Here is a 57115-nt window from a genome sequence, read left to right as displayed (position 1 = left end):
AGGGCGTTTCTCGGGCGGCCCAGCTGCTTCACGTCACCCCCGGGGCCGTGAGTCAGCAGATCAAGCAGCTCGAGGCCGGCCTGGGCGTGCAGCTGCTCCAGAAGTCCGGCCGCGCGATCGAGTTCACGGCGGTGGGCGAGCGGTTTGCCCACCGCGTCTGCGATGCCTTCGACCGCCTCCAGGACGCGCTCGGCGACCTGGCCGACGACCAGAGGCAGAAGAAGCTGCGCCTCAAGGTGACGCCCAGCCTGGCCATCCGCTGGCTTGTTCCTCGCCTGCATGGCTTCTATGCCGAGCACCCCGACATCGCATTGGAAATTGCAACGATCGCCATCGCCGATGACGTGCGGCTCGAAGGCGCCGATTGCGCCATACGCCATGGCATGGGCGAATGGGCCGACGTCGAGCTGGACCATCTCTTCGACGACGAGTTCGTCCCGGTCTGCGCACCGGGCCAGGCCGGGCATCTGCAGGTGCCTCGCGACCTGCTGCAGGCCAACCTGCTGCACTCCATGATGCGACCACAGGCGTGGCCGCTCTGGTTCGGTTCTGCCGGCGTGGCCGACCCCGCTCGCCCGCGCGGCATCACGCTGGCGAACGCCGCGCTGTGCTATCAGGCTGCTGCGGACGGGCTGGGTGTCGCAATGGCGCAGCGCGCCTATGTCGCAGACGACCTGCGCACGGGTCGACTGGTCGTTGCCGTCGATCACTCGGCGCGGACGGAACTTGGCTACTACCTTGTCTGCGACCCGATCAAGGCCGCCACGGCGCCAGTGCAGCTCTTCAGAGACTGGATCCGGACGGTCCGCTAGGCGCGCTGCGACACCGCTAGTCGGCCTTGAAGCCCGAGGCCCTGACGACAGGCTCCCAGAATGCCCGCATCTCGCCGAACCTTGCACGGGCATCGGCGGGCGAGCTTCCGGTGTTCACGAAACCGAGCGTCCGGATCTTCTTCGCAAACTGATCGGCTGCGGCCGCCCTTCGCACGGCATCACTCCATTCGGCGATGACGGGTGCCGGCGTGCCAGGCGCCAGGCAGATGGCCAGCACGCCGACCGTGGTGAGCTCCTTGCGACCCAGCTCGGAGAAGGTCGGCACGTCCGGCAGGAGCGCGGAGCGCTGGGCCGAGGTGACGGCAAGCACGCGCAGCTTGCCGGCCTCGTGGTGCTGCGCGAAGTCCCCGACCGTGGACGTGCCCGCGGCAATATTGGCGCCGGCCAGGTTCACGCTCATCGGGGCTGCGCCTTGGAAAGGGACGTCCTGCAGCGGCGTACCGATGATCTTGCCGATCTGCAGCCCCAGGAAATGCGTAGGACCGCCAGATGCCGCATGACCGAAGTTGGCACCTTCGGGATGTGCGCGCACCCATTGCGCATATTCGCCGAAGGTCTTCACGGGCGATGAGGAAGGAACGGCCAGCGCCATCGCAAACTCGACCACCGTCGATACCGGCAGGATGTCCCGCTGCGGGTCGTAGTTGAGCTTGTTGAAGACGAAGGGATAGATCGACGCAAGGAAGTCGGGACACAGCATGGCGACGCTGCCGTCTGTGGGGGCGGCGCGCATCGCATCGATGGCGATTTTTCCTCCGGCGCCCGGCTTGTTCTCCACCACCACTGGACGGTGGAGGGAGTCATGCAGCTGATCTGCCAGCGCACGCGTCACCACGTCGAGAGTGCCGCCGGCAGAAAAGCCCACCAGTATCCTGGCCGGTGGCCGACCGGCTTGCTGAGCGACGACCGGCGGTGCGCCGAGGAAGGCCGCGATGGCGAGTGCGAGGCTACAGCGCAAGAAAGCCGGGGGTGTCTTCACGGGGTGCTCCAGGAGGAAGGTCGGATCGGCTGTCCGAATGCAGGCCGATTCGGGTGGCGCGGACAAGCGGTGACGTCTTCGTCGGCCCCTGCCGTACTTCAGGCGAAGAACTCAGCGGCCCCGGAACACCGGAGCGCGCTTCTCGGCGAAGGCGCGGCGTCCCTCAAGCCGGTCCTCGCTGTCTCGCAGCAGCCCGAAGGCCTGGCGTTCCAGCGCCAGCCCGCCGGCCAGAGGCAGCTCTCGCCCATTCATCGCGAGCCGCTTGGCGGCCGTCATCGCCAGCGGGGCATTGGCCGCCATCGCGCGTGCGATCCGGGTGGCTGTGTCCTGCAACGCCGGAAGCGGCACCACCTTGCTGACCAGGCCGATCCGCAGTGCCTCGGCGGCATCGATGCGCTCACCCGTCAGCAGCATCCACATGGCATCGGACTGACCCACCGCGCGGATCAGGCGCTGCGTGCCGCCCGCCCCCGGGATGCTGCCGACCCGCACCTCCGGCAGGCCGAACTGGGCGTTGTCCGAGCAGATGCGGATATCTGCCAGCAGGGCCAGCTCGAGTCCGCCGCCGAGGGCATAGCCGTTGATCGCCGCCACGACGGGCTTGTCGGTGTGAAGCGTGCCGAAGTTGAAGTGCCGGCTGCCGCCGCGAAAGACTTCCCGGGCGACGCCATCGGCTGACGGCATCGTCTTCTTGAGGTCCGCACCCGTGCAGAAGGCACGCTCACCCGCACCGGTGAGCACGAGCACGCGGACGTCCTCGTTGTTGGAGACCTCATCCCAGATGCTGAGCAACTGCTCGTTGGATTCCGGGTCGATGGCGTTCATGGCCTCGGGCCGATTCAGCGTGACGACGGCGACGCCATCCTGGACTGTGTAGATGATGGGCATGGGTATCGTTCTTCAGGTGTGAGAAGGGCTGGCCGGCGCCACCGCGTCGATGGCTGCGGCTGGCATGCCCAGCCCGGCGAGCACCTCGCGCGTGTGCTCGCCGAGCGTCGGCGCGGCGCGGCGCGCTGCCGGCCGCTCGCCCACCGCGCCGAGCACGCTGCGGGTCAACGTCAACGCGCCGGCGACGGGATGCTGCACGCGCTCCGCAAGTTCCGCCTCGACAAAGGCGTGGGACTGCGACACCTCGGCATAGTCGTTGATGGGGCCGCAGATGATGTCCACCGCGGCAAACTTCTCCAGCCAGTAGGCGCGTGGATGCGGGACCATGTGCATCTGCAGCAAGTCCAGCAGCGCCTGGCGGTGCTGCAACCGGCTCCTGTTCTCGGCGAAGCGCGGATCGCAGGCGAGTTCCGGTGCACCGATGACGGTGCACAGGGCCTGCCACCGGGCGGGGTGATAGGCCGCCACCATGATCCACCCGTCGGCGCAGCGCAGCGCCTCGTTGGGCGTCGAATACGGGGCCGCGTTGCCCTGCGGCCCGGGCACGGCGCCGTCCGCGAAGTAGGACGCGAAGCTCACGTGCTGCAGCGCGATGGCGCTGGCGAACATGCTGGCCTCGACGTGCTGACCCTTGCCGGTGCGTAGCCGGTCCTGAAGAGCGGCCAGCACCGAGATGGCCGCAAGCGATCCGGTGACCAGGTCGACGACCGGCACCGGCACCTTGCACGGCTCGCCATCTGGCGCGCCAGTGACGCTCATCAGACCGCTCACGGCCTGCAGCACGCCATCCACACCGGGCAAGTCCTTGCTGGCACCCTGCTGGCCGTAGGCCGAAACCGAGCAGTAGATGAGCCGCGGGTTGTCCGCGGACACCGTGGCGTAGTCCAGCCCGAAGCGCGCCATCACGCCGGGACGGAAACTCTCGACCAGCACATCGGCCTGCGCGATCAGTTCCTGCGCAGCCTTCCGGTGCGACGGTTGCTTCAGGTCCAGCACGATGCCGCGCTTGTTGCGATTCAGCGCCAGGAACGGGACGCCCTCCCCGTTGACCCATGGTGAAAGGGCGCGGGAGAGATCGCCGCTGGGCGCCTCGACCTTCACCACATCGGCGCCGAGGTCGGCCAGACACAACGTGCAGGTCGGACCGGCCATGACCTGGGTGAAGTCGATGACCCTCAAGCCCTGGAGAGCGTTTGCCAGCATCCTAGGAACCCATCTGGATGTTGTTGGCGCGAATGACCGGCTCCCATTTGGCCCGTTCCGATCGCAACATACGGCGGTACTCGTCCCGAGTCACCGCCATGGGCTCCAGCCCCGCCGCGGTGAGCGCTGTGCGGACGTCGTGATCCTGGACGGCCTTGGTGATGCCGGCATGCAGGCGTTCCACGACAGGCTGTGGCACACCGCTCGCCACACAGATGTCGTACCAGTAACTCGCGTCATACCCGGCGAGTCCGCCTTCGGCCAGCGTCGGTATGTCGGGGGCCAGCCCGGAGCGTCGCGAGCTTCCCACGCCGAGAACCTTCAACTGACCGCTTCGGGCGAACTGAATTGCCGTCGACAGCCCGACGATGGCCAACGGCAGGTGCCCACCGACGACATCCTGAACGGCGGGCGCAGTGCCGCGATAGCCCACGTGCGTCATCTGCAGACCTGCCATCGAGGCGAACAGCACCCCGGCAAGATGATGTGGCGTTGCGGGACCCGGCGTGCCGAAACTCAATCCAGGGTGCTGCTTCGCATAGGCGATGAGCTCGGCCACGTTTCCAGCGGGCACCTTGTTGCTCGCGACCAGAACAATCGGCACGCTCGCCAGCGGTGCGACCTGCACCAGTTCTGTCGCAGCATCGAATGGCAGTTTGCTGTTGAGAAGGTTCAGCAGCGACGTGACGCCGGAGCCTGTCGTCAACACGTATCCATCAGGCTTGCTGCGCAGGAGCTCGATGTATGCCAGTGCAGCCCCGGCCCCCGGCTTGTTTTCGACGACGATCGGTTGAGCCCACTGTTCGCTGAGCTTCTTCATCACCACACGCGCCGCCAGATCAGTGCCTCCACCGGCGGTGTAGGGCACCAGCAATCGCAGCGGCCGGGCCGGGTACTCCTGCGCAAACGCCGAGGCCGCCGATGCTGGCCCCAGCGCAGCGAGAGACTTGATAAGTGTTCTGCGATTCATTCCGGCCCTGCCGATGTCGTTGGGCTTCAGACGGAAGGACTGCTCAGACTGCGGCCGCCACAGACGTACAGCAGCTGGCCCGTGACGTAGCTCGACCCGGGTTCCGCAAAGAAGCGCACCGCACGGGCGATGTCCTGGGGCTGGCCGATGCGCTCCATGGGCACGGTCTTGTGCAGGCTCTGCCGCACGTCCTCGGTGAGCGTGGCGAACAGCGGCGTCTCCACGATGCCAGGCGCCACAGCGTTGACGGTGATGCCTTTGCGCGCATATTCGAGCGCCAGCGAGCGTGTCAGGCTCACCACGGCGCCCTTGGAGGCCGAGTAGGCCGCCTGGCCGCGGTTGCCCAGCCATGCGCGAGAACCGATGTTGATGATGCGTCCGAAGCGGTTCTGCGCCATCTGCGAAAGGACCGCCTTCGCGCAGATGAACTGGGAGTTCAGGTTGATCTCGATCACGCGGCTCCAGAACGCGAGATCCATCTTGGAGACCAGCTTGTCGCCGCCGATGCCGGCGTTGTTGACCAGGACGTCGATGCGTTCATGCGACGCCAGCAGCCGAGCCACCGCCGCCTCCACCTGGTCCACGGAACTGACGTCGACCTTGAAGGTGCTCACGTCCGCCCCTTCGCTCGACAACGTCCGCCTGGCCTCCTCCAGCGCGGCATCGTCGAAGTCCCAGAGTGCGAGGCGGCACCCCGCCTGTGCCAGCTCGCGCGCAATGCCAAGGCCGATGCCCTTGGCGCCACCGGTCACGACGGCGACGAGGCCGTGCAGCGAGGTGGGCGTGATGATGTCTGTCGGGTTCATGGAGAGGGCCATCACAGCGAAAGAATGTTGATCGAGCAGGCGGCGTGGTCGACGCCCCAGATACCGCCGCCGGTGACCTGCGTGAGGCCGATGCGTGCGTCCTGCACCTGGCGCGCGCCGGCACGGCCTTGCAGTTGTTCGCAGACTTCCACCACCTGTGCGACACCGGTCGCACCCGGCGGGTGCCCCTTGGCGATCAGTCCGCCGCTGGGGTTGACCGGCACGCGGCCGCCCAGAGCGGTTGCGCCGCTCCTCAGCAGGCTTGCCGCTTCGCCGCGCTTGCAGAGACCAAGCGCCTCGTAGTACAGCAGCTCGGAAATGGTGAACGCGTCGTGCACTTCCAGCAGGCTGAGGTCCTCAGGCCCGATGCCGGCCTGCTCGTAGGCCAGCCTGGCGGCACGCGCGGTGATCTCGGCCTCGGTCATGTCGACCGGTGTGGTTTCGAACAAGCCCGACTGCACCACGGACGCCAGAACACGCACCGGCTTGGCGACGCCCCTGGAGGGTTTGGTCGTGAGCACGAGGGCGGCGGCGCCGTCCACCACGGCGGGGCAGCACTGCAGCAGCGTGAGCGGCTCGGCCACGGGACGCGACGCCAGAACCTCGTCGCGGCTCGCGAGCTTGGCAAACTTGGCGATGGGATTCAGGACGCCATGCTTGCGGTTCTTGACCGAGATGTCCGCCAGCGTCGTCAGGTCGAGGCCGTGGTCGTGCATGTAGCGCCGGGCCCGCATGGCGTACAGGGCGGGCATGATCATGCCGCGTCGGTTGTTCCAGTCCTTCTGGCTGAGTTGCAGCGGGCCACCGCCCAGGCTGCTCAGATGGTCCATGCCGAACACCACCACGGTGTCGTACTGGCCGACCTTGAGCGCCTGCAGTGCGAGATTCAGCGCGGTGGCTCCGCTGGAGCAGGCGTTGTCCACGTTGTAGACCGCGCCGCCGCTGGCGTGCAGTTCGCGCAAGGCGCGCTGCCCGGGCAGCATCGCGCCGAGCGCGTTGCCGCAGTAGAACGCCTGCACCTCGGACAGCGGTGTGCCGGCATCGGCCAGCGCATCGAGGATGGCCGCCTGGGCCATGGCCTCTTCGGTCAGCTCGGGAAAGCGACCGAAGTCAGTGATGCCGACGCCGGTGATCAGTGGTTGCTTCATGGGGCATCACTCCTGGAATGCATAGTCGGGCGTGCCGTCCGGCAACGCGAAGGGAACCACCCGAAGGCGGGCGCCGATGGCAGGCGGCTCGGCGTCATACAGCAGCCGACCAAACGCACGCACACCCGGTTCGAAGTCGACCATGGCGAGGCCATAGGGCTGCTTCTCCTTGCCGGGATGCACGATCGTGAAGCTGTAGAGAGACCCGACGGGCCCGAGCTCGACGACTTCGACCGGTTGGTCGCCATGGGTGAATTCGATCGGCGGGAACTGGGCTGGCTGCCCGCCTACCTGGGTGGCGACAAGCACCATGCCGCCGGGGGCTTCACGGAAGGGGGATTCCGTTCGCTTGATGATCTTCAAAGGGGTCTCCTGTCCGTGGGGAGTTCGTCACAACGGGGAAAAGTATCGAGACCCGAATGCCTGCAGTCATTGGACTTCTGCTAGGCACTGTTTAGTGGCGCTAAAGCATCCGGAGCGTTTAGCCGGCCTAAAGAGAAGCCAGAAAAGCTCAAAGGACAGGCACCCTTTGGCGCCGCATACTGGATCGATGAAAGAACAAGTTCGCGTCCCCGTCACCCTGATGCGCGGTGGCACCAGCAAGGCCGTCTTCCTGTCGCAGCACGATGTGCCCAGCGATCCGCACGAGCGTCATCGCTTTCTTCTGGCTCTGTTCGGAAGTCCGGATGTGCGTCAGATCGATGGGCTCGGAGGCGCCGACATCCTGACGAGCAAGTGCGCCATCATTGGGCCGCCGTCGCGGCCGGACGCGGACATCGACTACACCTTCGTGCAGGTGGGCATCGATCAACCCACCCTCAGCTTCGAGATCGTCTGCGGCAACATCTCATCGGCCACGGGCGTCTATGCCTTGCAGGAAAAGCTGATCCCCGTGCACGAGCCCGTCACCACCGTGCGGGTGCACAACACGAACACCGGAAAGATCCTGCGCATGGCCGTGCAGTGCGCCGACGGCGAGCCGCGCGTGGAAGGCGACAGCGAGGTGGACGGCGTGCCCGGCACCGGCGCAGAAGTGGCGCTGGACTATTCGGACACGAGCGGCTCCACCACCGGCAAGCTTCTGCCTACAGGGCAGGCCCGCGATTGGGTCCACCTATCGAAGCTTGGGCGCGAAATTCCGGTGTCCGTGGTCGATGTCGGTACCGCCTGCGTTTTCATTCGAGCGGCGGATCTGGGCATCACCGGTACAGAGTTGCCGGGCCAGCTCAGCGCAGACATCTATGAGATGGCCGAGGAGGTCAGGCGCTGGGCCGTGGAACGCTGCAACCTTCCCTCGTCAGGGTTCTTGACGCCCTACCAGATCCTCATCAGCGAAGCACAGGACTACCGGACCATCGCCGGCGACCGCGTCGTGAACTCGTCGGAGGTCGATTTCGTTGCCCGCATGGTGCTCAACGGTGGCGCGATGCACAAGGCGTTCCCCGGCGGCGGCTCGGTCTGCCTTTCGGTGGCGGCGCAGATTGCGGGGACGATTCCCGCCGAAGCGCGAGGCACGCACGCCGGACCGGCGCGCATCCGGATCGGGCACCCGAGCGGCGTGCTCAAGATCTATGCGAACGTCGAACATGTGGGCGGCGACGAATGGACGGTTCGGGAGGTCCACTTCACACGCACGGCCCGGCGGCTGTTCGACGGCACGGCCTATGTGCGGCGATCGCGCCTCGGGATGGACGCACGGGACGACAACGCCGTGCAGGCCGTCGCGGTGGGGTCGGCGTCATGAATGGCGGGGATCTTTTCTCGCTGCAGGGGCGCACGGCACTCATCACCGGCGGTTCGCGAGGCATCGGACGCATGATCGCCGAGGGCTTTCTCGCTCATGGCGCCCGCGTCTATATCACTGCGCGAAAGGCCGAGGCCTGCAATCTGGCAGCGCAGGAGCTCGCCAGCGCAGGCCACTGCGTTTCGTTGCCGCACGACGTGTCCACCGTCGCAGGCTGCCAAGCCGTGGCCGACGCCTACGGGCGGCATGAGTCGACGCTCGACATCCTGGTCAACAACGCCGGCACGGCCTGGGGAGAGGATTTCGACGCCTTTCCCGAAGGCGGCTGGGACAAGGTGGTCGATCTGAACCTCAAGACGCCCTTCTTCCTGACCAAGGCGCTGGCCCAACCGATGCGCGCCGCAGCCCAGGCGCGTGTCGGGAAGATCATCAACATCGCTTCCACCGACGGCATCGGGCTCAATCCTCAGGAAAACTATTCCTACGTCGCCAGCAAGGCGGGGCTGATTCACCTGACACGGCGGATGGCGATGCGCCTGGCACAGGACAACATTGCGGTCACCGCCATTGCGCCAGGCGCGTTTCCGTCCGAGATGAACCGCAATGCCCGCGACCATGGAGAAGCGCTGTCGGAGCACATTCCCGCAAGACGCATCGGCACGCCTGACGACATCGCAGGCGCCGCCATCTTCCTGGCCTCGCGCGCCGGCGACTACGTGATGGGCGCCACCCTCGTGGTGGACGGCGGCGTGGCCCACGCGCGCCCCTACCGCTGAATTCCGGAGACGGAACGCGGCTGCGTTCACGCAGGCACCGCGTGCGGCCAGCAGATGAAAGTCCCCTGAAGGCCCTCATCCTCCGGCCATCAGCCGGTCATTGATGTACGTGGCCGGAGGCTTGCCAAAGGCCTTCTTGAACATCGTGATGAAGGCCGAGGGCGACTCATAGCCAAGGTCGTAGGCGACCTGCTGCACGGTCGCGCCGCCAGACAGCTCACGAAGCGCGACCATCATGTGCAGTTGGCGTCGCCACCGCCCGAAGCTCAGGCCGGTCTGCGACGTGCAAAGGCGATTCAACGTCCGCTCGCTCATGCCGAGATGGCGGGCCCAATCCGCCTGGGTACGGCGGTCAGACGGGTCTCGCATCATGGCTCGCGAGACCTGCCGCAGGCGGGTGTCCTCAGGCAAAGGCAGCGAGACCTCTTCTGCGGGCATGGCGCAGAGTTGGTCCAGCAGCACCCGCGCCAGCCGGTCCGTCGGCCCGCCGGCCTCATAGGAGGGCGGCTGCGCTGCCAAGTACTGAATCATCTCGCTGAGCATCGGGCTGATGCGCAGGGTGCAGCAACTGGCGGGCAAGGGCGCCGCCTCGCGCGCGACGAACAGGTAATAGATGACCGCGTTGGCCGTGCCGTGGTTGCTGTGCGGTGTACCGCCCGGAATCCACACGCCCGCCTGGGGCGGAACCATCCACATCGCACCGGGCACGTCGCACGAGACCGCCCCGCGCAGCGCCATCACCAGCTGGCCGGAGCGATGCCTGTGAACCGGAACCTCGCGCTCGCGTTCCTGGACGTCCACACGATGTGCCATGACCGGCACCGACGGCTCGTAGTGCAGGTCGAGGCTGGCGCGAGACGTCGGACGGACCGGCCGACTCACCCTGGATGACCGAAAAAAGAAATCATCTGTCCAAGTTTACGATTTCTGACGAGTTTGCCGATGCCTAGCATCTCTACATGCAAACCATTCTCAACAACGACGGGGCCGCATCGACCGTGTCGAACCCGCTCTCCAGGGGTGCCGCATGACCGCGTGGCCCGCTTTCTCAAGGCAGGAGTGGCTCTTTTCGCTCAAGAGCTTTGCCGCGGCCATGCTCGCGCTGTACCTGTCCAGCCGTTTCGGGCTGCCGCGGCCCTTCTGGTCCATGATGACCGCGTACATCGTGGCCCACCCCCTGGCGGGCCATGTGCGCTCGAAGTCGCTGTACCGCCTGTGCGGCACTTTGCTGGGGTGCGCAGCCACGGTGGTGCTGATTCCATCGCTGTCGGGGGCGCCTGTGCTTCTGTCGCTTGCCCTGGCGCTGTGGGTTGGCGCGTGCCTCTGCCTGTCGCTGATGGACCGAAGCGCGCGCTCCTATGCGTTCATGCTCGGAGGCTACTCTGCGGCCCTGATCGGTTTTCCGCTGGTGGACGCACCCGCGTCGATGTTCGACACCGCCGTCGCCCGGACCGAGGAGATCGCGCTCGGCATCGTCTGCGCGAGCCTGGTGCACAGCATCGTGTTACCCGCCAGCCTTGCGCCTTCGCTTCTTGGGCTTGTCGACCGCACGCTGGGCGACGTGCGCCGATGGGCCGGCGACCTGCTGAGCCCGGATACCGACGATGAGCTTCGGGCGCGGCTGGCGCAGGACAGGCGGCGCATCGCCACCGACATCACCCAGTTGCGCCTGCTGGCCACCCACGTGCCCTTTGATACCAGCGGCCTGCGATGGACCCACCATGCCGTGGGCGAGCTGCACGATGGCCTTGCGGCACTCACACCTTCGCTTTCGGCCCTGGAGGACCAGCTCGCCGGCTTGCGCGATGCAACGGGCGGCGTGCCCAACCGCATCGCACGGGCCATGGCACAAAACAGCGCCGGCCTCGGCGCCGACGTGTCGACCGGCGCCTTGGACGGCGTTCGGGAGGCGGCGCGACTGGAGGGCGCCGACCAGCGGAACTCTTCCTGGGTGCGTTCGCTGAACATCGGCGTGGCCGCCCACGTCGACGAACTGGTCGCCGGATGGCGCCGGTGCCACGCGCTTCGCGTCGACATTGCCGCCGGTCTGGCTGGCCATGCACCACATCCGAAGCGAGGAAAGCCTTCGCGGCCTTCCGTCCTTCACGTGGACCGAGGCCTGGCGATGCGTTCTGCGTTCACCGTGGTGCTGTCCACCTGCACTGCATGCGCGGCTTGGATATTCAGCGGCTGGCGGGCGGGATCGTCGATGGCCATGGCGGCAGCGATCTTCTGCAGTTTCTTCGCGACCATGGACGACCCTTTGCCGGGCATGCACAAGTTCCTGGTCGCGCTGCTGTGGTCGATGCCCGTGTCGGCCTTCTACATCCTCGGCGTCATGCCGCTGGCGCACGACTTCGGCATGCTGGTGCTTTGTATCGCGCCGCTGTTCCTGGTCGTGGGCGGCTACCTCGCTCGTCCAGCAAGCAGCCTCACGGCCCTGGGCATGTTTTTCGGCGTGGCCGGCACGCTGGCCCTGCACGACATCGCCAGTGCCGACTGGGTCAGCTTTCTCGAGAGCAATCTGGCGCTCTTCGCCGGTGCCCTGATCGCCGCGCGCGTCACCGCCATCGTGCGCAGCGTGAGCAGCGAATGGAGTGGGCGGCGCATCCACCGGGCCACCTGGCGCGACCTTGCCGGGATGGCCGGCACGGCGGCACGGCCAGGACCCGCATTGGCGCGTGACGCATTCGCCGGCCGCATGCTGGACCGGATCGCGCTGCTGGTCCCGCGCACGGCCGGCAGCGCCGCAGATCACGGCGGCCAGGCGGCGCAGCTCGCCATGCGCGAACTTCGCTTGGGCGCGAGCGTCGCCGTCCTTCGGCAGCAGCGCCACCTGCTGCCCGAAACGCCGGTGCGCGAGCTGCTGGTCGGCCTTGAGCGCGCGTTCCTCGCCCAAGCCACGGAGTCGCCGCGGCGGCTCGACGCGCTGTTGCCGGTTATCGACCGGCTGCTGGCTCTTTGCCTTGCGAGCACCGCATGCGAGCCCGCTGTGTCGGCCCTCGTGGGGTTGCGCAGGGACCTCTTTCCTTCAGCGCCTTCGGACCTCCAACCATGATCGAGACCAGCGTTTTCGGCATCTACGTTCCCGGTCTGCTCCTGCTCGCCGGAGGCGCCATGGCATGCGCCTGGTGGGTTCGCCGCCTGCTGTCGCTCGTGGGTGCCTACCGGTGGGTGTGGCACCCGCCGCTTTTCGACCTGGGGCTGTATCTCCTGTCGCTCTATGCGTTGGTCAGGCTGACCGGCGCCCTCTCCTCCTGAACCGACCCGTTGTCCTGCTGATCGACCATGAATACCACATCCGTCCGTCTTCCCCACTGGCTGCTGCGCCGGACTCCATCCCTTTTGCGGATGCTGCTGACCGCGCTGGTCGCGGTCGCCGCCTGCTCGGCCGCCCTCCAACTCTGGGACCACTACGAGCTTGCCCCCTGGACACGCAACGGCCGGGTGCGGGCAGACGTCGTCCAGGTCGCGCCCGATGTGTCCGGCATGGTGGCCGAGGTGGCGGTGCGCGACAACCAGCCGGTCGTGGCCGGCGAGTTGCTCTTCTCGATCGATGAAGCCCGTTTCACGCTCGCCCTGCGGCAGGCCGAGGCTGCCGTCGCCGCGCAGCGGATCGTCATCGGCAATCAGAGAGTCGCACTGGCCCAGGCGCAACGCGAGCGCCGCCGCAACGACGAGCTGGAGGGGCTCGTCGCGCAGGAGGTGCGCGAGCAGTCGCGGCTGCGTGTCGAGCAAGCCAAGGGAGCGCTGCGGGCTGCCGAGACGGCCCTGCGCCAGGCGGAGGTAACGCTCGATGTGGCCCGCCTGAACCTCAAGCGCACCGATGTGCGCGCACCCGCGGCAGGTCGTGTCACCAATCTCGATCTGCGCCAGGGCGCCTATGCGACGGCCGGCCACGCCGCGTTGGCGCTGGTGGCGGATGATTCCATTTACGTCGAGGGCTACTTCGAGGAGAACAAGCTCTCGCGCATCCGACTGGGCGACCGGGTACGCGTGACCCCGATGGACGCACCCTCGCTCGAAGGCTCGGTTGACAGCATTGCCGCTGGTATCGGCGACCGCGACCGCAGCACCGGCGCCAACCTGCTGTCCAGCGTGAATCCCACTTTCAACTGGGTGCGGCTCGCCCAGCGTGTTCCGGTTCGGGTGAAGCTCGATCCGCTGCCGGCCCACGTTCGTCTGGTCGTCGGGCAGACCGTCTCCGTCGAGGTGATGGAGGGTCGGGGAGCGGCCACCGCCGCCGAGGCCGGCGTTCGGGAGCCGCGGTCATGACGCCGCTTCGTGTCCTCGCTCGAACAATCGCTGCCGCATGTGGGATGCTGGCTGGCTGTGCCCAGGTTCCCGTCGGCCCCGACTACGTCGCGCCAGCAGCGCTCACCGCAGAGCAGTCCGCGGCGGCAGGCCCGTTCCTCTCGGGTGGCGCCGCCACATCAGATGCAACCATGCCCGCGCACTGGTGGCGCCTTTTCGACGACCCGCAGCTCGACGACCTGATCACCCAGGCCCTGGCGCACAACACCGATCTGCGGCAAGCCCTCGCCAACTTCGAGCGTGCCGCGGCGATCGGGAGCGAGGCGCACGGCAGCGAGAAGCCATCGGTCGTCATCCAGGGCGGGCCGGGCTTTGGTCACGCTTCGGGCTTGTCCGTCCTGCAGCAGGATCAAGCGCCGCCGAGCCGAGCCAACTACAGCGCGGGGGTGGCCGTGTCCTATCAACTGGACCTCGTCGGGCAGCTGCGGCGCGCCATCGACGCTGCCGAGGCGGATGCAGGCGCCGCGCGCGCAGCGGTGGATGTCGTGCGCGTGAGCGTCGCGGGCGGCACGGCACAGGCCTACGCTTCGGCGTGCTCGGCCGGTCTGCAGTTGCGCGTGGCGCAGGCGTCGGTACGTTTGCAGGAGGAGGCGCTCGCGCTCGCGCAGCGCTTGCAACGCGCGGGCAAGGCCAGCGCCATGGACACCGCGCGTACGCGCGCTCAGCTTGAAGCCCTGCGCGCCGCGATTTCTCCGCTGGAAACCCAACGCCAGCAGGCCCTGTATCGGCTTGCCGCGCTCACGGGTGCGCCGCCGCGCCACTTTCCTCATGCCGTCCGCCAGTGCGAGCAGCCTCCGCATGTGGCCGGTTTGCTCCCGGTCGGCGATGGCGCCGCGCTGCTTGGACGTCGGCCCGACGTGCGGCAGGCCGAGCGAAGCCTGGCAGCGGCCACCGCACGAATCGGTGTGGCGACGGGCGATCTCTATCCCAAGGTGACACTGGGTCTGACATCGGGATCGTCAGGCTTTCTCGGACGCTTCGCCAACCGTGAAACCTTCAGCTACAGCGTTGGTCCGCTGATCAGTTGGACGGTTCCGAACACCGGTGTGGCCCGCGCGCGGATCAGCCAAGCCGAAGCAACGTCGCGAGGTGCGCTCGCACGGTTCGACGGCACCGTTCTCAATGCGCTGCGCGAAGTCGAGACCGCACTGGACGCTTACGCGCGGGAGCTCGATCGCCATGCGGCGCTCGCCGCCGCACGGGACCAGAGCCTGATCGTGGCAGAGCAGTCCCGGGCGCTTCTGATCAGCGGAAAGATCGGCCAGCTCGATGTGCTGGATGCGCAACGCACGCTGGCCTCCCACGAGGCTTCGCTGGCGGTCTCGGATGCGCAGATTGCGCAGTACCAGATTGCCGTGTTCATGGCCTTGGGAGGCGGCTGGGAACAAGCGGCAGACTACTCGCCCACAAGCCGGCCCGGGCGACGGCCGGCCGGCAAGCCTTGAAGAACAAGGCCACGCGACGAGCTTCAGTGAGGCATCCGGAATTCCGCAACGGCGCATCGAATCGTGCGCGCGTGACGATCCCAGCATCAATGCTCGGGATCTCGAGCGCCATGGTCAGCGCCGGGTGCGGGCGCCAGTGGTCGTAGACAGGGGAGCCAGCTGCAATCCATCGCGCGGCGTGCTGCAGCGATTCAGCGTCACTCCCACTCGATCATCAACAGGCCACCCAAACCCGCATGGTTAAAGGGAATGGCGTAGATCGACATTAGGCCTTACCGTCGATTTTACCGTCAAAGGCGCAAATCTTTTGCTGGCGCGGGTTATGGAGCGATTTGCGCGGGAGCGACACCTTCGACCTTATCGTCGATCAGATTGCATCTTAGCCCGCTCGAACTTGCCCTGGAACCCCCTGCTCTTCGTTAGATTGCGGGGCCATCCCACCGAGGGATCTAGCCGCCTGCGCAAGCCCGCTCGGAACGACCGATCGCCGCAGCAATGCCTTCGTCGGGGCAATGAACCGCGGCAAGCCAAACGCGCTGCGCATAGCCTCAGGACCAGCGTCAACTTCATCGCCATGGCTAACCAGCCGGGCAAGCCCACGCAGAACGCCTACATCGAGAGCTTCAACGGCAAGTTCCGCGACGAGTGCCTGAACGAGCATTGGTTCCAAAGCTTGAAGCAGGCGCGCGACGAGATTGCACGCTGGCGGACCGACTACAACGAGGTGCGCCCGCACAGCAGTTGCGGGCGGATGCCGCCTGCGAAGTTCGCGGCCCAGCATCGCAAAACAGCCGGCGGCGCCGTGCCGGCGCCGCAACAAAACCAGGAGTAATCTCCTTCAACCCAGCGGATTCCTCAAATCGACTGGTACGGGTTCTGGGGGCAGGTCAGGGTTTGTGCGAAATCCTTGCGCAAATGCGCACGGGCGCATTGCGCAATTGATAAATCCACCATGCGCATCGAATGGCGCAGGCGAATTTACTCGTTCAGCATTTGCGCAATTAGCTGTCAGAAAATAAATGCCTTGACAGCGGCGTCAAATAGACGCGACCCGACGCGCCGAGCCGAGCCGAGAAGCAACTTGGAGAGGTTCTCCGCATCGTTTGCCGTTGCGGCGTTGACGGCGCCCGTGGTGCCATCGGGCAACGTGATGTTGACCATGTATGTGGTGCTGCCGCCCGTGGCGGACGCTGCGGCAGGCGTGGCGGGCGCCATGCAGAGCGTGGGCACCACTTTGTCGGAAGAGATCGTCTACTTCGCCGATGTCCAGCCCCTGACCTGGTCGCTGCACGACTACGGCCTGCCGTTCGCCAGCGATCTGGGTGACTTCGATGTCACCCATACCGAGACTCGCCGTTTTCGCTCAATGGCGCCAAAGGCGTGGGTGAAAGCGGCACCATCCCGATTCCTGCAGCGATCGCCAACGCAGTGCATGACGCCTTCGGTGGCCACCGCGGCCCGTGCGAACTGCCGCTGACGCCCGAACGGGCATTCCGCTATCTGCATGGCTGAGCCACGCAACGGCAAGTTCCGCGACGAGTACTTGAACGAGCACCGATGGCGTTGAGCGTCGCCATGATGCCCGGCTGGAGCGTCCACCGCTTCGCATCCACCCCGCTCGGCCTGCCGAAGGTAGTCCTCGGCGCGCTCCTGCCGGATCTCGTCCACGATCTGGTCGAAGCCGATGCCCGCAATCAGGTCCTGGTGGGTCAGGCCCTTGCTGTGCAACGCCAGCAGCGCATCGGTGAGCGAACCTCACCGGGCTACCGACTCCTTTGCGCACTGAGTAGCCACGCTGGAGCCGATGCCGTCCCGCAAGTCGTGGAATTCCGGAGGCTCCGCCGAGTAGGTCTGGAGCAGCACCCGGTGACCCGCACGGGCAACGGCATCGGCGAAGCGCGCCTGCAGTGCGAAGGGGGTGTTGCGGTCGTCCGGATTGCCGATCAGCACGATGCGGCGTGCCGGGTCGACCGCGATGCCGTTCACATGATCGAGCGGATCGTAGAAGTCCGTGCTGCCTGTGGTGTCTGTACGGCCCCCCGTCGAGCGGCCAAGCAAGCGGGCGCGTTCGAGCAGCCCATAGGCGCCCGAGGTGAGCACCGCGCAGGCCACATCGCGCCGCCCCAGGGTCAGCAGGGCAGCGGCCGCGGTGGCTCCCCCGCTGTGGCCCAGCAGCACAATGCGCTGAATCCGATGGCGTCGCACCAGCGCATCGAGCGCCGCATCGAGCGCGTGGAATTCCACCGGCCGGCGACGCTGCCGATGGTCGCCCGAAGAGCCATAGAGCCCAGGACGTGCCACGAAGACCCAGGGCACACCAGCGATGTGGCGGCTGCGCCGCGCATCGCGTAGGCGTAGCGCCTCTGTATTGCCGGGAATGCGCGTGGGCGGCAGGTCCATGACGCTGTCGCGGTCGCCCGACAACTGCACGATCACGAGTGGCGACCCGTCGATGTCGTCACTGGCGAAGTAGCGGATGCAGGCGGAGCCCTCCACCGCCTGCACCCACAGGTAGCTCGCGCGGTCGGGACAGCGCGCCCTGTCTGCAGGCCGGTTCCAGGACAAGGCCTCATCCACGGACGCCGCCACGCCCAGGCCCACGTCCGCGCGTTGCGCGGTGGCGGCCGGCACGAAGGCCATCAACAGGCATCCCACCCATGCCCGACACGACAGGCCGACGGCTTGCATCCTCATGGCGTCAGCAGCAGCCCTGGAATGCGGCCGAAGTCCGAGCCGACCCGATCCCCCTTGACGAGCACCAGATCGCCGTCCCGCAGCATCTCGCTCAGATAGGCCACCAGTTTCGTTGCGTCCTCGAAGTGCGGGCCGAGCATGGCGGCGGGCAGTTCCTCGCGCAGCCACCGCATCTCCTCGCCATGCGTCACCACCCAATCGAGTCCCGCGTGCAGGACGGGCGCGGCCAGGCTGCGGTGCATGGCCTCCGCGGCCTTACCCAGGTTGACGATGCGCCCCAGCACGGCGATCTTGCGCGCGACCGGACCGGCGTCGGTGCGGCGCCAGTCGCGCACCAGGGCCATGGCGTTGCGCATCGACAGAATTTCGGCGTTCCAGCTGTCGTCGATCAGTGTGGCTTGGACCCCGGCGCAGGTGTTCAACGCATGAACCTGCAGTACGGAGGCGGGCAGCCGGACATGGGGCATCCGCTCGCAGGCCGCCTCCCCGTCGAAACCGAGGGCCACCAACGCCGCAAAAGCCAGGAGGCTGTTGCGCAGGAGGCCCTCGCTCTCGACAGGAAAGCGGTAGGCGTAGCGTCGTCCATCCATGCGCAGATGCACCCGGCAGGCGCCACCAGGTTCTGGCATCGCCTCGAGAAGGCGTACATGGGCCTGCGGACTGCGCCCCACCTGCCACACCGCCCCAGCGGCGCAGGCGGCCGTCGCCAGCACCTCTTCCAGACATGGGATGTGGTCGGGAACGATGGCCACCCCTCCGGGCTCCAGGCCGAGAAACAGGCGCGCCTTGAACATGGCCGTCCGCTCGACCGTGGCAGTCTGCCGGGTCTGCGACACACCGATCTCCGTCAGGATGCCCACATGCGGCCGTGCCAGGAGCGAGATCGGACCGCGATCCATCCACAGGCTGCTCTGGGCCATTTCGAGGATGCACACGTCCGTATCGGGCGCTAGGTTCGCCAGCGTGGCAGGGACGCCCACGCGCGAGTTGTAGTTGTCGAGGGTTGTCAGCACGCGGGCGCGCTGTGGCAGCAGGTCGCGCAGCATCGCGATGGTCGACGATTTGCCGACCGTGCCGGTCACGCCCACCACGCGCCCCGTGAAGCGCTCGCGCGCGGCGGCGCCCAGGGCAATGAGGGCGGCGATGGGATCGCCGACCTCCAGCAAAGGAAAGGCCGGATCGAGCCCCGCGACCGCGCGCGCCACGATGGCCCCCGCAAGCCGGTGCTGCAGGGCCGGTACATCGTCGTGCCGATCCCAGTTGTCGCTGCGCGGCTGGCTGTAGTTCTCGTGCCGGGCCAGTGTCCGGTAGTCGGAGGCGACCATCAGCGCCGGCCCGGGCCGCAGGCTCAGATGCTGGGGGCCGCGCACCACCGCGCGAACGGCCCAGCCAGGTGGCGGCTGCACTCGCCAGCGGCCGCCCGTGGCCTGCTGGAGCGACTCGGCCGTCCAGACCGCGGTGGACTCGACCGCGGCACCGGGCCGATCGGCCCACAGCACGGGCGCGGGCGCCTCCGGCAGCAGCAGCGGCGGTGCCGGCACACGAAGACCGCACCACAACGGCAGGCGCCGCGGCGGCGGCAGCTCCGGCAGCGTGCCGCATACACGCACCTCCAGGTGCAGCACATCGCTTTCGAGCAGCGCGGGACGCGGCGCGCGCAGGGCATACCGGTCACGGTAGATGCGCCCAGCCTCCCAGCGGCTCGTGGGCCACATCCAGTCGCAGGGGTCATGGTCCATGCCGTTGCCCCATGCGGGCATGCGGCGGCTGCGCATCGGCACAGCGCGAAAGCCCAGGCGCACGTCCCCCGCTACCGGTGCATCGGCGGTCCAGAACGACTCGACCCAGAGCAGTTGCCGGCCGACCATCTGTCGCGGCGCGCAGCGCAGGCCCACCAGCCGCAGGGGCCCGAGTTGTAGGGGGGTCACACGTGCGTCTTCCGGCACGGCGGACACCCACCATTCCGGCCGGGGAAGGGACAGCGGGACCGCCGGCTGCAGAGGCATGGAACTTGGAGGACGCATCGCCGCCGCTTCGACGGCGTGGGCGGCGGAGCGCGCCGCATCCTCCTTCGCCGCGGGCCGACCGGGAGGCGAGAGCGAAACGCGCACATCACCGTCTCGGCCCGCCTTGACGGCCGTGCCAAGCCTCCGGCATTGCGCCGCGAACCGTGCGCCGAGCGTCTGCGCCGCCTCGCCATGCAGTTGGCGCGATACGCCGAAGCCCACGCCAACGGGGGTGAAGCGCACCTCCTCCACACCGCGCCGGCTCAGCGACAGCCTGAAGATGCCCGAGTCGCCGAAGTCATCCCGCACCGAATCGAACAACAGGTCGCCCGCATCGTGCAGAACGGGCCGACCTCGGTAGACCTCGATGCCCTGCAGCACATGCGCCGACGTGCCAAGCACTGCGTCGGCGCCGGCGTCGATCAGCGCGTGGCCGACGACCACTTTGGCGGCAGAAGGCTCTTCCTCCAAATTGGCGCCCCAATGGACGGCCACCAGGACCACGTCGGCCTGGGCACGTGCGGTCGCGATGCGTGGCATCAGCGTGGCCGTCCAAGCAGCCGGGTCGTCCAGCGACAGCCAGGCGGCGCCCGCGCGCCCATCGGTGGCCGCAAAGGCGGGCTGCGTGGCATCGAGCGAGAACAGGGCCACGCGCAGGCCGCCCGCCTGCGCAAAGGCCGGCCGGAGCGCTGCCTCGCGCGTCGGCCCCGTCCCGGCGTGGGCGATGCCGGCGCGCTCGAGCAGTGTCTGCTGCTCGAGCAGCGCCTCGGGCCCGTAGTCGCCACTGTGGTTGTTGGCGGTGGCGACCATGCCGATACCGGCCTCGGTGAGCACGGCCAGCATCTCGGGACGCGCACGGTAGTAGTAGGGGGACTTCTCGCCCTTGTCCACACCCTGCTCGCCGACGGTGGCCACCACGCACTCCAGGTTGACGATCCGCAGGTCCGCCTCCTGTAGCGCGGGGATGTCGCCCAGCATGCGCCGCGCGCCGCCGAGTTCGTGCAGGCGGTAGTGCTGTCGGCGGCCGAGGTTCACGTCGCCGCCCCAGATGACGCTGCCGGTACCGGCCGCCTGCGCCACCTCTGCCTCCCGGGCCTGGCAGAGGCCGTGATACGCCACATAGGCCGAGAGGTAGTGCTCCACGTCGTCGATGCGCACCCGAAAACCATGGTGCTTGATGAAGAAGGCCCCCGCGATACGTCCGGGGTTGCAGAAGAACATCGCCAGCTCGGGCCAGAAGTGGCCATTGGCCAGGTGGCGCGCCCGCCATTCCAGCGCCCGGGCGAAGCGCTCCCGGTCCAGCTCGGCCAGCAGAGGCCGGAGGGCGGCATCGGCGTCCATCCGTTGCACCATCTCGTGCGCGGCCATCATCAGTTCGAGCAGCGTGGGAAAGGTGGTGATGCGTTGCGCCACGAAATCCAGATGGCCGGCCACATTCTGCAGGCCGAAGCGGTAATAGCGCGGCTCGGGCCGATGGCGGGTGAGCTCGTTGACGCAGTAGCTCAGCCAGTGGTCGTGGGCCCGCCAGTGTTCTTCGGCGATGAAGTGGTCGAAGGCCTTTTCGACGACGGCGAGCCAGCGCGCATCGCGCGTGAGAGCGTACAGCCGCATCAGCCCGAAGGCCGCCTCGCCGTCGTAGTAGATGATGCGAAAGCGCGCCTTCACGTCCAGCCGCGGTGCGTTAAGCACGTGGACGAAGGCACCGCTGTCCGGGTCCTGCATGTGGCGGATGCCATGCGCCAGTTGCTCCATCAGCGGCAGGTGGCGACGGTCGCCGGTCAGCTCCGTGTACTTGGTCAGGGCAAGCAGGCTCACGCCGTTGCCGCCGAGCTTGATCTCCATGCCCACGTCCACCAGATAGGCAGCTCGGGTGCCATCCGGCAAGACCGCCGGCCGAATGAATTGACCGGTGAGCAGGGACATCGCTCGGTCGATGGCCGCCTTGAGTGCATCGTCGCGCACGAGGGCCCAGGCCTCCAGCATCGCGTAGACCGTGCTCGCGTGGCGCAAGGTGTTGTACGACGGCAGGGCGCGGTCGAAGCAGGGCAGCCACCCGTAGCGGAACTCACCCGTGTGCAGAACCTGCCCGGCGAGGTAGCGGGCGCCGCGTTCGATCATGTCGCGCACTTGATGCGCGTTCCAGTTATCCAGCTTGCGCAGGCCGGCCGCCGGCCCTTCGGCCGTCAACGGCCAAGCGCCCTGCTCGTCGACATACACCCCTCGGGTAGTGAAACACCACACTGGTGCAGCATCGTCGGACGGGAAATCGAGCTCGCGGCCGAAGCGGCGTTGCGCATGGAGTCGAAGGTGCTGGGAATTGGGTACCGCGTGGTCGGATTCGTGGTCGTAGAGGATCGCACTTCCCTGAATCTCCTGAGCGAGTAGCGCGAACTCAAATCGCGCGTCAAAGGCGATGCCCTCATTGAAATAGTTGCGTTTCGTGGCGCTCAACCGCACCTTGAGCGCTCCCCAGGTAAGAAGCGTGACCCGATCCACAAACTCCGCACGCAAGCGCTGCGGCGGCCTTCCGGCAGGCAGCGCCAGTGTCTCCATGGCGCCGCATACCATTGCCCACGCTTTGTCGACATCGCTGCCGCGCCCCATGACGACTTGCGCTCGGCTCTGGTCCTCCCCTACTGCGATGAAGGCCACATAGCCGGCCTCTGGCGTTGCTGGCCCCACCTGCAATCGGTGCTCCGCCTCCCACAGCGCCGACCGGGCCGTGACTATGAGGTCGAAGGTTGAATGGCTGGGGTCATTGGGCATGGCCTGCAAACGATGGTGCGAAGGAGTATCTAAAAGATGACGTGCTGCCTAATCGCTTGCACTCAATTCAAGGCATCCGTTGGGTCAAGAGAAATTTCTTCGGTGTATGCATTGATCGCGGGCCTGCCGTTGTAGCGCTCTGTGTAAACGTTTTGCGTGGACTTGCCAAGCCGGTTCGGGGTGTGGTGCCACTTGGCGTGCGAGCTCGCAGTGAGAGCTCGGCTCTTGAACTCCGGCTCTGGCCGGTTGGGACGGCATGTGGATACCACGACGGGTCGGCCGAGTTACAGGGGCCGTAATAAAGGATCGCCATTGATTTTCGTTCCTGTGGAACGTAGCAGAACTGCGCTGCGCCCGCGGCCAGAGCGTCGGCGCTCGTCCGCCACCGAGACGATACGGTCGCTTGTGGTCTGGTCGCAGCTCGCACGGCCGGTCCGGGTACGCGGACCCTTCCCCTACTACCGTCGTTCAGATGCCGGTTTGCCTGCCAGGATTCACCAGATTACGGTCCTCGCGTGGGATTGTCCATTCGCATCGCATTGCCGCCGATAAGGGTTAGAAACTCTTCTGCCGGCCCACAGCCAGCCAATCATCCATGACCATAATCTTATCCTCCGGACAATTAGAAAAAAGTATGCAAACCAAATGTTACAGGGTATTCCGCAGCGAAATTTCCTACCGATGAATAATGGTGCTCACCTTTGGCAGCGAACAGGAGCAAATCATGTTTCGATTGGGAGTTCATTCTTATGCCATCATTCTCCTATCCGCATTTCTTTTGAAGCCGGCCCAGGCGCAAGAAGTCATCAAAGCCTGTTCCATTGAACCTTCCTCAAGTGGATTTTATTCGGAGCCACTGCAGAAATATGAAATGGCTCCATTCCGAATTCTCTACTCCACGTCGGGAACAAATGCGATCATAGACACCACCGACATCAATTCTAACGGCGTTCCAGACTATGTCGAGAATATCGCCCGGCAGGCCGATTTCATGCGGAAGGCGCTCAATAATTTGGGATTTCGCGATCCACTAGAAAGCTCGAGATATCGGGCAGCCAAATACATAGACATCTCGGTCAGAGACATCGGCTCGAATAACGGGATCACTTACGACGAGCCGGCGGTCTATCCTAATGTGCCGATCAAAGGAAATGATTGTGCATTGCTGATTTCAATCTCCAGAAACTTGCAGATATTCCCCGGCACATGGGCGGTGGTCGGGCACGAGGTATTTCACGTTTATCAGAATTCCTATTCAATGTTCAAGCCGTCATGGCTGACCGAAGCGACCGCCCGATGGGCTGAGTATCTGATCCGCAACGGATACGCGAGCGGTACAGCCATTGCCCCGCTCCCAAGCACTACGCAGTCCATGGAAAACAACGTTTATTCTCAGTCGTATCCGATGGATTTTTGGAATCGACTTATAGAACTCGTTGATGCCTCGTCCAATAATGTTGTTGACCTACCCTCGTCGGTCAAAAATCTCAAATATGTCGATGGAACATCGATCATGAAAGATGGCCTACTCAAAGGTGCACCGCTCATTAAATCCATCCTGCAGTCGTTGGAGGCTGAAAGTAACGTCGTGACTGCCGTCAAATCTTGGCCCAGTTACGGGTGGCAGGAGTCGGATCAGAAAGACACGGCACACAACCCTCGAGTGCTTAAAGTCATCCAGCGGACCGTCATAAATAGCGGAGTCAACAACCCAGAAATCACGGGATTTTTGTCGATCCCCTGAAGCGCGATGCGCCCCGGGCTCGCGAGCCTCACCAGAAACGCCGGCGCACCCACGCGCAGGAAGAGATAGGAATATGCGCATCGTCGGACGAGCAACACCCCGGCCGCTGCCTGCCCATATCGGGACATGGCATGGTCTGGGCTGTTGCGAGATCGCTCTCAACGACTGGCCCGCGGCGCTAACCGTCTTCGAGCACGCGCTCTTGCTGGACAGAACATTCGGCGAAACTCATGGCGGAATCGGTGTAGTTAAAGCCTTGCAGGGCCAGCGTGAAGAAGCCGTTGAGTCGATCCGCCGAGCCCGTAGGCTTAATCCCCAAGGTCTCTCCTTTCGGTTCGCCGAGGCCATACTCAGCGGCGATATGACCCTCTAGATGGCGCCGGAAAGACGCCCCTTTCCCAAGGCTTCGGCAGCAATCGCTACCCTGTACGAGACCACACGACAGCGCGTCAGTCAGGCCGAGTACTTAAACGGTGTTGTGCAGGCCAGCAGTGCTGGACGGTGGTGTGGGCACCATTGCAGGCCGGGCCGTTAAGCCAGGACCCGCTGTGGCCCGCTTGAATAGGCGATCTCTACTGATGAACGCATCGAGCATATGGGGAATCAACGCCACAGCGTCGACCCCCTCTCCATAGGTCTGGGCATGCAGGTCTGCATATTTTTCGAGGTCGTTCTTCAATCCCACGGGACAGGAGAAGGTCACCTTGACACTCTCATACTTGGGCAGGGGCCCGAGTCGCAGCTTGGACGTCGATGTCATGGAAAAGCCTTTCTTTCGAAGAATAGCGGCTGATACGGCCGCAGCACCAGATCCCGATTCACGATGACACGCACCGGCAGCCCGGGACGCACCGTCAGCGTCGGCTGGATGTCGAGGTTGCGCCGCGTGAGCTCCTGCCCCGCCCGACTCACACTGTCCTGAAGGCTCTCGCGCCCCGCGATCACTACGCGGTCGCCGCTGTTTCGGTTCTCGGGCGCCGCCAGTTCGGCACCGATGCCGAGCAACGTCGTCAACGCCGCACCAGCCATGACGCGGTCCCAGTGCCAGTCCACGCCATCCTCCAGCCCGGCCTTGCCCAGGGGGTCCGCGCCGACAAGGTTGTCCAGCACAAGTGATGTGGTGTCTGGCAGGATGAGGCGCTGCCAAACGACCTGCACTCTGCTCTGCCCAAAGCTCACCTGGCTGTTGTAGCGCCCCAAGATTCGAGAGCCCTGCGGAATCAGCAGAAGGCGGCCGGTGGCCGTGTCGTAGACGGGTTCGGTCACGCTGGCGATGACATCGCCGGGTAGGTCGGACTGGATGCCAGTGACCAATGCACCGGCGATGACCGTCCCCGCCATGACCTGGTAAGGAGAAGCTGGAAGCGTCAGGAAGCCGGCGTTGCGCGCATGTCCGCCCGAAGTGCTCTGGAAGGCCGCCCTGTGGTCGTTCTGTTGGGGAGTACCCAGAAGCGAATCGATGGCGGGCGCAACCCCATCCATTGCAGAGCCTTCATCACGAACGGGCGTCTGCCCAGCCAAAGCAAGCGAAGCTTCAGGTGTCCCCTCGCCTTCCGCCGATGCTGTCCTGCCACGCAACGAAGAAGCGCGTTGCCCGCTTGACCTAAAGAACACCCCCGAAGTCAGCGCCTGTGCCTCCTCCTTGCGCAGTGCATCCCGCTCACCCTGCTGCAGGTCTTGGCCAGGCGGCGTGTACGGGGCGCTGATGGGCTGCCCTGCCTTTAGAACGGCAGGCCCCAGATCGCCCGGTAGCGGCGGCCCAAGCTGCGGAAAAGCGGGGCTGGCTGGAGCCGCAACTGGCATCTGCGAATAGTCCGAAGGCAATTTGCCCAGCCCCTCGGACCGTGACACACGATCTACGTTGTACAGCTCGGTCGGCTTTCCTCCTGGCTTTCGCAGCCGAGGCTCCAACGACCAGAGCATGGCACCCAGCACACCCGCCGACAGGCTTCCAGCGAGCAGGATCATCGTTCGCCGGTTCAGGCGCACCACGGCGCGTGGCTGAGCGCGCAGCGCCATTCCCTCGGTCGGAGCCTTCGGCGGAGGTGCTCCGCCCTCCTCGACCGCTGCCGTCACGACCCCGCTCCGGGTTCGCGTCCATCAGAACGCTCGATCCGCACGACGTCGGCCTTGTCGGCACCGAGCCGCAGTTCGGCCGCACCGAACAACCGATCAACGATGTAGTACGGCGGCCGGTACCGGTAGTTCACCAGCTGCGCATCCCCTTGAATACCCACCACAAAGAGCGGCGGCAGCTCCCCCTGCGCGATGCCCGCGGGGAACTGGATGTACACCTTCTCCCCGTCGTCGAAAGCCCGCAGTGGCTTCCATGGCGGGCTGTCTCCGCGGATCAGGTAGCGGAAGCGCAGCCGCTCCAGCGCCAACCCGGCGTCAACCGGTTCCGCAGCCCGCGCCTTTGCCGCCTCGCGCTTGAGCGCAATGAGGCGGTCCTTTGGATAGTCCCAGGACACCGACGCCATCCACGCCTTCTCGGTCGAGGTCAGTTCGACCAGATACGTCCGCCGATTGGTCGTGATCACCAGATTGGTCTTCAGGTCGGGGCGGGTCGGCTTGACGAGCACGCTCACCCGCGCCGCCTCTTCCGCGCCGCTCACCGTGTCCCCCACGATCCAGCGGACGGTGTCACCGGCCGCGACCGTCACGAGTTCCTCGCCGGCCTGCAGCAGGATCGCCGTCACACGGCCGGGCGACGCATAGACCTGGTACAGCGCGCCTTCGCTGTAAGGCCACACCTGAATGGCGTTCAAGTACCCCTCGCGCGTCGGGGCGACGCGCGCCGCCTCGTTCGCTCGCGAAACGCGTTGCGTCTCGTCCGCTGGCTCAGGTGCCGCCGGTGTCGGCAACACAGGGTCCCATGGCTTCAACTGTCCAGGCATGGGCAGCACCTGCGGCACCTCGACCACTGCGGCAGGCGCTGCGGGCTCTGGAATCCGCGTCGCCTCGACCGGCTCGTCCAAGGCAATGACCGGCGGTGGCGCGGCCCGACTTGCACAACCCGCCACCCCAATAGCGACAGCCGCACAGGCACAGACCCTCAAAGTCACATTCATGGCTTCACTCCTTCATTGGCATCCAGTTCGCGGCTCCACGACAGGCCATTGACGTAGATGCCGAGTGGGTTCTTTCGCAGGCGCTGCTCGGTGCGCGGCGTCTGCAGAACGACCGTGACCGAAGCGGTCCAGCGCTCCATGCCGGCCGGCGCACCGTTGACGAAACGCTGCTCCGTCCAACGCACATTGAAGGACTGCTCGGTGGCGCGGACGACGCTGTTGATCTGCACGGTGACGGACTCCTTGCCCACCCGTGAGAACGGATCGTTGACGCGCGCGTACCCGTTCAGCGAGGCGGCGCCGCGATCCGTGGTGTAGTCGTAGGCATCCGTCCAGCTCTGCCGCACAACCACCGGATCAATGGACAGGGAGCGCACCAGCGTGATGAAACGGGCGAGGTGATGTGCAATCTGGGCATCCGTCGGCCGATAGGGCGTTGCGGCTTCGCCGACGGCGCGGATCTGGCCCGATGCGTCCACCTCCACGACGTAGGGCGTCACGGTCGCCCGAGAGGCGCGCCACAGCAAGCCTCCGCCCATCAGCAGGGCCAGTCCCAGGCAGCCGAAGGCCATCCACCGCCAGTTGCGGGCCTGCACCCGGGCCGACCCGATCCGCTCGTCCCAGACCTGGCCAGCGGCCTGGTACGGGGTGACGGGTTGCGGCGATTGCGCATAGCGCACGGCCGGTCGCTTGAAACGCATGTTGTGCTCCTCAGGAATCCGAATCGCGCAGGCTCGGGCCGGTGCCGGCGCCACCTGCATCGCCACTGCGCAAGGTGTGGGCAGCTGTGGTGGCCGCATGCCCCATCTGCTGGCGCCGCCGCATGCGCCGCGCCCAGGTCGGCTCCGGTGCCTGGCCCGCGGGGGCTTTTGAGTCCCCCGCCTCTGCCGCGCCCGATGCGGCCCCTGCGGGTGCAGCCGCCTCAGCCACGAAGTCCACCACGCGTTCACCGAGTGCTTTGGAGCCAGTCACCAGGCGTGCCCCCAATGCGCTCGCGCCAGAACGCGCCACATTGGCCATGCCCGCTGCGGCAGCACGGGCTGGATCAGCACCGCTGCCGGCTGCGCCGGACGCATATGCCGTCCCGGCCTCACGCGCCAGGGATGTGGCAGTTCGGCTGGCCGAGACGCCGCCTCGGATGACAGCGCCTGCCGCACCGGGCGCGAGCCGCGCTCCAGCCGCCGCAGCTGACCCCACGCTCGCGGCGGCAGCACCGCCGGCGACGGCCAAACCCGCCGCCCCCAACGCAGTACCGGCTGCAGCACCTGCGCCCAGTTGCGGCGCGCCGGACACCAGCCCGGTCGCGATGCCCGGGCCAAAGACGCCAAGCCCCAGCAAGGTCAGCGCCGCCAGCATCGTGGCCAGCGCATGGTCGATGCTGGGATCCTCCCCAGGCGCCGCAGTGAACTCGCCAAACAGGCCCGAGCCGATGCCCACGATGACGGCCAGCACCAGCACCTTGATACCCGAAGCCACCACATTCCCGAGCACCTTCTCGGCAAGGAAGGCCGTCTTGTTCCACAGCGCGAACGGCACCAACACGAAGCCCGCCAGCGTGGTGAGCTTGAACTCGATCAGCGTGACAAAGAGCTGAACGGCGAGCACGAAGAACGCCACGATCAGCACAAGCCAGGCCAGGAAGAGGACCGCGATCATGTCCAGGTTGGCGAAGACCTCCGGAAAGCCCGTGAGATCACCGATCTGCTTCATGATCGGACGCCCCGCTTCGATGCCGACCTGCGCCAGACGGCCCGGCTGCAATAGGTGCCCCTTCGAAAGACCGGAGCGGGAGGCCTGCAGGCCCAGCCCCGCAAATGAGTCGAACACGATCCCGGCCAGACGATTGAAATTGCCGAGGATGTAGGCGAAGGCCCCCACGTAGAGCACCTTCTTGATGAGCCGCGCCATCACCTCGTCGCCCTGCCCGCTCGCATGGCCCAGCGCCCACATCAGTCCCGCAAGCGTCACGTCGATGGCCACAAGCGTGGCGGTCAGGAAGCGCACCTCGCCCTGGAGCAGACCGAAGCCGGAATCGATGTAGCGGAAGAAGACGTCCAGGAAGCGGTCGATGGTCCCGACGTCGGTCATGGCGCGGCACCCCCGCCCGGCTGCGCCGCCGGCGAGACGGATGTCGCGTAAGGCGACGGCTCTGCGCGAAGAAAGCGCAGGCGCACTGCCTCTGAAACCGCCGCACACTGCGCTTCCGACACGGATGCATCGCGTTGCCGACATGCGGCGCGCAAGGCGGCCAAGCGCTGCGGATCCTCTGCAAGCGCCGCGGCTGTCATGGGAGCTGCGGCGTTCTCCTGCCGGCTGCATCCGCCCTGCCCCAGTACCGCCCCCACCAGCATGCCCATCGTGAGCCAGTAGATCGCCCCCGGCGCGCCTACCGCTTCACGGAGTGCCATGGAAGCTCACCGGATACGGGGTGTATGCCGTGCCACTGCCCTGGAAGCGGCGCCGCGTCTCGCGCGCGCTCTCATGCGCAGCAGCCTGCCGCGCCTGCTCCAGCGCGTTGGCACGGTCCTGGGTCAGCTGAAGCTGCTGCGCCTGGATCGCCTGTCGGGCCTGGAGCGCCAGCAGTTGATTGGTCGCCTGCGCAGCCTGCAACGCGCCACTCGCCGACTGGCTGCGTTCCACCAGATCGGACAGGACCTGCTCGTCCGAAGAGAAGGTCTGCACGGCCTGCGCCTGCATCTTCGCTGCGGTGCGCAGCGCCTCCAACGACAGGGACCAGCGCCGACGCGCGTCCTCGACCATCTGGCCCTGCGAGACGGAAACACCCACGGCCTCCGGATAAAGCGCCCGGAACTGCGCGTCCATCGCCTGCACGCCCTGGGCCAGGCTCTGAGCCTCCTGGATCAGTCGGTTCGACGTGGCCAGCGTGCTGCGCAACTGTGCCAGTGCGTTGAAGTCGAGGCGAGTCAGGTTCTTGGCCTGATTCGAAAGCATCTGCGCTTCGTTCTGGAGCTGCTTCACCTGGTTGTTGATCTGCTCCAGCGTGTTGGCGGCCGTGAGGATGTTCTGAGCCAGGTTCGAGGGATCGAGCACGATGTCGCCGATCCCGAAGAGCGCGTGGGCAGGTGCTGCGGCGCCGAAGACCAGAGCGGCCGCCAACGCCACACGGCACAGCGGACGGGAGGGAATGCGAAATGGCTTCATGCGGAGTTCTCCTCGAAGTTGGAAGGTTGAGGGTCAGCACCTGGGAAGGCAGCCAGAAGCTCAGCCGCCCAGCCAAGGCGTTGATGCAGCAGCCACTGCCGCGCGAACGCAGCGCGGCCGTGCTCGCGCAGCAGTTCATCCATCTCCCGCTGCTGCTCGGGCCGCGACGCACCAGCGAAGGCCAGCGCCACCGGTCCCAGCCCAAGGTCGAAGGCGCGGCTGCCCAGACGGGACTGGTAGTAGTACTCCCGCTTGGGGATGGCGGTCGCCACGATGGCAATCTGCCGCGCATTCAGGCCGAAGCCTTCGTAGATCTGCCGGATCTGCGGCTCGGTCGCCTGAGGATTGGGCAGGAAGATGCGACTTGCGCAGCTCTCGGCGACGGCCGGCGCAATGCTGGAGTTCTGGATGTCGGCCAGGCTCTGTGTCGCGAAGACCACCGACACGTTCTTCTTGCGCAGCGTCTTGAGCCATTGGCGGATCCGTGCCGCGAACACCGGGTCATCCAGGAAAAGCCAGGCCTCGTCCATGATGAGCAGCGTGGGCGCTCCGTCGAAGCGAGCCTCGAAGCGCGCGAAGAGATAGCCCAGCACGGCCAGCACCGCCGCCTTGCTGGGCATCAGCGCCTCCATCTCGAAGCACTGCACGGCGGCATCGCCCAGCCTGTCCGCCTCCGCATCCAGCAGCCGCCCATGGGCGCCGCCCAGCACGTAGGGCGCGAGCGCCTGGCGCAAGGCCCTGGATTGCAGCAGCACCGAGAGTCCGGTCAGCGTTCGCTGCTCGACCGGCGCGCTGGCCAGACTGCCCAGGGCCAGCCAGACCGCCTCGCGCTCGGCGGGCCCGACGTCGACACCTTCCTGCCGCAGCCGCCCCTCTATCCATTCAGCCGCCCATGCGCGATGGCCTTCTTCATCGATGCGGGCGAGCGGCTGGAAGGCGATCCCATGTTCAGCACCGAGGTCGTAGTGCTCGCCCCCGAGCCCCAGGATCGTCGCGCGCAAGGACCGCCCGACGTCAAAGGCCAGAACGCGCGACCCGGGATAGCGCCGGAACTGCAGCGCTAGCGTGGCCAGCAACACGGACTTGCCCATGCCGGTCGGCCCCACCACCAGCGTATGACCCACGTCGCCCACATGCGTCACCAGCCGGAACGGCGTCGCTCCGTCGGTCCGGGTGATCACGAGCGGCGGGCCGTCCAGATGGGCGTTCCGCTCCGGCCCGGCCCAGACGGCCGACACGGGCATCAGGTGCGCCAGGTTCAGCGTGGACACGATAGGCTGGCGGACGTTGGCATACACGTGTCCGGGCAGAGACGACAGCCAGGCCTCCACCGCATTGAGCGTCTCCGGCATCGTGACGAAGCCGCGCCCCTGGATCACCCGCTCAACCTGCCGCAGCTTTTCTTCAGCTGCATCGGCGCTGGCATCCATCACCACCACCGTCGCTGTGACATAGCCGAATGCGACCTGGTCTCCGCCCAAAGACTGTAGCGCCGCGTCGGCATCGGCGGCCTTGTTGCTCGCATCGGTATCGACCAGCGGGCTCTCCTGCTGGAACACGCTCTCGCGCAACAGCGCGATGACGCTCTTGCGCTTGGCGAACCACTGCCGGCGCAGCCGCACGAGCGTCTGCTCCGCTTCGGCCTTGTCCATGCAGAGGAAGCGGGTCGACCAGCGATAGGCAAAGCCTAGTCGGTTGAGGTCGTCCAGGATGCCGGGCCAGGTCGATGTCGGAAAGCCGCGGACGGTCAGCACCCGCAGATGCTCACTGCCCAACATGGGCGCCAGGCCACCGGTCAGGGGTCGGTCGGCAAGCAGCACGTCCAGGTACATGGGCACCTCGGGCACCGCGACCGCGTGCCGGTGCTCCGAGATGCAGCCGTGCAGAAAGGACAAGGTCTGCGCATCGTCCAGCCAGCCGACCTCGGGCATCACGCCTTCGATCAGGCCCAGCAGCCGCCCGGACTCCGCAACGAAGGTCGTCAGGCGCTCACGCCAGTCCACGCCTTCAACTGCCCGGTTCTCGTAGAGAAGATACGCCGCCCGGGTACGGTTCTCTTCCGCGGGAAGCCAGACCAGTGTGAGGTGGTAGTGGCTCTCGAAGTGACTGTCCGACGCCTCGAAGGCCGCGCGGCGCTCTTCGTCCACCAGCCACGACAGAGGCTCAGGAAATGCGGAGTGGGGATAGCCGGCCGCCTCGCGCCGCTCGGCCTGCACGAAGATCGCCCAGCCGGAACCGAGACGACGCAGCGCGTTGTTGAGCCGCGCGGTGGTCGCCACGAGCTCGGTCGGCGTGGCGCTGTCCAGATCCGGGCCGCGAAAGCGGGCCGTGCGTTGGAAGCTGCCGTCCTTGTTCAGGACGACCCCCGGCGCCACAAGCCCCGCCCAGGGCAGATAGTCGGCCAGCTGGTCGGCACGTCGGCGGTATTCGGACAGATTGAACATGAAGCCCAGTCCTCACACGTCCAGCAAGACGCGGTGCTTGAGGTGCCGCATGAACACCGCCATGAACTGCGCGTCCTGCCGCGCCCCCCAGACCGCCAGTGCGTGGCCGACAACCCAAAGCACGGCACCCGGGATCCACAACTGCAGGCCCAACCCCACAGCGGCCGCCAAGGTTCCGTTGGCGATGGCCACCGTCCGCGGCGCACCCCCCAGCAGAATTGGCTCCGTCAGCGACCGGTGCAGCGGCACTTCGAAGCCAGGGATGTCCGATCCGCTCATGCCAGCACCGCTCCGCCGGAGAAGCTGAAGAAGCTCAGGAAGAAGGAAGAGGCCGCGAACGCGATCGACAGGCCGAACACGATCTGGATCAGCTTGCGGAAGCCCCCAGACGTGTCGCCGAAGGCAAGGGCCAGGCCCGTCGAGATGATGATGATCACCGCCACGATGCGCGCCACCGGTCCCTGGATGGACTCGAGGATGGACTGCAGCGGCGCCTCCCACGGCATGCTGGAGCCAGCGGCATACGCAGGAGCCGCCACCGCCAGCAGTGTGAGCAGCGGGAAGGCGGCACGCAGCAGCGCCCGCCTGGAACAGCGACGAAGGATCATGAAGAATCTCCTGGAAGGGGTGACGACGATTGAGGAGGCACGGACTCGGAAGACCCGGGCAGCGCAGGCTCCAGCGAGTCGTCCAGCAGATAGCCGTTGGTGTCGTGGCCGACGACCCGTGCAATGCAGCGAACCCGACGGGCGTGACCGCGCCCCGCGAGATGCACCACCACGTTCACCGTCTCGGCAATGAGTGCGCGCGGAACCGCAAGGCTGACTTCCTGGATGAGCTGTTCCAGCCGCGTGAGAGCACCAGCTGCTGAATTGGCGTGCACCGTGGCAATGCCGCCCGGGTGGCCGGTGCCCCAGGCCTTGATCAGGTCCAGCGCTTCGGCGCCGCGCACCTCGCCGACCACGATGCGGTCCGGCCGCAGGCGCAAGGTGGCGCGCACCAGGTCGGCCATGGTGGCCGCACCCGGTTCTGCGCGCAGGCTCACGTGGTCCTCGCTGCGGCACTGCAGCTCCACGGTGTCCTCCAGCACGAGCACACGGTCACGTGTCTGGGCCACTTCGTCGAGCAGCGCGTTCGCCAGCGTCGTCTTGCCGGTGCTGGTGCCGCCGGCCACCACAATGTTCAGGCGGGCCCGTACGGCGCAGCGCAGGAAGGCGGCCTGTGCCTCGCCCATGATCCCGGCGGCCACATAGTCCGCGAGGGTCATGATGGCCAGTGCCCGCTTGCGGATCGCGAACGATGGCGCCCGCACGATGGGCGGTAGCGCCCCCATGAAGCGCTCTCCCGTTTCGGGCAATTCGGCCGACAGCAGCGGCGCCCCCGAATGCACCTCCGCTCGCACATGCGCGGCGACCAGCCGGATGATCCGCTCGGCATCGGCGGCCGTCATCCGATGGCCGGTCGGCGCCCTGCCCGTCCCCAGCCGGTCCAGCCAGAGCGAGCCGTCGGGGTTGAGGAGGACCTCGATCACGTCGCGGTCTTCGAGAGCGGCGGTGATCTCAGGCCCCATGGCCGTGCGCAGCATGCGAATGCGCCGCTCTGCCGGTTCGCCATCGGTCCATGCGTCGGAGGCAGTCATGCGCCCTCCTCGCGGCTTTCCGGAACCGGCCCGGCGGAGTCGTCCGGGACAGGACCGGCAACCACGGACTCCTCCTGGACTTCCCGGACCAGGCTGCGCCCGCGCTGCACATGCCGCGCCAGCTGCTCGATGAACTGTGCATAGCGCGCACGACCTTGGGCGCGGACGGCCTCCTGCTGATGCTCCGGGACGGGCAGAGCCAAGGTCAGGTAGTGGCGCACGAACAGCGCGACCGTCTCGATCAGGATGCCCTGGTCACGCTCCAGGCGCTCGAACTGGCGGGACAGCCGGTCCAGGCGCTTGGTCAAGGCAAGCTCGCGCTGCTCCGCCACGTCTGGCGCAAGGTAGGCAGACAGCGCCGCGGCGATCACGGACGACTTCGATACGCCGCGATGGGCCGCGATGTCATCCAGCCGGCGGGCATGGTCCCGCTCGATGAAGATGTTCAGGCGCGTGCGCCGCGTGCCGAGGCTCATAGCACGATCCCGTCCTCCGGATCCAGCGCCGCCAAGCGGGCGAGCCGAGACCGATCACGCACGGCATGGCCACCACGGGCGCCAGCGAGGCCGCGAGGCAAAGGCATGCTCCCGTCGTCGACCTCTTCGTCGAGCAACAGCAGATCCACCGGCTCCGGCTCAGGCGTGACCGGCGGCGAGAGATCCAGTTCTGGCTTCAGCTGATGGCCGCCTTCGTCCGAGGACGAGTCGCAGAACTGCGCCGCCGGTACCCCTGCGCCGCCACCCGCAGGCAGCGCATGCCAATCGTCCGGCCGAGCGGGCGGCCGGTCGGGATAGCGGCCCACGGTCAACCTCGGCGGCGGCAGTACACGCGCAGTGAAATTGCGGTCCAGGAAATAGCGCAGCTTGCGCGCCCGAATGGGCGCATGGCCCGACACCATCACGACAGCGTCGTCGGGCGGCAGCTGCATGACCTCCCCGGGTGTCAGCAAGGGGCGAGACGTCTCCTGGCGCGACACCATCAGGTGCCCCAGCCAGGGCGCGAGCCGATGGCCGGCATAGTTGCGCTGGGCGCGCAACTCCGTGGCCGTCCCCAAGGCGTCAGAGATGCGCTTGGCGGTGCGCTCGTCATTGGTGGCGAACGCAATGCGCACATGGCAGTTGTCCAGGATCGCGTGGTTCGGCCCATAGGCCTTGTCGATCTGATTCAGGCTCTGCGCAATCAGGAAGGCACGCAGGCCATAGCCGGCCATGAACGCCAGCGCCGATTCGAAGAAGTCCAGCCGTCCCAGGGCCGGGAATTCATCCAGCATCAGCAGCAGCTTGTGACGCCGTTCCAGGCCATCCGAGCCGTCGAGCGACTCCGTGAGCCGGCGGCCGATCTGGTTGAGGATGAGCCGGATCAGCGGCTTGGTGCGGCTGATGTCCGAGGGCGGAACCACCAGGTACAACGAAAGCGGGTGCTGCGCCGAGATCAGGTCCGCGATACGCCAGTCGCACCGGGCCGTCACCTCCGCCACCGTGGGATCCCGGTACAGGCCCAGGAAGGACATGGCGGTGGAGAGCACGCCCGAGCGCTCGTTATCGCTCTTGTTGAGCACCTCCCGCGCCGCAGACGCTACCACCGGGTGCGGCGCGGTCCCCAGATGCAGCGTCGTCATCATGCGGTGCAAGGTGTGCTCGAAGGTGCAAGCAGGGTCGGACAAGAAGTTCGCGACGCCGCGCAGCGTCCGGTCTTCGTCCGCATAGAGCACGTGCAGGATCGCCCCCACCAGCAGCGCATGAGAGGTCTTCTCCCAGTGGTTGCGCCGCTCGAGCGCACCCTCGGGGTCCACCAGGATGTCGGCAATGTTCTGCACGTCGCGAACCTCGTGTTCGCCGCGCCGCACCTCCAGCAGCGGGTTGTAGGCGGCAGACCGTGCATCCGTGGGGTTGAAGAGCAGGCAGTGAGAGAAGCGAGACCGCCAGCCCGCCGTGAGCTGCCAGTTCTCGCCCTTGATGTCATGCACCACCGCCGAGCCGGGCCAACTGAGCAGCGTTGGCACCACCAGCCCCACGCCCTTGCCCGAGCGCGTCGGCGCGAAGGCCATCACGTGCTCTGGCCCCTCATGGCGCAGGTAGGCGCCATCGCGCGCGGGAAGACGGCCTAGGAATACGCCGGCGGCGCCCGTCAGGCCGGCCTTGTCGATCTCGGTGCGCTCCGCCCACCGCGCCGAGCCGTAGGTCGTCACACGGCGCGACACCCGCGAATGCCACACCGCCATGCCGATGGCCACGCCCGTGGCAAGGAGGCCGCTGCTCGCCGCGATGGTGCCGCCTCGGCTGAAGACCTCGGGCGCATAGGCGTCGTACCAGTACCACCATTCGAAGAGCTTCCAGGGTTCATAGACCGGCTGCCCGAGCAGTTCGAACCACGGTCCGCCAAGCCGGGGCTGATGCCCGAGGGCACTGGCCGTCCACTGCGTGCCCGCCCAGACGCCGCCCAGGGAAGTGGCGGCGACCGCGGCGATTCGCCCGACCAGCACACCGCTTTGCACCTCATGCGACATCCAAGCTCCTTGACACGACCACTGAACGGCGGCCCCAGCCGCGCAACTGCGGTGCAGTGTCCGAAGAGCAGCGAAGGCCGACCACCCACGCTGGCGTACCCAGGCGTACTGCAGTCCAGAGCGCCTGCTCATCGCCCACGTCCCTGTGCAGCGTTCGGTCCAGCGTCGGACTGTGAACGAGACATCTGCTGCACCACGCGGACGAAATGCTCTTCAAGCTCCCGGCCTCGGTCGGCCAGTGCGCTGCCTGCAGGCGTCAAGCGGATCGGACGCCGGCGCCGGTCGAACAACGCCACGTTGCCGAGTCGGTACTCCAGCTCACGGATGGCACGCGAAAGATTCGACGCATCCGTCGGCAGCTGCTCTGCGGCGCGCCGAATGCTGGCCGCTCTCGCAACAGCCATGAAGAAGCGAAGGTGGCGCAGGCTGATGCCCTGGATCATGAGAGGACTCCACTCGACGGTCGGCGTTGGGGCACCACCGGCGATGGCGCCCGATGCCATGGCTGCCGAGTTTGGAGAGACGGGCGCCACAGAACACTCCCCGGATCTGGTAGGCCACTGCATTCAGCAGCTTGCGAAACCGGCGAAAGCCACGCAGCAACGTTGACCGCGATGCAACGCTCGCGTCGATACCTCAACGGCGCGAGCCATCAAGCCCATTCGCTGGAACCACACGATTGCGTGCCACGCAAGCGTTGCCCCCAAATGGCCCGCATCGGAGCATCGCGGCTTCTCACCGACTCCCGAGGACGCCCCATGACTCTCTCTATACGCCGCCTTCTCCTTGGTCGCTGGTTCACCCTGGCAACGCTCTGTGCAGGTGCGTGGCTCGGCGTGGCCCATGCCCAGGACACCAGCTACCGGATTGCCACCGAAGGCACGTATCCACCCTGGAGCTACAAGGATGCCCAGGGCACCTTGCAGGGCTGGGACGTCGACATCGCGCGTGCCCTGTGCGAGAAGATGAAGGCGAAGTGCGAGATCGTGGCGCAGGACTGGGATGGCATGCTTCCAGGTCTGCTCTCGCGCAAGTTCGATCTGATCGTTGCGAGCATGGCGATCACCGAGCAGCGCCGCCAGCGCGTCGCCTTCTCGACCAAGTACAAGGACACCGTATCGCACTTCGTCGCCCGCAAAGGAACTCCCGACGAGGTGAGCCCGCAAGCGCTGAAGGGCAAGACGATCGGCGTGCAACGCGGGTCGATCCAAGCCGGCTACCTCACCCACAACTACGGAAGTGCGGATCTGCGCTTCTACGACACGCCCCAGGCCGCTGAGCTCGACATGGTCGCGGGCCGGGTCGACTACATCTTCGGCAACATGGTGACCTACTTCGTGGGCTTCATGAAAACGCCCCAGGCCAAGGACTTCGCGTTCGTCGGGCCCGAGTTCAAGGGCGGGCTGCTCGGGGAAGGGAACGGGATCGCAGTCCGCAAGGACGATCCTCAGACCCTGGCCAAGGTCAATGCCGCGCTCGACGCGATCCGGGCCGACGGGACGTATGACCGCATCACGGCCAAGTACTTCCCCTTCAAGCTGATGTAGGCCGTGTCGATCCCATGAACCTGCTTCAAGGCTATGAGGGGCAACTGCTGACCGGAGCGCTCACCACGCTGCAGCTGGCCGCCGCTTCGCTCCTGCTTGGCTCCCTGTTGGGCGCAGCCTGCTGCTGGCTGCAGCTCGCGCCGTTGCGCCCGCTACGGGTGATCGGCGCCGGCTACGCCGCTGTGGCACGCGGCGTGCCGGACCTGCTGATCGTCTTCGCCGTCTTCTTCGGGGGCTCACTGACACTCGCCAAGCTCACAGGACGCCATGTCGAGATCGACACCTTCCTGGCCGGCGTCGTCGCTTTGGCGCTGTCCTTTGGCGCTTATGCCGGCGAGATCGCGCGTGGCGCTCTGCAGGCCGTGCCCACCGCGCAGCGAGAGGCAGCTCGCGTGCTGGGACTCTCACGCGCGCAGACCTTGTGGATGGTGGTTCTGCCACAGGCGGCACGTACGGCGCTCGCCCCCTTCGGCAACCAGACCATCGTCCTGCTCAAGCAGACCTCCATCGTCTCCATCGTGGGATGCGACGAGCTCATGAGGAAGGCCGCCGAAGCGTCGGGCGCGACACGGCAGCCCTTCACGATGTACTTGGCCACCGCCTGCATCTATCTGGCGTTGACCGGCGCGTTGACGCTCGGCCTCGACTGGGCCGAACGCAAGGTCGCACCACAGGCGGTGAGGTGAATGGGCATGTTCGACATCTCACTGATCTGGTCCGTCATGCCGACGCTGCTGACAGGCGCTCGGCTCACGCTCGTACTCACGGCGCTTGTCGTCCTGCTCGGAGTCGCTTTGGCTTTACCCATCGCAATCGCCCGCAATGCCAGGTGGTCCGTTCTGCGGACAGCCGCCAATGGCTATGTGCTCTTCTTCCGGGGCACACCTGCGCTCGTGCAGCTGTTTCTTCTGTACTACGGCGCGGGTCAGTTCGACCTCATTCGCGGCTCGTTCCTTTGGCCCCTGCTCCGCGACCCCTTCTGGTGTGTCGTCATCGCCCTCGGCCTGAACTCCGCCGCCTACGCGGGAAAGACGCTGGCCGCCTCTCTCGCTGCCGTGCCCAGTGGCATCCGTGAAGCGGCCTTCGTCCTTGGCCTCAGCCGTGCACGCACCTTCTTCCACCTGGAGCTGCCCCTCGCCCTCAGGACCGCATTGCCGGCCTTGGGCAACGACGTCGTCCTGACCTGCAAGGCGACCTCATTGGCAAGCACGGTGACCCTCATGGACCTCACCGGCACCGCCCGGCTGCTGACCTCCGAAACCTACGCACCGTACGAGGTGTTCATCGGAGCCGGCCTGGTCTATCTTTCCATCAACTACATCCTGATGGCCGGCCTGAGACAACTCGAACGCCACCTCGATCTCCACTCCACCCCACGCACAGCATGAAATTCATCACCTTGGGCCCCGCGGGCAACAACCACGAATTGGTGACGCGGCGCTACCTCGACTTCCACGGGCTGAGCGCCACCGCCACCTTGACGCTCACCGGGGACTTTGCCGAAGCGGTCGCCGCGGTGCTCGTCGGCGAAGCCGACTTCCTGGTCCAGTGCGCCGTTCATCCCGACTGCACGGCCACGATGGCCAAGTCCTTCCAGGGGCTCCACGCTGTGGACACCTTCCTCTCGCCGAGCCGAGACCTGGCGATCATCCGCCGCAAGGATGCCGCGCCAACCGGCGCGCTGGCAGTGATGAGTCCCACCCTGGACTACATCGATGCCAGCGGCTGGGATCGCATCGACCTCGTCCCCACCGTATCGGACGTGGCCCAGGGTCTCATCGACGGCACCTACGTCGAGGGCCTGGCCTATGCCTCATTGGCCGAGGCACACCCGGACATCCTGAAGATCGAACATTTCATTGGCACTGTGGACGACGCCTGGATCGTGTACGGCCGCACCCGCGTGACCGAAGGACGGTTGCTGGCCTGGCCAGACAGCCCCGCAAGTCGTCTGTACCGAGCCCAAACGGCATGAACACGCAAAGCCGAGCCGCTGCACCGGTGGTGCATGTCAGCGGCGTCAACAAGCACTTCGGCGCTCACCAAGTCCTGCACGACATTCACCTCAACGTGACCGCAGGAGAGCGGGTCGTCATCTGCGGCCCGTCCGGGTCAGGCAAGTCAACCCTTGCGCGCTGCATCAGCGGCCTTGAACCCTACGGAAGTGGCGAGGTGCGGGTCAATGGGCAGTCGGTCTCACCCCGGATGCGGCACAGTGACCTCGTGGCCGCGAACATCGGCATGGTGTTTCAGCAGTTCAATCTCTTCCCGCACCTGACCGTATTGCAGAACTGCACCCTGGCCCAGCGGTGGGTGCGTCGTCGAAGCGCACAAGAGGCGCGCGACATTGCGATGGTGCAGCTCGCGAAGGTCCGGCTGGCGGAGAAGTCGACCGCCTATCCGGGGCAGCTGTCAGGCGGTCAACAGCAACGCGTCGCCATCGCTCGGGCCCTGTGCCTCGATCCATCGGTACTGATCTTCGACGAGGCCACATCCGCGCTGGATCCTGAAATGGTCAAAGAGGTACTCGACGCCATGATCCTGTTGGCCAAGGACGGGATGACGATGATCTGCATCACGCATGAGATGGGCTTCGCCCGCGCCGTGGCAGACAAGGTCGTGTTCATGGAGGCGGGTCAGATCGTGCAGCAGGAGACACCAAACAACTTCTTCGATACCAATGCTGACCCAAGGATTCAGCAGTTCCTCAAGGGCGTTCACTGAGCACCGGTGTGCGTGACATGCACCACGGCTGTGAATGCCCGATGCGTGCCAAGGTCTGAGCTGAATGCTGCCGACAGAGCCGCCGAAATCCCGTTCGCTGGACCTCTCGTGTCTTCCTAGAATAGTTGGCAACGAGGAGTATCCGGTGATTCGTAAGATCAAGATCGAGGGCTACAGAAAACACAGAAACTTGACCGTCGAGCCGAACGCTACGTTCAATCTGATCGTTGGAGCCAACGAGTCCGGGAAGTCAACGCTCATGGAAGCAGTCGCTTTGGGGCTGACTGGCCGTATCAACGGTCGCAGCGTACATGAAGAGCTCAATCCCTACTGGTTCAACACGGCTGTCGTCGCCGAGTTCGTCGCGAAGCGGGCCGGCGGTGTCGCTGCCAGCTTCCCAGAGATTCTGATCGAGCTGTCCTTCGCTGACCTTCCGGAGTTGCAGGTTCTCTGCGGAGCGGTCAACACGCATTTGCCAACGACCGCATGCCCCGGCGTGAGCCTGAGGATCTCGGCGAACCCAGAGTACGCAGAAGAACTGGAGGAATGGGCAAAGGCGCCAACCGCTCTTTTGCCGGTGGAGTACTACCGCTGTGACTGGAGATCGTTCGCCGACAAGGAACTGACAACGCGGCCGAAGGTGCTGGCCACGGCAATCATCAATTCCCATACGGTGCGTACGTCGTCTGGCATCGATCACCACATGCGCCAGATCATGAGCGACCAGTTGGAACCGGCAGAGCGTGCACAGATCTCGCTCGAGTACCGTCGCGTAAAGGCGTCTATGTCCGATTCAGCCTTAAGCGGCGTCAATGCGCGGATGAGCACCGTGCACGCCACGTTGCATAACCGCCCTATCGCCCTGGCGATGGATCAGACCGCAAGATCGTCGTGGGAAGGTTTTGTCACTCCGCATGTCGACGAAGTGCCATTCGCCATGTCCGGGCAGGGGCAGCAATCGGCGATCAAGATCTCACTCGCGATGAACCGGCACGCCGGGAGCGCCAAGATCGTCACACTCGAAGAACCTGAGAATCATCTGACGCACACCAGCCTGGTCACGTTGCTGTCCCGGATCGAGTCCCTCGCAGGAGAGCAGCAGCAGTTGTTCATCACAACCCACAGCTCGTTCGTGCTCAACCGACTGGGGCTGGATGCGCTCCTACTGATGGGCAATGAGGTTGCGGCCAGGCTCACGACGCTCACCGCCGAGACGATCGAGTACTTCAAAAAGCTTCCTGGTTATGACACGCTGCGCATCGTCCTCGCGAACAAGATTGTCCTTGTGGAGGGGCCGTCCGACGAGATCTTGTTCGAGCGAGTCTTCCATGACACGTTCGGCAAGCGCCCGATGGCATGCGGAATCGACGTCCTCAGCATGCGTGGCCTTTCGCTCGCCCGCGGCTTGGAGCTGTGCGCGAAGCTAGACAAGCAGATTACCGCGCTTCGCGACAACGACGGTGTGGATCCCGCCGACCTGCGCACGCCCGTCGCCGCGTGGCTAAAAACTGGGGTGCGCGAAGTTTTCATTGGAGAAGTCGCGCACGGAGAGACGCTTGAACCCCAGTTGATCCACCACAACGACGAGGCCACACTCCGCAAGATCCTTGGTCTCACGCCCCAGGCCGACCTGCTGAAGTGGATGACCCGTGAGAAAACGGAGGCGGCGCTGCGGATCGCCACCTCCGCGACGAACATCGTGCCTCCGGCCTACATGCTAGAGGCAGTCAAGTTCGCGCATGGCTAACCACCTCACGCTGGCGGTCGCAGGCTCGCGCAAAACACAAGGGATCGTCGAGCGTTGCGCTTCCGTGCCACGGGAGCGCCGAGTACTGGTCCTGACCTACACACAGGCCAACCAAGAGGAGCTGACAAGCCGCCTCAGGCAGTATGCGGGAGACCACCACCACGTGGAGGTACTGGGATGGTTCACCTTCTTGCTGCGACATTTCGCGAAGCCCTTTCTCCCGTTCAAGTTCGCAGGCAAGCGTGTCCTCGGCTTCAACTTCGAGGGGAGGCCCAGGTTCATGGCCAAGGGAGTCGCTCGCTTCATGGATCCCAGCGGCGCCGTGTACGGCTGCGAACTCGCACGCCTCGCGCATGAATTGATCCAGGACAGCAAAGGTGCGCTTCTTCGACGACTGGAGTGCATCTACGACGAAATCCTGATCGACGAGGTACAGGATCTGAGCGCTCACGACTGGGAGATCATCGACACGCTGCTGCACTCATCCATCGACATCCAAATGGTCGGTGACATCCGCCAGTCCGTCTTGGCTACGAACCCGCGCAGTGCGAAAAACTCCAAGTACTCTTACGCTGGGGCTATCCACTGGGCGCGCGAGCGCGAGGCCAAAGGTTTGTTGGAAATACTGGAGAGCGCGACGACATGGCGATGCCATCCTCATGTCGCCAAGTTTTCGGACAGCATCTTCGACCCGTCGTGGAAGTTCCCCGAAACCCAGTCCAAGAATGAAACAGTCACGGACCACGATGGGGTGTTCCTGGTCTCAGCCAAGCATGTTACGCAGTACGTGCAACGCTTTAAGCCCCAGTGCCTTCGCTACAACGTTACATCCGGTAAGGCCTTTGATTTTGACTACCTGAACTTCAAGGTCTCCAAGGGCATGACGTTCGAGCGGGTTCTGATCGTTCCGACCGCGCCGATTGCTCAGTTCGTTGCCCACGGAACTCATCTAGAAGCGGGATCCGCTTCCAGCTTTTACGTCGCGGTGACACGGGCCAAGCAGAGCGTTGCGATAGTTCTCGATGAGGCCGGATCATCGCTGCTTCCCGTGTGGAAACCAACTCCGGAGAATTGATCCAATGAGACCGCCCGACGACGTCCGGGCGGTTTAAGGGAAGGTCACACGGGCTGAGACGTATTTGCCGTAGCTGACTGCTGGGGAATGCAGCAGCCGGAGCGGCCGATCCCAGCCATGCGCCCGTTCATGAGTGACCAAGCTATTCGTGTCAGGTCTCGGTTTTTGAGGCCGGCCTGCGGCAGACCCTCAACTGCCCGCTCTTCTTAGCAGCGGTCATTCAGCGTTGTACGGGCTACCGGCTGCTCACAGTCTGAATCTTGTGCAAAGTGAGGGACTGCCCATTTCAACGGCGATGGATCGTCGCGGATCGCGCTAGGCTCCGATACATTTCTTAAGCGACGCTGCCGCTGTATTTAAGTCTCCCGCGGATGGATTAAAGATGCCTCTGACATACAGATCGCGAAGCATCCGCGTCTTCTTAACGTTCCATAGGTCTGCATTGGTTTTGAGGCACGTAGCGATCAGCCAGTCTTCCAGGAAGTCGATGGCGGGCTTTGATCCGCCTGCATTTGCCAAAGCAGTGGGCTTGCCCTTCGGAGTGGTAGAAGGCAGAAAGTACAGTGCCGGATGGCCATTCTTGTACTCATCAAAGATCTCGTTGTAGAGCTGCAGATGCTGGGCGTTCGTTGCTTCCTTGATCATCGGTTGACGTTCAGCCTTTCCAACATACCAGGGAATCACTCGCTTTGCGCCTGAGGACTTCACTCCAAAGACATAGCAGCCCGGCGCGGTCGAGAGGACATGCGATGCTTCACTTTCGGCGATCTCATTACGTACGGCCTTTACGTGGTCATGCTTGATGATCGTTTTAGTGGGAAAGTAATAGGGTCCAAACACATCAAAGTTCATTGTTTCCTCCTGTTCGGCGGGATGGTAGCTTCCCGTGAACTGCGGCTACGTGCCGAGGGCGAGGTCGACCCCGGGTTCTAGGGGTCGACGGCACTCGACCTCGCAGGGCTGGTAAACGCAGCCAGTCTTGAGTGACCGTGTTCAGCTGCGGAGAGGGCAAACCGTGAGACGGCTCACTGCCCTCGCAGTAGGAAACAACGCACGTGAAGTTGCAGCGACCAAGCTCCTGCAATGTCGCCCTCATGCAGTCGCCGCTAGACGTCACTGGCCTTCGAAATCCTTCACCCGGACCTCCACCGTCGGCACCGCTGGCATGCGCGACCTCCCCTACGTGGAGAAAAGGTTGCTTGCGCACCAGCTCGCTGAGCTTATTGTGCCCATAGTTGCGCGCGTCAAACGATGCATGGTTCTTCCCGATGAAGCCACCCACATCCCCTAGATGCGCCCAGCTGCTGTCTCGCGCACGGCATGCATCAGCAAACCCTTGAGATCCGGACATCCGCTACGAGGGGCGGGGCGCCTGCCGCCGCTGTCCACAGTACCCGCCCTGACTGCATCAGCTTGTCAGGTCTCGGTTTCGACAACGCTGGTCCTTCTCTTCCTTTGAGAGCTCTGACTCAACACAGTTGCCGAGCACCTCACACTGCCGGCGATTGGCGGCCTGATGATCGAAGAACTGGCGCGCGCCGTTTGTACTGTTTCAACTGCTGGCGATGTTCGGGCTGATCTTCGCCATCGCCCCGGCACTGGCCGAAGGCTGTTGCGCAAGCGCTGCCGGCCATGGCGCGGTATCAGCCACGTTAGGAATGGCAGCAAGCAGCGTGGCGTGATCGGGCGGCTGCTGGGCTTCAGCAAAGGATGCCACCGCATTCCCACTGGGTCAGTTCCAGGTGGAAATCAACAGGAATAGGTTCGGCGACGGCGACTGACTAGTGCGCGCGCCGGGGTGAGGCTGCTTGCAGGTGAGCGCTCTTGGCGGTTCTCCCGTGGCAAGTTCCAAGCAGGCGTCGGTGGAGATTCTGGCGAGAAGCCTGAGCGGCTATTGGCCGCCGTTGGAACTCCACAAGTGACCAAGCTGGCCGTGTCAGACCTTGTTTTTTGCGGCCGGCCTGCGAAAGATCTGGCTGTCTTGCCTTCCCACAGCCAGTCATTCAGCGTTGAACGTGCTACCGGCTGCTCTCAGTCTGAAGCTGCCTCCCACGTGATACCGATACCCGCCCATGGTCTCTCTTCCTGAGGCGGAGCGTGAGCGATCAGAACAGCCCGCCTTGAGATGGCGGAACTTGGTCAGAACCTCTCGGCGATCTCACATTCGGCTTAGCCGGCACCGAGCGCCTCTGCCTAGCCTCTGGCTGCCCCTTCATCGGCCCACCCCATTGCCTGAAGAACCGAGGCGCCTCCGCCAAGGAGCATGACATCCACAGGTCGTACTCATCTGGCTCCAGAAAGACAGGCATCCTCTTCTCCGTCCCCGGTTCTTGGAACTGGCTGTAGAACGGATGCCTATCGCAGTTCACCGTCAGCATCGTGTAGCTGAACTTCTCGATGCCGTGTTCCAGCCACTGGCTGTACAGGCCGGCGATGCCGAAGGGCGTGCCGTCTTCCTTCTCGATACGCCAACGCTCGCTGGTCAGGTCCTCGGCGTATTTCGGCTCATAGACCGCTTTGGCCGGAACCACGCAGCGCAGGCCTCGCATCCAGCTGTCCTTGAAGCTGGCCTTGGTGCTCACCGTCTCACTGCGCGCGTTGTAGGTGCTGCGCCCGTACGCCACCTCGCGGCGCCAAGGCGGCAGCAGCCCGAAGCGGCCGGCCTCGAACTCGCGCTGTCCATTCACCAGACGAATGAAGGGGCCGAGCCCCGTCGGATAGAGCTCTGGCGGCGTCTCTGCCTGCGCATCCCGCCGCACGCCGAAGAACGCCAGGAGTTCGTCGGCAATGGTGACGGGCAGGTAGTTCGCGCACATGCAGCTCATGATAGGACCGCATCACGAGACTTTTGTCTCGCCGCTTCCCACGAAGAAAGGCGCTGGACAAAGCACACCGTGAGAGGATGACAACGAGGTCGCACCTTTCAATCAGTTCGACTCCCTTCGACCTGAGATTTCCTCCCTCGCGATCTCTTTGGCCTGCCCCAAGCAGGCCTTTTCTTTGGCTGTGCTGATCACGGCCACAGCTCCGCGAAGCTGGCCATCCTAGAGGCCGCTCACGAAGTTTTCAGCTCGGCGCGCCTTCCAAACCGGCGCTGGATCAGATACTGTATGCACATACAGTTTAACAATCCCATGTCTGCCGCTGCCCTGCCCCACTGGTCCGAGCCGGATCCACCCCCTATGGCTCCCGCGAGACCGCGCGCCATTCCGACGCCCGGCGAGATCCCGCAGGGCGTCTGGCGCGGCAGTGAGCTGGGCCGCCAGGTCACCGAGACGGTGCCTTCCGGCTGGGCGGCGCTGGATGCTCAGTTGCCCGGCGGCGGATGGCCCCGCCGCTCGCTCACCGAAGTGTTGGCGCCTCAGCCCGCCGTCTGCGAATGGCGCCTGCTCGGTGGCGTGCTTGGCCACGTCGCCGCGGCCGGCGGCCAGGTGGTGCTGGTGGGCCCGCCGAAGCCACCGCACCTGCCGGGCCTGCTGCATGCCGGCATCGGCGCGGCCCAGGTGATCTGGGTGAAGGCTGAGACGCCGGCCGAGCGCTTGTGGGTCACCGAGCAGATGATCAAGTCCGACGCCGCCGGCGCCATCGTGGCCTGGTTGCCGCAGGCCCGCCAGGAGCAGATCCGGCGCCTGCAGGTCTGCGCCCTCGCCTGCAAGGCCCCCGTCTTCCTGTGCAGGCCGGAAGCCGCCCGGCATGACTCGTCGGCCGCTCCGCTTCGCCTGCACGCAACCTTCCGGCTGGACTGGGAGCTGGAGGTCGACATCTTCAAGCGCCGTGGCCCTGCCATGGATGCACCGCTTCGTTTGCCCTCCATTCCGGGCGGCCTGTCTTCCATCCTCACGCCTCGGCTACTGACGCCGAGCCGCCTGACCCAAGCCAAGGAGGCTTCGCATGCTGTGGGCAGCCCTGCTCCCCGCACTCGAGAACACGCCCTCCACTGAGCTGCTGCACGGCGCTGCGCAGTGGGCCATGCAGTACACACCGCGCGTCACGGTCCTGGAGGCCTCCGCGCTGGCGATGGAGCTGTCGGCGAGTACGCGCCTCTTCGGCGGCAAGCGCCTGCTGGTCGAGCGCGTGCGCAACGAGGCGGCGGAACTCGATCTGCGGGTGCCCAGTTGGGCACCGACGAGCCTGGCCGCCCTGGCGCTGGCCCGGGCTGGACAGACCAACGGCTTCAGCAAGCCGCTGGCGGAGGTGCTGGATGCCCTGCCCTTCGATGCGCTGAGCGCCGCCCGGGCGCATGAGGCCACGCTGTCCCGGCTGGGCTGCCGCAACCTGGGTCACGTCCGGGCGCTGCCACGCGGCGGCCTGAGCCGGCGCTTCGATGCGGGCCTGCTGACCGCCATGGACCAGGCCTACGGCCTGCGGCCTGAGACGCACGCCTGGGTGCAGCCCGCAGACCGCTTCGCCCAGCGACTGGAGCTGATGTCGCGGGTCGAACTGGCCCCGGCCATGCTCTTCGGCGCGCGGCGCCTGCTGCTGCAGCTGTGCGGCTGGCTCGCGGCCCGGCGCAGCGGCACGACCGCCATCACGTTGAAGTGGTGCCACGACGTCATGCGCTCGAAGACGGCCGGTGACGGCGGCGAACTCACCGTGCGCACGGCCGAGGTCACGCGCAACGTCGAGCACCTGTCGCGCCTGCTGGCCGAGCACCTGGCCAAGGTCGAGCTCAAGGCGCCAGTGGGCGATCTGGAACTGATCGCCGACGAGGTGCAACCGATGGAGGAGCGCAGCGCCGCCCTGCTCCCCGACCCGGCGCAGAGCGGCGAGTCCCTTGCGCTGGTGCTGGAGCGGGTCGCCGCCCGCCTGGGGCCCGAGCGCGTGCTGCGCCCGGTGACCGCGGCAGACCACCGCATGGAGTGGATGGTGCATTGGCAGCCAGCCGACCAGCCGCTGCCTCGAAAGGCCGTGCACGACGTCTCGCTGCCGCAGCCCACGTTCATGCTGCCCCAGCCGCTGAAGCTGGCGGTGCGCGGCGACCGGCCGATCTACCAAGGGCCGCTCATCATGCTGTCGGGCCCCCACCGGGTCGAAGGCGGCTGGTGGCATCGACTCTCTGACGACCGGGGCGAGCAGTCCACCGCCAACGTGCTGCGCGACTACTGGGTGGCGCTGAGCGAGCACGCCGGCGTGCTGTGGGTGTTCCACACCCGCCTGGACGACGAGCGCAGCGCCTGGTTCCTGCAGGGCGTCTTTGCGTGAGGCACCCCCATGGCGCTTTCCCACTACGCCGAGCTTTGGTGTCTCTCCAATTTCTCTTTTCTCCACGGCGCCAGCCATCCTGAAGAGTTGGTTGAGCGCGCCCACGAGCTGGGATATTCCGCGCTAGCCCTGACCGACGAATGCTCTATGGCCGGGATCGTGCGGGCGCATGTTGCGGCCAAGGAGATAGGACTCAAGCTGCTGATCGGCGCACAGTTCAAGGTCGAGCACGAGGCCTCGTTCACCTTCATCGTCCTGGCGCGCAACCTGCAGGGCTACGGCAACCTGTGCGAGTTCATCACGGGTCTGCGGCGCAGCGCGGACAAGGGGACCTACCGACTGACCTTCGGCCATCTGACCAAGCAGCGCTTCGAGGATTGCCTGGTGCTGCTCGCCCCACCGCGCGGCACCACTTCTGACCACCTGAACGCCCTCACCGACTGGCTGCAGGCGAGCTTCGAGGATCGCTGTTGGCTGGTCGCGCTGCGCGAACGGGTGCTGGGCGACGAGATGTGGCTGCACCAGTTGCGCCAGGCGGCGAACGCCTTCGGTGTGCCCGTGGTGGCTGGGGGCGATGTCCACATGCACGTGCGTTCTCGCAAACCGTTGCAGGACGTGCTGACTGCCACCCGTATTGGCAAGCCACTTACGGAATGCGGCCTGGCCCTTCAACCGAACGCCGAGCGCCACCTGCGCACCCGGCTGCGCCTGGCCCAGCTCTACCCCGCCTCGCTGCTGCGCGAGACCCTGCGCGTGGCGGAGCTCTGCGACTTCTCGCTGGACGAGCTGCGCTACCAGTACCCCGACGAGGTCGTGCCACCAGGCGAGACCCCGGCCTCCTATCTGCGGCGCATCACGTACGAAGGTGCAGGCCGCCGGTGGCCGGAGGGCGTCTCGGCCAAGGTGCAGCAGCAGATCGAGCACGAGCTGTCGCTCATCTCCGAGCTGCACTACGACCACTACTTCCTGACCGTCTACGACATCGTGCGCTTCGCCCGCTCTAGGCACATCCTCTGCCAAGGCCGCGGATCCGCTGCGAACAGCGTCGTCTGCTACTGCCTGGGCGTCACCGAAGTGGATCCGGCGCGCATGTCCGTGCTCTTCGAGCGCTTCATCAGCCGGGAGCGCAACGAACCGCCGGACATCGACATCGACTTCGAGCATGAGCGCCGTGAAGAGGTGATGCAGTACCTGTACCAGAAGTACGGGCGCGATCGGGCTGCCCTCGTGGCGACGGTGATCAGCTACCGACCGCGCTCGGCCATCCGGGACGTGGGCAAGGCCCTCGGCTTCGACCTGGAGACGGTGGACGCCCTGGCCAAGGGCCATCAGTGGTGGGATGGACGCGAGGTGCGGCCGGAGGCCTGGGCCGAGGTCGGCCTCGATCCCGAGGACCTGCAGGTGCGCCAACTCGTAGCGATCACGCAGCAGCTGATGGGTTTTCCGCGCCACCTGTCGCAGCACGTGGGCGGTTTCGTGCTCACGCGCGGCCCGCTCGCCCGCATGGTCCCCATCGAGAACGCCTCGATGGTGGACCGCACGGTGATCGAGTGGGACAAGGACGATCTGGATGCCGTGGGCCTGCTGAAGGTGGACTGCCTGGCCCTGGGCATGCTCACAGCCATCCGCAAGTCGCTGGAGTTCATCGGGCAGCGCAGGGGCTACCGCTTCGAGATGCAGGACATCCCGGCAGAGGACAGCACCACCTACGACATGATCTGCAAGGCGGACACGGTGGGTGTGTTCCAGATCGAGAGCCGGGCCCAGCAGGGCATGCTGCCGCGCTTGAAGCCGCGCTGCTTCTACGACTTGGTGATCGAGGTCGCCATCGTGCGGCCGGGGCCCATCCAGGGCGGCATGGTCCATCCCTACCTGAACCGGCGCCAGGGCAAGGAGCCGGTCACCTATCCGAGCGAAGCCTTGAAGGAAGCGCTGGGTCGCACGCTGGGCGTTCCCGTGTTCCAGGAGCAGGTGATGCAGATCTCCATCCTTGCTGCCGGCTTCACGCCGGGCGAGGCGGACGGGCTGCGGCGGTCTATGGCCGCGTGGAAGCGCAAGGGCGGGCTGCAGCAGTACTACGACAAGATCGTGAACGGCATGACGGACCGTGGCTACGACGAGGCCTTCGCCAAGAGCATCTTCGAGCAGATCAAGGGTTTCAGTGAGTACGGCTTTCCGGAAAGTCACGCAGCCAGCTTTGCGCTGCTGGTCTACGCCAGCTGCTGGATCAAGTGCCATCATCCGGCGGAGTTCCTGGCGGCCATGCTCAACAGCCAGCCCCTGGGGTTCTATTCGCCATCGCAGCTGGTGCAGGACGCAAAGCGGCATGGCGTCGTCGTGCGGCCCGTGGATGTGATGCACAGCCAGGTGGACTGCTCGCTAGAAGGCCTGCCGCATCCTCCTGCGGTGCGGCTGGGCCTGCGCATGATCGACAAGCTCAAGGGCGAGTCGGCGCAGCGGATCGTGCAGGCGCGGGAGCAGGCGCCGTTTGACAGCGCGGAAGACCTGACCCGCCGCGCTGGTCTGGAGCAGCATGAGCTGAAGATCCTCGCGGCCGCCGACGCGCTGATGAGCCTGTCCGGCCACCGGCGCCAGCAGGTCTGGGACGCAGCAGCACTGCGCCGTGCGCCAGTGTTGCTGCAGGACGCGCCGGTGGGTGAGGACTATCTGGAACTGCCCGAAGCGCCCGAAGGTGAGGAGATCGTGTGGGACTACCGGTCGCTTGGCCTGACACTGCGCCGCCACCCGCTGGCATTGCTGCGGGAGAAGCTCAAGGCCAAGGGCCTCAGCACCGCAGCCGACCTGCATCACCTGCCCAATGGCAGACAGGTGCGCTATTGCGGCATCGTGACGCTGCGCCAGCAGCCGGACACGGCGAATGGGACGATCTTTATCTCACTGGAGGACGAGACCGGCGTGGTGCAGGTCATCTGCTGGAAGAGCCTGCGAGAGCAGCAGCGCGAGGTGCTTCTGCGATCTCGGCTGCTCGCTGTGCGGGGCGAATGGCAGCGGGAGGGCGAGGTGCGTAACCTCATTGCGCATCGGCTTGCCGACCTGTCACCGCTGCTGGGGCGGCTGGCTGACTCCGCAGGGAGCCGGGACTTTCGCTAACACGCCTCATCACGGTTGAGTTAACGTCATTGGCCCTTCGTAGGCATGCGGAGGAATGCTAGGGAGGACCGGCGCGGGGCTCAGGTCGAAACACGGACGTCGTCGGCCTTGCGGTCCAGCGTGTCACCCCACCGCATGACGGCGCGCACCTCGGCGACTCCGGCCGTGAGCGGGCTCAGGTCAACCGCCAACCCAATCAGGATCACGTCGCCCTGCTTGATATTCATTCGCACGCTCGGTGAAGATCTGCTGACGCGAGACGAACTCGACGCCCTTGGCATCGGTCATGCGGGCGGCCTCGGCCGAGTAGTCTCAAGCGACGACCTAGGCCGGCCCTTAGGTGGCGGTGCCGGTCCAGTCATCGCCAACCAATAGCGGCCAGAGCGTGGCGCCGGCGGTATAGCTCCAGGAAGCGGCTGACGACATTTCTGGCATGCTACGAAGCCCCTGCACTGCGACCGGATAAGGAGCCTCCACGATGCGTGACCATACGCCCAGAAGCATTGAGCGGTGTGATTCGTCCCTATCTAACGAGCAGGTGGAGGCTCTGTGGAAATCAGATCCGCAGCGCGCGTTCATCGAGTGGACATACCGGATGAACGAAATTGACTCGCTTTTGGATGGCGATTTGGAATTTGCCCAGCAACTTAGTGCAAAGCTCAAGGCATACGATCCTGAGGATATTGCCTCAGCATTCAGCATTCCTTTTTACACAGAAATGTTCGCCAATGGCGCCATAGGACGCGCGCGTTGGCAAATGGTAGTGCGCCAACGCTTGGCCGGAATTCCCACAGAAAGCGTAAAGAGCGGCGCTATGACAAACGAGAAACGATCCATAAAACTGCGCCAAGAGGCCGAGCGGTTACGAAAACTCCAAGCGCATTTTCCAAAAAAATGATTAATGCAACGATCTTCAATACGCGACATGGAAAGGCGCACCAACGTTTTCACAACTTCGATCCTGGGGCTCGGTGGTGCTCTGAATTTTTTACTGCAGCCTGCCAGAAACGACACCACCTGTCGCAACCACCACCGATAGTTAGGCCTCTTCAACTTTGGAGTAGAAACTATGTTCGTATTGGCCGGCCTTGCCCTCGCACTGGCGTGGGTGTTCGTCAAGTTTGGTGCCATGTCGACCACCCTAGCGGTTGTGACTACTTTCCTCAAGGTGACCGCGACCTTATTGCTGGCTGTGGTCGCCATCGGTGCCCTAGCCTGGAAGCGCGCCCGGATAGGCAAACCGACGGTTTAAGCTATCAACCGACGACATAACAACACCTGGCCTAACGAAGCCACCGGAGCAATGACCGCCTCAATGAAAAAGACCGGGACGGCATTGCCCGCGCACGACACGATTGCCCGGAGACTTGCCGAGATCCTCATCAAGCTCAGTAGGGGTGAATCGGTCACGCCGGAAGGCTTGGCACAAGAGTTCAACGTCCATCTTCGAACCATCCAGCGCGACCTCAACAGTCGGCTTGGAGCCCTACCCTGGGTCAAGAAGGATGGGCGCTACAGCATCGACCCGGCAGTTCTCGGCCGGCTCACATACACCAACGTCGACCGACTCGTGTCACTGACTGGTCTGCAGGGCATGTTTCCTACTCTGTCAAAAGAGTTCCTAAACACGCTCTTCGCAAGCCAGGATCCTCCCGCCTGGTTGGTCAAAGGACCGCACTACCAAGATCCATCCGGTTACGGAGAGGTCTTCAGCGCGCTTCAGCAGGCCATAGCGGAAGGCCGGTTGATCAGTTTCAGAATGGCGGACCGACCAAGCCGTGTCTACGACAGCGTCGCTCCGTACCGGCTGATCAATATGAAGGGAGTTTGGTATCTAGCGGCGGTCCACAACGGCAAATGTAAAACCTTCGGATTGAGCAAACTGGAAGGCGTGCTTCGCTCCGACGATCGGTTCGACAAGGACCCACAAACGGAAGCGTGGATCCAGCAACTCGACGGCGTGTGGCACTCCCAGGAGGAGAGGTCGGTCATGCTGGCGGTGTCCCCCGAGGCCGCACCCTACTTTCACCGCCGGCCACTGTTGCCACACCAGAACATTACTCGGCAAGGCGAGGACGGCGCACTCGAGGTAACGACCACAGTAGGACATCCGAACCAGGTTCTACCCGTCGTTCGGTTCTGGATTCCGCATATCCGCATAGTCAGTCCGCCTGAATGGCAAGCCGATCTTGAGCGAAGCCTGCGTTCCTACCTCAACGGCTGCATGGCCGATGCTGGAACCAGTTCGTTGGGTAACTCGCTCGCCCCTTACAACGAGGACTCTCAACCATCGTGAGCACCCATCCAAAGCGTCCGGCAGCGGCATCGAAACCTGTGCAAGCGAGATTGAAGCAGTTCATGGAGGCGCTTTCTTCGTTCCGAAGATCGGGCCAACGGGATACCGCGCATCGGAAGAAAGAGCCGGTCATGGAAGAGGCGGCTCTTGCACCCATCATTCCCTTGGTAGATGGTGCACGGTTGAGTCGGCTCATGTTCGTTCGAGCAGTTCTGGATTGGCGAGATTGCGCACAAGTGAAGGTGGCAAGTGAGGCATTGCAGCTGCAAGCACAAGTTAGCGAGCATGTGCGGGGCAACCTAAGACGCCAGCACTTTCTCCAGTCAGTCACGGCGCCGACGGCGGAAAAGGCTCTGCAAGAGTGGCTCTCTAAAGAACTTGTGCCTCCCCTCCAGCGTTGTATGCGGCAACAACAATCACTGCTGCATCAACTCAGCGCAACAGCCGGAGCAGACCTCGAAGAACGCCTGCGCATTCCAACCATGCCCTCTGGCGCACGTCCGGACGGCCTCGCGAAATTGAGCTTCAGCCCTAGACGTGAAGCTGAAATCATCTCGGCCATCGACACTTGGCTGCTCGCTGGACCTGACAGCGTTGTTGAACGCTTCTGTGCGCAGACCTCTGAAATCGCCGTCACGTTGATGAAAAGCCGGCCATGCTGAACCACATTCCGTTCGAAGTACCAGCAGAGTTGCTCGCCAAGATCTCCACTGGCGAACTGATCCGCTTCGGAACCATTCTCAAGGACGCTGCCACAGGAAAGATCGTCGCTCACGTCCAGGAGACAGGGCTGGCGCACTCCGTGTTATCAACTGTCACTGCTGGAATACCAACACCCTTCACGATGGTCTCGGAACTGACCAACATGGGAACCGGCATCTATACCGCCGTCCAGGTGAAACAGCTCGGGGTACTGATCAGCACACTACAGGCACTTCAGGTCTCAACACTGGGTGCAACCCTCCTTGGGGTTGGAGTCAGTGTCGCCGGGTTCATTCACGTGCACAGGCGCATGAATGCGCTTGATGGTCGTATGAAGGAAATTCTGGACGTTGTTCAGGCTGGCTTCGAAGATCAGCGGAAGTGGGCAATCGGGAAGCAGTTGGCCCAGGTTAAGAGCCTGATGGACCGGGCACGCAACGCCGCCTCGCTCCAGAATCCGACGGTTGAGTATCGGGAGATCGGAGCACGCCTAGCTGACCAGGCGGCCTTCTTCGGTCACGAGATCAAACTTGTCTTGAGCATGCCAGGTAAAGTCAGCTCGACCATGCTGCGCGAGCTCGTACAGGCGCTTATGGACTGCAACGCACTGCGTATCGATTGCCAGATACGCAACAACGAACTGCGCCACGCGCTGGTAATTAGCGAAGAAGTTGCCGCTCAGTACCAGCAGTTGTTCAACCCGCTGACGCCGCTCTCCTTCGATGGCGATATGCAGCAGGGAAGCGAGACCATCAAAGTGTTGCGGGAGAGCACGGATGCCAGTGCGACCAAGCCCTATCTGCTTGACCACCTCCGGACCCGAAGCTTCAGTGGCGACCACTATCTTGCAGCGTTGGAGCAAGAGCGCGAACACCCACTGTTGATCCTGCATCATCGTTAGCACGGCCGCTGCGCTTGCACCGCCGTGGTCAACATGCGTTTGCTTGCCTCCATCGATGAGGACGTGATGCTGAGCATCAGCTGCTGCAGCGAACGAAGGTAAGCGGCCAGCCAACACATGTTGACCAGCGCGGTGGTCAAGCTTAGAGACGTTCAGGCTTGCGGTGCCCAGCGATGGGGCATCAGTTCGCCGATGTTGCTGGCCCGCTGCGTAGGCAGGCGCTGCAGAACGTCCTTGAGATAGGCGTAGGGGTCATGCCCATTGAGCTTGGCCGACTGGATCAGGCTGGTGATGGCGGCTGCGCGCTGGCCGGCCGCCAGCGTGCCGGCGAACAGCCAGTTCTTTCGGCCCATGGCCCAAGGCCTGATCTGCTGCTCGTCGTGGTTGTTGTCGATGGGCAGCCGGGCATCATGCAGATAGCGCGTCAGTGCCGCCCAACGGTTCAGGCTGTAGTCCAGTGCGTTGGCCGTTGCCGTACCGCTTGGAATCTTGTCGCGTTGGGCGATCAGCCATTCATGCAGCGTCTGGGCAATGGGGATGGCGCGCTCGCGCCGCTGCTCCAACCGCGCGGCTGAATCGCTCAGGACTTTGGGGTCGCGCTCGAGCTGGTAGAGCCGGCCGAACAGGTCCAACGCCGTGGCCGCGATGCTGCTCTTGTTGGCAATGTGCAGT

Annotated in this window: 51 protein-coding genes and 2 pseudogenes (2 of these 53 only partly in view); 24 read left to right on the top strand and 29 right to left on the bottom strand. The window is 65.1% G+C overall.

Translation table 11 applies throughout. The features are described from left to right. A protein-coding gene (locus L0984_RS14800; RefSeq protein ID WP_234194370.1) for a LysR substrate-binding domain-containing protein crosses the window boundary here: on the top strand, positions 1-812 show its 3' portion. 61 nt of this gene lie to the left of the window's left edge; only the last 812 of its 873 coding nucleotides appear in the window; its start codon lies off the left edge, out of view; it ends in the stop codon at positions 810-812. 16 nt (positions 813-828) lie between these two features. On the opposite strand, the gene L0984_RS14795 is transcribed toward L0984_RS14800, so the two are convergent. The 7 genes from L0984_RS14795 to L0984_RS14765 all read right to left on the bottom strand — a co-directional run bounded on the left by L0984_RS14795 (position 829) and on the right by L0984_RS14765 (position 7190). Continuing rightward, positions 829-1812, bottom strand: a complete 984-nt coding sequence (locus tag L0984_RS14795) for a Bug family tripartite tricarboxylate transporter substrate binding protein (protein ID WP_234194369.1) — start codon at positions 1810-1812, stop codon at positions 829-831. Positions 1813-1923: 111 nt separating this feature from the next. Next, entirely contained in the window at positions 1924-2700 is a 777-nt protein-coding gene (locus L0984_RS14790) for an enoyl-CoA hydratase/isomerase family protein (protein ID WP_234194368.1), read from the bottom strand. 12 nt (positions 2701-2712) lie between these two features. After that, positions 2713-3879, bottom strand: coding sequence for a CaiB/BaiF CoA transferase family protein (locus tag L0984_RS14785; RefSeq protein WP_234194367.1), 1167 nt, complete (start codon positions 3877-3879; stop codon positions 2713-2715). A 25-nt stretch (positions 3880-3904) separates the two neighbouring features. Beyond that, on the bottom strand, positions 3905-4873 hold the full coding sequence (locus L0984_RS14780; RefSeq protein ID WP_234194366.1) for a Bug family tripartite tricarboxylate transporter substrate binding protein: 969 nt from the start codon (positions 4871-4873) through the stop codon (positions 3905-3907). Positions 4874-4899: 26 nt separating this feature from the next. Beyond that, the gene (locus L0984_RS14775; protein WP_234194365.1) at positions 4900-5679 is read right to left on the bottom strand and encodes an SDR family NAD(P)-dependent oxidoreductase; all 780 of its coding nucleotides are present in this window, start codon (positions 5677-5679) and stop codon (positions 4900-4902) included. 11 nt (positions 5680-5690) lie between these two features. Beyond that, entirely contained in the window at positions 5691-6827 is a 1137-nt protein-coding gene (locus tag L0984_RS14770) for a thiolase family protein (protein WP_234194364.1), read from the bottom strand. A gap of 6 nt (positions 6828-6833) precedes the next feature. Then, positions 6834-7190, bottom strand: coding sequence for a Zn-ribbon domain-containing OB-fold protein (locus L0984_RS14765; RefSeq protein WP_234194363.1), 357 nt, complete (start codon positions 7188-7190; stop codon positions 6834-6836). A 187-nt stretch (positions 7191-7377) separates the two neighbouring features. On the opposite strand from L0984_RS14765, the gene L0984_RS14760 reads away from it, so the two are divergent. Both L0984_RS14760 and L0984_RS14755 read left to right on the top strand, forming a co-directional pair. Continuing rightward, positions 7378-8571, top strand: a complete 1194-nt coding sequence (locus tag L0984_RS14760) for a 2-methylaconitate cis-trans isomerase PrpF family protein (protein ID WP_234194362.1) — start codon at positions 7378-7380, stop codon at positions 8569-8571. Beyond that, positions 8568-9347 (top strand): SDR family oxidoreductase, encoded by a 780-nt coding sequence (locus L0984_RS14755; protein WP_234194361.1) that lies wholly within the window; start codon positions 8568-8570, stop codon positions 9345-9347. The genes L0984_RS14760 and L0984_RS14755 overlap by 4 nt, the downstream gene beginning before the upstream one ends. 75 nt (positions 9348-9422) lie before the next feature. Here L0984_RS14755 and L0984_RS14750 read toward each other — a convergent pair whose 3' ends face one another. After that, complete coding sequence (locus tag L0984_RS14750; protein WP_234194360.1) at positions 9423-10160, bottom strand: AraC family transcriptional regulator; 738 nt, start codon at positions 10158-10160, stop codon at positions 9423-9425. 214 nt (positions 10161-10374) lie between these two features. Here L0984_RS14750 and L0984_RS14745 point away from each other — a divergent pair, with 214 nt between their 5' ends. From L0984_RS14745 to L0984_RS14725, 5 genes and pseudogenes are all read left to right on the top strand, one after another. Then, entirely contained in the window at positions 10375-12405 is a 2031-nt protein-coding gene (locus L0984_RS14745; RefSeq protein WP_234194359.1) for an FUSC family protein, read from the top strand. Then, the gene (locus L0984_RS14740) at positions 12402-12608 is read left to right on the top strand and encodes a DUF1656 domain-containing protein (protein ID WP_076512038.1); all 207 of its coding nucleotides are present in this window, start codon (positions 12402-12404) and stop codon (positions 12606-12608) included. The genes L0984_RS14745 and L0984_RS14740 overlap by 4 nt, the downstream gene beginning before the upstream one ends. Before the next feature lie 27 nt (positions 12609-12635). Beyond that, on the top strand, positions 12636-13622 hold the full coding sequence (locus L0984_RS14735) for an efflux RND transporter periplasmic adaptor subunit (RefSeq protein ID WP_234194358.1): 987 nt from the start codon (positions 12636-12638) through the stop codon (positions 13620-13622). Then, positions 13619-15106 carry an efflux transporter outer membrane subunit gene (locus tag L0984_RS14730; protein ID WP_370645983.1) on the top strand — a complete coding sequence of 496 codons (1488 nt, stop codon included), beginning with the start codon at positions 13619-13621 and terminating at the stop codon, positions 15104-15106. The genes L0984_RS14735 and L0984_RS14730 overlap by 4 nt, the downstream gene beginning before the upstream one ends. 583 nt (positions 15107-15689) lie before the next feature. Further along, positions 15690-15938: pseudogene (locus L0984_RS14725) on the top strand (integrase core domain-containing protein); the annotation flags it as partial. A 176-nt stretch (positions 15939-16114) separates the two neighbouring features. Here the strand turns inward: L0984_RS14725 and L0984_RS14720 are convergent. Continuing rightward, positions 16115-16267: a hypothetical protein gene (locus L0984_RS14720; RefSeq protein WP_234194357.1), complete on the bottom strand. Its 153-nt coding sequence runs from the start codon at positions 16265-16267 to the stop codon at positions 16115-16117. Between L0984_RS14720 and L0984_RS14715 the strand changes: the two genes are divergently transcribed. Further along, a complete protein-coding gene (locus L0984_RS14715; protein WP_234194356.1) occupies positions 16257-16583 on the top strand; it encodes a hypothetical protein in 327 nt (108 codons plus the stop codon). The genes L0984_RS14720 and L0984_RS14715 overlap by 11 nt on opposite strands. Before the next feature lie 278 nt (positions 16584-16861). Here the strand turns inward: L0984_RS14715 and L0984_RS14710 are convergent, their stop codons facing one another. Beyond that, positions 16862-17800, bottom strand: coding sequence for a hypothetical protein (locus L0984_RS14710; protein WP_234194355.1), 939 nt, complete (start codon positions 17798-17800; stop codon positions 16862-16864). Then, the gene (locus tag L0984_RS14705) at positions 17797-22572 is read right to left on the bottom strand and encodes a CapA family protein (RefSeq protein ID WP_234194354.1); all 4776 of its coding nucleotides are present in this window, start codon (positions 22570-22572) and stop codon (positions 17797-17799) included. Before L0984_RS14705 ends, L0984_RS14710 begins: the two co-directional genes overlap by 4 nt. 688 nt (positions 22573-23260) lie before the next feature. On the opposite strand from L0984_RS14705, the gene L0984_RS14700 reads away from it, so the two are divergent. Next, entirely contained in the window at positions 23261-24316 is a 1056-nt protein-coding gene (locus tag L0984_RS14700; protein WP_234194353.1) for a hypothetical protein, read from the top strand. 466 nt (positions 24317-24782) lie between these two features. Here the strand turns inward: L0984_RS14700 and L0984_RS14695 are convergent, their stop codons facing one another. The 13 genes from L0984_RS14695 to L0984_RS14635 all read right to left on the bottom strand — a co-directional run bounded on the left by L0984_RS14695 (position 24783) and on the right by L0984_RS14635 (position 37581). Then, positions 24783-25076 carry a DUF2274 domain-containing protein gene (locus tag L0984_RS14695; RefSeq protein WP_234194352.1) on the bottom strand — a complete coding sequence of 98 codons (294 nt, stop codon included), beginning with the start codon at positions 25074-25076 and terminating at the stop codon, positions 24783-24785. Further along, positions 25073-26335 carry a TrbI/VirB10 family protein gene (locus L0984_RS14690; protein ID WP_234194419.1) on the bottom strand — a complete coding sequence of 421 codons (1263 nt, stop codon included), beginning with the start codon at positions 26333-26335 and terminating at the stop codon, positions 25073-25075. Before L0984_RS14690 ends, L0984_RS14695 begins: the two co-directional genes overlap by 4 nt. A gap of 53 nt (positions 26336-26388) precedes the next feature. Further along, on the bottom strand, positions 26389-27387 hold the full coding sequence (trbG, locus tag L0984_RS14685) for a P-type conjugative transfer protein TrbG (RefSeq protein ID WP_234194351.1): 999 nt from the start codon (positions 27385-27387) through the stop codon (positions 26389-26391). Further along, positions 27384-28088, bottom strand: coding sequence for a conjugal transfer protein TrbF (trbF, locus tag L0984_RS14680; RefSeq protein WP_234194350.1), 705 nt, complete (start codon positions 28086-28088; stop codon positions 27384-27386). Before trbF ends, trbG begins: the two co-directional genes overlap by 4 nt. Before the next feature lie 10 nt (positions 28089-28098). Continuing rightward, a complete protein-coding gene (gene trbL / locus L0984_RS14675) occupies positions 28099-29475 on the bottom strand; it encodes a P-type conjugative transfer protein TrbL (RefSeq protein ID WP_234194349.1) in 1377 nt (458 codons plus the stop codon). A 306-nt stretch (positions 29476-29781) separates the two neighbouring features. Continuing rightward, positions 29782-30549 carry a P-type conjugative transfer protein TrbJ gene (gene trbJ, locus L0984_RS14670; RefSeq protein ID WP_255697369.1) on the bottom strand — a complete coding sequence of 256 codons (768 nt, stop codon included), beginning with the start codon at positions 30547-30549 and terminating at the stop codon, positions 29782-29784. Beyond that, entirely contained in the window at positions 30546-32993 is a 2448-nt protein-coding gene (gene trbE, locus L0984_RS14665) for a conjugal transfer protein TrbE (protein WP_234194348.1), read from the bottom strand. Before trbE ends, trbJ begins: the two co-directional genes overlap by 4 nt. Positions 32994-33005: 12 nt before the next feature. After that, entirely contained in the window at positions 33006-33272 is a 267-nt protein-coding gene (locus L0984_RS14660; protein WP_234194347.1) for a VirB3 family type IV secretion system protein, read from the bottom strand. Continuing rightward, complete coding sequence (locus L0984_RS14655; protein ID WP_234194346.1) at positions 33269-33601, bottom strand: TrbC/VirB2 family protein; 333 nt, start codon at positions 33599-33601, stop codon at positions 33269-33271. The genes L0984_RS14660 and L0984_RS14655 overlap by 4 nt, the downstream gene beginning before the upstream one ends. Next, complete coding sequence (gene trbB, locus L0984_RS14650; RefSeq protein ID WP_234194345.1) at positions 33598-34632, bottom strand: P-type conjugative transfer ATPase TrbB; 1035 nt, start codon at positions 34630-34632, stop codon at positions 33598-33600. The genes L0984_RS14655 and trbB overlap by 4 nt, the downstream gene beginning before the upstream one ends. Continuing rightward, positions 34629-35108: a CopG family transcriptional regulator gene (locus tag L0984_RS14645; protein WP_234194344.1), complete on the bottom strand. Its 480-nt coding sequence runs from the start codon at positions 35106-35108 to the stop codon at positions 34629-34631. The genes trbB and L0984_RS14645 overlap by 4 nt, the downstream gene beginning before the upstream one ends. Beyond that, complete coding sequence (locus L0984_RS14640) at positions 35105-37138, bottom strand: conjugal transfer protein TraG (RefSeq protein WP_255697368.1); 2034 nt, start codon at positions 37136-37138, stop codon at positions 35105-35107. The genes L0984_RS14645 and L0984_RS14640 overlap by 4 nt, the downstream gene beginning before the upstream one ends. 128 nt (positions 37139-37266) lie before the next feature. Further along, positions 37267-37581, bottom strand: coding sequence for a LysR family transcriptional regulator (locus L0984_RS14635; protein ID WP_234194343.1), 315 nt, complete (start codon positions 37579-37581; stop codon positions 37267-37269). 315 nt (positions 37582-37896) lie between these two features. Between L0984_RS14635 and L0984_RS14630 the strand changes: the two genes are divergently transcribed. From L0984_RS14630 to L0984_RS14600, 7 genes are all read left to right on the top strand, one after another. Then, on the top strand, positions 37897-38685 hold the full coding sequence (locus tag L0984_RS14630) for an ABC transporter substrate-binding protein (protein WP_234194342.1): 789 nt from the start codon (positions 37897-37899) through the stop codon (positions 38683-38685). A 14-nt stretch (positions 38686-38699) separates the two neighbouring features. Further along, the gene (locus L0984_RS14625) at positions 38700-39371 is read left to right on the top strand and encodes an ABC transporter permease subunit (RefSeq protein WP_234194341.1); all 672 of its coding nucleotides are present in this window, start codon (positions 38700-38702) and stop codon (positions 39369-39371) included. Between the two features lie 6 nt (positions 39372-39377). Beyond that, entirely contained in the window at positions 39378-40073 is a 696-nt protein-coding gene (locus L0984_RS14620; RefSeq protein WP_234194340.1) for an ABC transporter permease, read from the top strand. Next, positions 40070-40660 carry a hypothetical protein gene (locus L0984_RS14615; RefSeq protein WP_234194339.1) on the top strand — a complete coding sequence of 197 codons (591 nt, stop codon included), beginning with the start codon at positions 40070-40072 and terminating at the stop codon, positions 40658-40660. The genes L0984_RS14620 and L0984_RS14615 overlap by 4 nt, the downstream gene beginning before the upstream one ends. Further along, the gene (locus L0984_RS14610) at positions 40657-41409 is read left to right on the top strand and encodes an amino acid ABC transporter ATP-binding protein (protein WP_255697366.1); all 753 of its coding nucleotides are present in this window, start codon (positions 40657-40659) and stop codon (positions 41407-41409) included. The genes L0984_RS14615 and L0984_RS14610 overlap by 4 nt, the downstream gene beginning before the upstream one ends. A gap of 145 nt (positions 41410-41554) precedes the next feature. Next, complete coding sequence (locus L0984_RS14605) at positions 41555-43156, top strand: ATP-dependent nuclease (protein ID WP_234194338.1); 1602 nt, start codon at positions 41555-41557, stop codon at positions 43154-43156. Continuing rightward, complete coding sequence (locus L0984_RS14600) at positions 43149-44231, top strand: UvrD-helicase domain-containing protein (protein ID WP_234194337.1); 1083 nt, start codon at positions 43149-43151, stop codon at positions 44229-44231. The genes L0984_RS14605 and L0984_RS14600 overlap by 8 nt, the downstream gene beginning before the upstream one ends. 315 nt (positions 44232-44546) lie before the next feature. Here L0984_RS14600 and L0984_RS14595 read toward each other — a convergent pair whose 3' ends face one another. The 3 genes from L0984_RS14595 to L0984_RS14585 all read right to left on the bottom strand — a co-directional run bounded on the left by L0984_RS14595 (position 44547) and on the right by L0984_RS14585 (position 47047). Next, positions 44547-45083, bottom strand: coding sequence for a hypothetical protein (locus L0984_RS14595; protein ID WP_234194336.1), 537 nt, complete (start codon positions 45081-45083; stop codon positions 44547-44549). Continuing rightward, a complete protein-coding gene (locus L0984_RS14590; protein ID WP_234194335.1) occupies positions 45073-45582 on the bottom strand; it encodes an OST-HTH/LOTUS domain-containing protein in 510 nt (169 codons plus the stop codon). The genes L0984_RS14595 and L0984_RS14590 overlap by 11 nt, the downstream gene beginning before the upstream one ends. A gap of 754 nt (positions 45583-46336) precedes the next feature. Beyond that, complete coding sequence (locus tag L0984_RS14585; protein WP_234194334.1) at positions 46337-47047, bottom strand: SOS response-associated peptidase; 711 nt, start codon at positions 47045-47047, stop codon at positions 46337-46339. Between the two features lie 366 nt (positions 47048-47413). Between L0984_RS14585 and imuA the strand changes: the two genes are divergently transcribed. The 3 genes from imuA to L0984_RS14570 are packed head-to-tail and all read left to right on the top strand — an operon-like array spanning position 47414 to position 52544. Beyond that, the gene (imuA, locus tag L0984_RS14580) at positions 47414-48172 is read left to right on the top strand and encodes a translesion DNA synthesis-associated protein ImuA (RefSeq protein ID WP_234194333.1); all 759 of its coding nucleotides are present in this window, start codon (positions 47414-47416) and stop codon (positions 48170-48172) included. Continuing rightward, complete coding sequence (locus tag L0984_RS14575; protein WP_234194332.1) at positions 48123-49433, top strand: Y-family DNA polymerase; 1311 nt, start codon at positions 48123-48125, stop codon at positions 49431-49433. Before imuA ends, L0984_RS14575 begins: the two co-directional genes overlap by 50 nt. A gap of 9 nt (positions 49434-49442) precedes the next feature. Beyond that, positions 49443-52544, top strand: coding sequence for an error-prone DNA polymerase (locus L0984_RS14570; RefSeq protein WP_234194331.1), 3102 nt, complete (start codon positions 49443-49445; stop codon positions 52542-52544). Between the two features lie 80 nt (positions 52545-52624). Here the strand turns inward: L0984_RS14570 and L0984_RS14565 are convergent, their stop codons facing one another. After that, a complete protein-coding gene (locus L0984_RS14565) occupies positions 52625-52771 on the bottom strand; it encodes a hypothetical protein (protein ID WP_234194330.1) in 147 nt (48 codons plus the stop codon). Between the two features lie 251 nt (positions 52772-53022). Between L0984_RS14565 and L0984_RS14560 the strand changes: the two genes are divergently transcribed. The 4 genes from L0984_RS14560 to L0984_RS14545 all read left to right on the top strand — a co-directional run bounded on the left by L0984_RS14560 (position 53023) and on the right by L0984_RS14545 (position 56443). Next, positions 53023-53442 (top strand): hypothetical protein, encoded by a 420-nt coding sequence (locus L0984_RS14560; RefSeq protein ID WP_234194329.1) that lies wholly within the window; start codon positions 53023-53025, stop codon positions 53440-53442. 405 nt (positions 53443-53847) lie between these two features. After that, the gene (locus L0984_RS14555; RefSeq protein WP_234194328.1) at positions 53848-54840 is read left to right on the top strand and encodes a helix-turn-helix transcriptional regulator; all 993 of its coding nucleotides are present in this window, start codon (positions 53848-53850) and stop codon (positions 54838-54840) included. Then, entirely contained in the window at positions 54837-55502 is a 666-nt protein-coding gene (locus L0984_RS14550) for a hypothetical protein (protein ID WP_234194327.1), read from the top strand. The genes L0984_RS14555 and L0984_RS14550 overlap by 4 nt, the downstream gene beginning before the upstream one ends. Next, positions 55496-56443: a hypothetical protein gene (locus L0984_RS14545; RefSeq protein ID WP_234194326.1), complete on the top strand. Its 948-nt coding sequence runs from the start codon at positions 55496-55498 to the stop codon at positions 56441-56443. The genes L0984_RS14550 and L0984_RS14545 overlap by 7 nt, the downstream gene beginning before the upstream one ends. Before the next feature lie 152 nt (positions 56444-56595). Here L0984_RS14545 and tnpC read toward each other — a convergent pair. After that, a pseudogene (gene tnpC / locus L0984_RS14540) lies at positions 56596-57115 on the bottom strand (IS66 family transposase) (its annotated part continues 107 nt past the right edge of the window); the annotation flags it as partial.

It is taken from the genome of Pseudacidovorax sp. NFM-22, from assembly GCF_021401245.1.
Taxonomy (GTDB): Bacteria; Pseudomonadota; Gammaproteobacteria; order Burkholderiales; family Burkholderiaceae_C; genus Xenophilus.
This window is presented reverse-complemented; position numbering and strand designations above follow the sequence as displayed.

Bases quoted from the DNA above. Each gene is read 5' to 3' on its own strand.
- L0984_RS14660 (WP_234194347.1), bottom strand. From the start codon at position 33,272: ATGAGCGGATCGGACATCCCTGGCTTCGAAGTGCCGCTGCACCGGTCG.
- L0984_RS14745 (WP_234194359.1), top strand. From the start codon at position 10,375: ATGACCGCGTGGCCCGCTTTCTCAAGGCAGGAGTGGCTCTTTTCGCTC.
- L0984_RS14735 (WP_234194358.1), top strand. From the start codon at position 12,636: ATGAATACCACATCCGTCCGTCTTCCCCACTGGCTGCTGCGCCGGACT.
- L0984_RS14775 (WP_234194365.1), bottom strand. From the start codon at position 5,679: ATGAACCCGACAGACATCATCACGCCCACCTCGCTGCACGGCCTCGTC.
- L0984_RS14690 (WP_234194419.1), bottom strand. From the start codon at position 26,335: ATGGCGCTGCGCGCTCAGCCACGCGCCGTGGTGCGCCTGAACCGGCGA.
- L0984_RS14600 (WP_234194337.1), top strand. From the start codon at position 43,149: ATGGCTAACCACCTCACGCTGGCGGTCGCAGGCTCGCGCAAAACACAA.
- L0984_RS14565 (WP_234194330.1), bottom strand. From the start codon at position 52,771: ATGAATATCAAGCAGGGCGACGTGATCCTGATTGGGTTGGCGGTTGAC.
- L0984_RS14790 (WP_234194368.1), bottom strand. From the start codon at position 2,700: ATGCCCATCATCTACACAGTCCAGGATGGCGTCGCCGTCGTCACGCTG.
- L0984_RS14615 (WP_234194339.1), top strand. From the start codon at position 40,070: ATGAAATTCATCACCTTGGGCCCCGCGGGCAACAACCACGAATTGGTG.
- L0984_RS14625 (WP_234194341.1), top strand. From the start codon at position 38,700: ATGAACCTGCTTCAAGGCTATGAGGGGCAACTGCTGACCGGAGCGCTC.
- L0984_RS14635 (WP_234194343.1), bottom strand. From the start codon at position 37,581: ATGATCCAGGGCATCAGCCTGCGCCACCTTCGCTTCTTCATGGCTGTT.
- L0984_RS14740 (WP_076512038.1), top strand. From the start codon at position 12,402: ATGATCGAGACCAGCGTTTTCGGCATCTACGTTCCCGGTCTGCTCCTG.
- L0984_RS14640 (WP_255697368.1), bottom strand. From the start codon at position 37,138: ATGTCGCATGAGGTGCAAAGCGGTGTGCTGGTCGGGCGAATCGCCGCG.
- L0984_RS14610 (WP_255697366.1), top strand. From the start codon at position 40,657: ATGAACACGCAAAGCCGAGCCGCTGCACCGGTGGTGCATGTCAGCGGC.
- L0984_RS14730 (WP_370645983.1), top strand. From the start codon at position 13,619: ATGACGCCGCTTCGTGTCCTCGCTCGAACAATCGCTGCCGCATGTGGG.
- L0984_RS14760 (WP_234194362.1), top strand. From the start codon at position 7,378: ATGAAAGAACAAGTTCGCGTCCCCGTCACCCTGATGCGCGGTGGCACC.
- L0984_RS14710 (WP_234194355.1), bottom strand. From the start codon at position 17,800: ATGAGGATGCAAGCCGTCGGCCTGTCGTGTCGGGCATGGGTGGGATGC.
- L0984_RS14645 (WP_234194344.1), bottom strand. From the start codon at position 35,108: ATGAGCCTCGGCACGCGGCGCACGCGCCTGAACATCTTCATCGAGCGG.
- L0984_RS14700 (WP_234194353.1), top strand. From the start codon at position 23,261: ATGGTGCTCACCTTTGGCAGCGAACAGGAGCAAATCATGTTTCGATTG.
- L0984_RS14630 (WP_234194342.1), top strand. From the start codon at position 37,897: ATGACTCTCTCTATACGCCGCCTTCTCCTTGGTCGCTGGTTCACCCTG.
- trbF (WP_234194350.1), bottom strand. From the start codon at position 28,088: ATGCGTTTCAAGCGACCGGCCGTGCGCTATGCGCAATCGCCGCAACCC.
- L0984_RS14585 (WP_234194334.1), bottom strand. From the start codon at position 47,047: ATGTGCGCGAACTACCTGCCCGTCACCATTGCCGACGAACTCCTGGCG.
- trbJ (WP_255697369.1), bottom strand. From the start codon at position 30,549: ATGAAGCCATTTCGCATTCCCTCCCGTCCGCTGTGCCGTGTGGCGTTG.
- L0984_RS14705 (WP_234194354.1), bottom strand. From the start codon at position 22,572: ATGCCCAATGACCCCAGCCATTCAACCTTCGACCTCATAGTCACGGCC.
- L0984_RS14780 (WP_234194366.1), bottom strand. From the start codon at position 4,873: ATGAATCGCAGAACACTTATCAAGTCTCTCGCTGCGCTGGGGCCAGCA.
- L0984_RS14570 (WP_234194331.1), top strand. From the start codon at position 49,443: ATGGCGCTTTCCCACTACGCCGAGCTTTGGTGTCTCTCCAATTTCTCT.
- L0984_RS14770 (WP_234194364.1), bottom strand. From the start codon at position 6,827: ATGAAGCAACCACTGATCACCGGCGTCGGCATCACTGACTTCGGTCGC.
- trbE (WP_234194348.1), bottom strand. From the start codon at position 32,993: ATGTTCAATCTGTCCGAATACCGCCGACGTGCCGACCAGCTGGCCGAC.
- L0984_RS14755 (WP_234194361.1), top strand. From the start codon at position 8,568: ATGAATGGCGGGGATCTTTTCTCGCTGCAGGGGCGCACGGCACTCATC.
- L0984_RS14545 (WP_234194326.1), top strand. From the start codon at position 55,496: ATGCTGAACCACATTCCGTTCGAAGTACCAGCAGAGTTGCTCGCCAAG.
- imuA (WP_234194333.1), top strand. From the start codon at position 47,414: ATGGCTCCCGCGAGACCGCGCGCCATTCCGACGCCCGGCGAGATCCCG.
- L0984_RS14715 (WP_234194356.1), top strand. From the start codon at position 16,257: ATGTTGACCATGTATGTGGTGCTGCCGCCCGTGGCGGACGCTGCGGCA.
- L0984_RS14695 (WP_234194352.1), bottom strand. From the start codon at position 25,076: ATGACATCGACGTCCAAGCTGCGACTCGGGCCCCTGCCCAAGTATGAG.
- L0984_RS14655 (WP_234194346.1), bottom strand. From the start codon at position 33,601: ATGATCCTTCGTCGCTGTTCCAGGCGGGCGCTGCTGCGTGCCGCCTTC.
- L0984_RS14595 (WP_234194336.1), bottom strand. From the start codon at position 45,083: ATGAACTTTGATGTGTTTGGACCCTATTACTTTCCCACTAAAACGATC.
- trbG (WP_234194351.1), bottom strand. From the start codon at position 27,387: ATGAATGTGACTTTGAGGGTCTGTGCCTGTGCGGCTGTCGCTATTGGG.
- L0984_RS14620 (WP_234194340.1), top strand. From the start codon at position 39,378: ATGTTCGACATCTCACTGATCTGGTCCGTCATGCCGACGCTGCTGACA.
- L0984_RS14555 (WP_234194328.1), top strand. From the start codon at position 53,848: ATGACCGCCTCAATGAAAAAGACCGGGACGGCATTGCCCGCGCACGAC.
- L0984_RS14720 (WP_234194357.1), bottom strand. From the start codon at position 16,267: ATGGTCAACATCACGTTGCCCGATGGCACCACGGGCGCCGTCAACGCC.
- trbL (WP_234194349.1), bottom strand. From the start codon at position 29,475: ATGACCGACGTCGGGACCATCGACCGCTTCCTGGACGTCTTCTTCCGC.
- L0984_RS14750 (WP_234194360.1), bottom strand. From the start codon at position 10,160: ATGGCACATCGTGTGGACGTCCAGGAACGCGAGCGCGAGGTTCCGGTT.
- trbB (WP_234194345.1), bottom strand. From the start codon at position 34,632: ATGACTGCCTCCGACGCATGGACCGATGGCGAACCGGCAGAGCGGCGC.
- L0984_RS14575 (WP_234194332.1), top strand. From the start codon at position 48,123: ATGCTGTGGGCAGCCCTGCTCCCCGCACTCGAGAACACGCCCTCCACT.
- L0984_RS14590 (WP_234194335.1), bottom strand. From the start codon at position 45,582: ATGTCCGGATCTCAAGGGTTTGCTGATGCATGCCGTGCGCGAGACAGC.
- L0984_RS14560 (WP_234194329.1), top strand. From the start codon at position 53,023: ATGCGTGACCATACGCCCAGAAGCATTGAGCGGTGTGATTCGTCCCTA.